Source organism: Pseudomonas fluvialis, assembly GCF_002234375.1.
Classification (GTDB): Bacteria; Pseudomonadota; Gammaproteobacteria; order Pseudomonadales; family Pseudomonadaceae; genus Aquipseudomonas; species Aquipseudomonas fluvialis.
Genome location: NZ_NMQV01000012.1, coordinates 1 through 55618, shown reverse-complemented (window position 1 = coordinate 55618; position 55618 = coordinate 1). Strand labels below are relative to the sequence as shown.

Here is a 55618-nt window from a genome sequence, read left to right as displayed (position 1 = left end):
TGCGCCGGATAGGCGCTGACCACTTCCTCGCGGCCCTGCTTGTCCAGGCCGATGACCTGGTAGGCGTCGACCCGGCCGGTTTCCATGCCGGGCGAGCCGTGCGGCATGCCGGGTACGGCCAGCCCGCGCAGCTCGGGACGCTGGCCAAGCTTGAGTACGTCGGCAGCCGGTACGTGGCCTTCGACGAACTGCCCGTTGATCACCCCGGTATGGCAGGAGGCCAGGCGTGGCGGTACGCCGAGCTGCTGCTTGATCTCACTCATGTTGTCGACCACATGGTCGGTCACACTCAGGCCATTGGCCTGCAGATGATCGATCCAGTCGCTGCAGCAGCCGCAGTTGGGGTCGCGATAGACATCGATATGCACAGGCTCGGCAGCCTGCAGCGAACCGGCCAGCAGTAGACCGGTGAAGAGCAATGCGCGCATGGGGATTCTCCCGATAAGGACCTGGTCAGTTTATGCTGCTGCGTACAACTTCCCAAGTGATGAACAGCCGCATGGCGGCGAGGAGTGCAACAGGGTGATGCAACGAGTCTTTCTGCTGCTGCAGGCCATGATTCTGCTGGCCTTTGGTCTGGCCTACCTGCTGCGGCCGCATGAAATGGCCAATCTGAGCGGCATGCTGCTTATGCAGGCGGCGGCGATCAGCGACGTACGTGCCTACTACGGCGCGCTGCAGATGGGCCTGGCCGCTTATCTGGTGCTGGCGCTGGCTCAGCGCCTGGAGCGTGCGGCCTTGTTGCTGCTGCTGGTGCTGTACAGCGCGCTGGTGCTGGGCCGACTGGCCGGGCTGTGGCTGGATGGCGGCCTGCAGCAGACCTTCAATCTCTACGCGCTGCTGTTCGAGCTGGTCTCCGCGGGGTTGGCCGGCTACCTGTTGCGTCGCGGCGCTTAGCTGGCGACGAACACGCAGCGGTTACGTCCGCCGTGCTTGGCCTGGTACAGCGCGCTGTCGGCAGCGCGCAGGCTGCGCTGATAGTCCGGGTGGCCGTCATGCAGGGTCACGCCGATGCTGACACTGACCTGTAGGGTGACCCCCGCGGGGAGCAGCAGTCGCTCATCGGCGACCCGCTGGCGGATGCGTTCGGCGAGCATCTGCGCGTTGGCCGCGTTGGTGTCCACCAGCAGCAGAAGGAACTCCTCGCCGCCGTAACGGAAGGCGTAGTCGCCACCCCGCGTGCTGTTGCCGAGGATACTGGCGACCTGCTGGAGTACCAGATCGCCTGCCTCGTGACCGTACTGGTCGTTGACCTGCTTGAAATGATCAACATCGATCATCAGCAAGGCGAAGCTGCTGGCGCTCTTGCGTGCATTGGCGACCTGTTTGCCCAGAACCACGGGCAGGAACTTGCGGTTGAGCATCTGGGTCAGGGTGTCGCGGCCGTTTTCGATATCGCTGGCACGCTCGAAAAGATGTTCCAGCAGGTAGTGCACGGCCTTGGCTGCTTCGCGGATTTCCCGTAATTGCTCCAGGGCGCGAGCGCTGCCCTGGGTGAAGGCGGGCAGGTACAACTCATCAATTTGTGCCAGGTGCTGGTCGATCTGCTGCATCTCCGGCGCGCCCTGGAAGCTGTCCTGGGCCTTATGGCGGAACCACAGGCCGAATTCGGACTTTTGCGCACGTGGTAGCTGATGGGCCGGGCTGCCGGCGGCGATTTCGAACATCAGCTGGTTTTCCCAGTCGAGCAGTGCAGCACGCTGGCGCTCGCGCTCGGTGCCGATGTTCTGTGACACGGAAAATAACCGATAGGCTTCTTCGGCGCGGGAGTTGCGGTCGTGCGCCAGGGTGTAGGCGTGGCTCATCAGCTCCATGGCGATATCTATGCTGTCAGAGGCAAAGCCAATGGCCGCAGCCAGCTCGCCATCACTGAAGGCCTGGCTGAAGTGGCTGAACAGGCGCTCCTTCAGGCAGCGCGCACCGCGCAACACCAGACTGATGGGGATGTCGACACGGGCATGGATTTCGCCGATCTGCTTCTGCAGGGCGACCTGCGCGGGGAGTTCGGCATCATCCTGCAGGGCCAGCAGGCTGCTGATCCAGCGCTGCATGGAAGGCTCCAGGCGCTCCTTGACCTTGTGGTGGGCAAGGAATTGCCCTGCGTGGGCATCACTGCCCATTTGTGCGTAGAAGTGTTCTGCGAGGTCGGCGCGGTGCTGGCTGGCCAGCTCGGCAACACGCTGGCGGAGTCCGGCAGGATGACGTTGCAGAAGCAGTTGCCAGTCTTGGCTGAGGCGTTGCTGGGTGTTGGACATGGCCGTTTCGGGGTGCTGGTGCCTTGGCCTCCTGCCTGACGGGGGCTGACTTGCCTGTCAGCTTTGCTAGGCCCGGCAGTGTAAGGCGATTGCCTGCTGGCGACTAGCCAGCAGTGCACGTTAGCGGCGTTGCAGGAGGACGCCGCTTTCCATGTGATGCGTCCAGGGGAATTGGTCGAACAGCGCGCACTGTGTCACCTGGTGGGTGTCGTTGAGGCGGGCGATGTCGCGGGCCAGGGTCTCCGGGTTGCAGGAAATGTACAGAATGTTGTCGAAGCGCCGGGTCAGCTCGCAGGTGTCCGGGTCCATGCCGGCGCGTGGCGGGTCAACGAACACCGTGCCGAAGTCGTAGGACTTCAGGTCGATGCCGGCCAGGCGACGGAACGGGCGCACTTCGTTGAGCGCCTGGGTCAGTTCTTCGGCGCTCAGGCGCACCAGTTCGATGTTGTCGATGGCGTTGTCAGCCAGGTTGGCCAGCGCGGCGTTGACCGACGTCTTGCTGATCTCGGTGGCCAGAACCTTCCTGACCCGGGTGGACAGCGGCAGGGTGAAGTTGCCGTTGCCGCAGTACAGTTCGAGCAGATCGTCGTCGCGCGGGCCGAGCGTGTCATAGGCCCATTGCAGCATGTGCTGGCAGACTGTGCCGTTGGGCTGGGTGAACGCGCCTTCCGGCTGGCGGTAGCGGAACGTGCGGCCGGCCACGGTCATTTCTTCTGCGACGTAATCGCGGCCAATCACCAGGCGCTGGCCGCGCGAACGGCCGATCAGGCTGACACCCAGCCTGGCGGCAAGCTGCTCGGCCTCGGCCTGCCACTCGGCATCCAGCGGGCGGTGGTAGCACAGGGTGATCAGTGCATCGCCGGCCAGCGTGGTGAGGAATTCGACCTGGAACAGCTTGAACGACAGCACCCGGCTGGCCTGCCAGGCCGCCTTGAGCGGCGGCATCAGCGTGTTGATACGCTGGCTGGCGATGGGGAAGTCATTGATGAGAATCGGCGTGTGCTTGTCGCCGGCCTCGAACATCGCATAGTGACGCTCTTCCTGCTCGCGCCACAGGCGGAACTCCGCGCGCAGGCGATAGTGCGACAGCGGCGAGGCAAACACCTGTGCGGGCGGTGCGGCAAAGGGAGCCAGCAGCTCGTGAAGGCGCTGCTGTTTGGCCGCGAGCTGGGCCGCATAGGCGTCGGGAGTAAAGGCTGGCTGGGACATGCGCGGCTCGCGTGACGATAGGCAAGGGCCGCGTAGGGTAAAGGTGAGGCGAGCGTCGGGCAAGCGTCGACGGGCGCGCCAGGCTCAGGGCTGGGTGGGTTCGGCAGGTGCGGCAAACTCGCTGGCCCGCAGTTCCAGCAGGTAGTTGCGGAAGATCTGCCCGAGGATCTGCGTGGCCGTGGAATGCTCGCTGCGAGTCATCTGCGAGGCGACCAGATCAGCGGCATCCATGGCGGCATCGGAGCCATTGATCGAGGCCATCTTCAGCACGATGTAGGCCTGCACGCGATTGGCTGGTACGCCTTCGCCGCGATAGAACATGCTGCCCAGGCGTAACTGCGCTTCGGCGTGCCCTTGCAGCGAGGCTTGCTCGAACCAGTGCAGGGCTTGTTGCAGGCGTTCGGGATCCTGTTCGGCGCGGGCCTGCTCCTGGAGCAGGTCGGCCAGTTCGAATTGCGCCTGGCTGTCGCCCTGTTCGGCCAGCACCTGGCAGTCGGCCAGCGCCTGTGGCAGGGCCTCGGCGGCCAGGTCGTCGAGGTTACAGCGGCTGCTGGCGGGGATCAGCAGGCTGTTGCTGGCCAGGACAAGGGGTGTGCTTCCAAGCAGCAGGCAGCCGATGAGCAGGCTGCGGCCAAGGTGTTTCATGGTGACTGTGGCGCCTCAGGATGCGCGGGGGCGGATACCGCCGCCCGTGCATTATGGGCCAGGGGTGGGGCCGGGATAAAGGCCCAGCTGGCTATTCCTGTGGCTTTTGCAAGGCCAGCAGGCTCAGCAGCAGCCAGAGCAGCAGGCCGTAGGCCAGCGACAGCAGCAGCGGTACGACAAAGGCCGGCAGCGCCCACAAGCCATGCAGCACCAGACCGGCGCCGACAAAGGCCGGCAGCGCAGCCAGGGCCAGGCGCAGCGGGCGACTGCTGGGGCCGTGGAGCAGGCCGCCGTACAGCAGCAGGGCCAGGCTGCCCAACTCCAGCAACAGGCGGTAGTCAGCCAGGTGCCCCATTTGTCGGAACAACTCGAAGAACGCACACAGGCCGAGAATCGCCCGTCCCCAGGCCGGACGGCTCCAGTGCCAATGGCGTGCCAGGGTCAGCACGGCGAGGGCCAGTAGCGGCTGGCCGAGCAGGCGATGGGCCTGCTCCAGCCAGGCGCTGGCTTCCTGCCAGGCACCGCCGGCCAGCCAGTGTGCCGGCAAGCTGCTGGCCGCGCTGGCAGCGGCCAGGGCAAAGCCAAGTTGGCTGGCAAACAGCACGCCCTGCCAGCTTTCCGGTTGCTGGCGGCGTGCCTGGCCGAGCAGCAGCAGGGCGCCCAGGCCGACCAGTGCCTGCATCAGCAGGCTGAGCAGCAACAACAGGCTCATAGCTGGGCGAAGGCGCGCTCGGCAGCATCCAGGGTCAGCTGCAGCTCGTGGTCGCCGTGGGCAATGGAGGTGAAGCCGGCCTCGAAGGCGCTGGGTGCCAGGTACACGCCGCCGTCCAGCATGAGGTGGAAGAAGCGCCGGAAGCGTTCCACGTCGCTGGCCATGACGTCGGCAAAGCTGCTGATACGCGGCCGCTCATTGAAGTACAGGCCGAACATGCCGCCCGCCTGGGTGGTGGTGAAAGGGATGCCCGCCGCGTTGGCGCGCTCCTGCAGGCCGGCGAGCATGCGCCGGGTGTAGTCGCTCAGCTCGGCGTGGAAACCGGGGCGGCTGATCAGGCGCAGGGTGGTCAGGCCGGCGGCCATGGCCAGCGGGTTGCCCGACAGGGTGCCGGCCTGGTAGACCGGGCCGAGCGGGGCGACGCACTGCATGATCGCGCGCTTGCCGCCAAAGCAGCCAACCGGCATGCCGCCGCCAATGATCTTGCCGAAGGTCGACAGGTCCGGGGTGACCCCGTAGTGCGCCTGGGCACCACCGAGGGCCACGCGGAAACCGGTCATCACTTCGTCAAAGATCAGTACCACGCCGTGCTTGTCGCAGGCCGCGCGCAGCCCTTCGAGGAAGCCGGCGACCGGCGGTACGCAGTTCATGTTGCCGGCGACTGGCTCGACGATGATACAGGCCACGCTGTCGCCGGCCTCGGCAAGGGTCTGCTCGACGGCGGCCAGGTCGTTGTAGGGCAGGGTCAGGGTGTGTTTGGCGAAGTCGGCCGGCACCCCGGCGGAGTCCGGTACACCCTGGGTCAGCAGACCTGAGCCGGCCTTGACCAGCAGGCTGTCGGAGTGGCCGTGGTAGCAGCCTTCGAACTTGATGATGTTGTCACGTCCGGTATAGCCGCGCGCCAGGCGGATGGCGCTCATGGTGGCTTCGGTGCCGGAGCTGACCATGCGTACCATCTCCATGGACGGCACGATGGCGCAGACCAGGTCGGCCATTTCCACTTCCAGGGCGGTCGGCGCGCCGTAGGACAAACCGTGCTCCAGCTGGCGGCGTACCGCGTCGAGCACCTCGGCATGCGCATGGCCGAGGATCATCGGCCCCCAGGAGCCGACATAGTCGACGTAGCGCTTGTCGTCTTCGTCGATCACGTAAGCGCCCTGGGCATGCTTGAAGAACAGCGGCGTGCCGCCCACGCCACGGAAGGCGCGCACCGGCGAATTGACGCCGCCGGGGATGTGTTGCTGGGCGTTGGCGAACAGGCTTTCGGAACGGGACATGGGCATGCTCTCTGATCAGGAACAGGTAAACAGGGATGTGAAGGCGTGCGCGCGGCGCTCGACTTCTGTGGCGTCGGGAGCGGCAAACAGTGCGTGGACCACCGCCAGCAGGTCGGCGCCGCTGGCCAGCAGGCTGCCGGCGTTATCCAGGCTGACCCCGCCAATGGCGGTGAGCGGCAGGCTGAAGCGGCGGCGCGCCTGCTCCAGCAGTGCCAGGCTGGCGCTGGGCGCGCCGGGTTTGGTCTGCGAGGTGAAGAAACGCCCGAATGCCAGGTAGCTGGCACCGGCATCGCGGGCCTGCTCGGCCAGCGCCAGGCTGGCATGGCAGGTGGCGCCGAGCAGGGCCTGCGGGCCAAGGCGGGTGCGCGCGGCGGCCAGCGAGCCATCGCCCTGACCGAGGTGCAGGCCCACACCGAGCTGTGCGGCCAGTTCCAGGTCATCGTTGATGATCAGCTGTGCGCCATACTCGGCGCACAGTTCGGCCAGCGCCGTGGCTTCGGCCAGGCGGCGTTGCGCATCGGCGGACTTGTCACGGTATTGCAGCAGGCGTGCACCGCCATGCAGCGCCGCCCGGACATAGGGCAGCAGGCGGCCATCGGCCAGCAACTGGCTGTCGGTGATGGCGTACAAGCCGCGCAGCGGCGCGTTCATCCACAGAAGTCCAGTGGCAGGCGACGCGGTACGAACTGGCCGCGTCCAGGCGCTTCGGCATCACGCAGGGTACGCCAGGTGTAGTCGAGCGCCGTGCGTACCGCGCTGACCAGGCCTTCACCGTGGGCCAGACGCCCGGCCAGGGTGCTGGCCAGGGTGCAGCCGGAGCCGTGGTAGCTGCCGGGCAGGCGCACGCAGGTGAAGTCGTGACGGCTGCCATCGCGCAGGTACAGGCGGTTGTGGATCTGCTCCTCGTCGCCATGCCCGCCGGTGATCAGCAGGCTTTGGCAGAACGGCAGGAGTTTCTCGGCGCACTCATCGGCACTGCCCTCGGGCAGCTCGGCGAGGATGCGCGCCTCGGGCAGGTTCGGTGTGACGACGGCGGCGATCGGCAGCAGGCGCTCGCGCATGGCATAGCCGACGTCGTCCTTGCCCAGCGCGCCGCCGCCGCCGGCACGTAGCACTGGGTCGCAGACCAGCGGTACGCCGGGCAGCGCCTGCATCAGTTCGAGTACGGTATCGACCATCTCGACGGAGCCGAGCATGCCCAGCTTGACCGCGGCGACCGGCAGGTCGGCGATCACCGCACGGGCCTGGGCGAGTACCCAGTCGCGGTCGAGCACGCGGAAGTCGCTGACGTTGACTGTGTCCTGCACGGTCAGCGCGGTGACGGTCGGCGCGGCATGGCAGCCCTGGGCGAGCAGGGCTTCGATATCCGCCTGCAGGCCTGCGCCCCCGGAGGGATCGTGGCCGGACAGACAGAGGACAACGGGACGGGAAGGCTGCATGTTCATGGCGGCGAAGCTTACCACCAATCTGCGCCGGCGGGCTTGGCGCAGGGCGCGCGCCGCTGTCGCAGGCTGGGCAGAAAATGGCCAAAGCGTCATATGTGCCGACCGGATCGTCGCTTTATCCAAGGAGTGAATGCTGATTCACTGGTTATCAAATGAACCAGGATTCAGATCATGGCTTATCGCACCACGCCGCAGCGCCTTGACCGTGACCAACAGCTGCGCCAGCACATCCTTGGCTGTGCCCTGCAGCGGGTGGTGCAGGGCGGTTTTGCCGCCCTGACCATGCAGGCGCTGGCCGAGGATGCGGGGATTGCCACGGGCAGCCTGTACCGGCATTTCGCCAACAAGGGCGAGTTGTCCGCCGAGGTGTTTGCCTTGGCCAGTCAGCGCGAGATCGATGCCCTGGGTGCGGTATTGCAAGGCCCGGGCAGCCCCGCAGAGCGCCTGCGCGATGGCCTGCGGCTGTTCGCCGCGCGTGCCTGGCACAGCCGGCGTCTGGCCTTTGCGCTGATTGCCGAGCCGGTGGAAGAGGCGGTCGATCACCAGCGCCTGCGTTATCGCCAAGCCTATGCCGGGCTGTTCGAGCAGTTGCTGGAGCAGGGGCGTGCCGCCGGCCAGTTTCATTACCCGGCACTGCGCATCACCGCTGCCTGCCTGGTCGGCGCGATTGCCGAGGCGCTGGTCGGGCCGCTGGCACCGCATCAGGAACACCCCCGCGCCGACGCGCAACTGGCGCTGTTGAGCCACAGCGTCAGCCATTTCTGTCTAAGCGCCTTGGGCGCCGATCTGTCGATCCTGGAGAGCCAATCATGAATCCGCAGTCCTATGCCGAGACCCACGAGGTGTTCAACCAGGTGCCGCCGCTGGATGGCGCCAACCTGTATGCCATCGACCTGCCTTTGCAGGAATGGCTGCGCCGTTACCAGGCTGGCTGGGCGGAGGCCCGCCTGCATGCCTACGGCGCCCTGGCCGGTGGTCCGCTACTACAGGCCGGCTTCCTGGCCAATGAGCACAAGCCGCAATTTCGTACCCATGACCGCTACGGCCAGCGCATCGATATGGTGGATTTTCATCCGGCCTACCACGAGCTGATGCGCACCGCCATCGAGCATGGCCTGACCTCGTTGCCGTGGACTCAGCCGCAGCCCGGCGCGCATGTCGCGCGGGCCGGCCTGACCTACCTGCATAGCCAGGTCGAAGCGGCCAGTGGCTGCCCGCTGACCATGACCTTCGCTGCCGTGCCGGTGATCCGCCAGCAGCCCGAGCTGGCCGAATTCTGGCTGCCCAAGGTACTGGCGACCCAGTACGACCCGCGTAATGTACCGGCCAGCGAGAAAGCCGGGGTCACCATTGGTATGGCCATGACCGAGAAACAGGGCGGTACCGACGTGCGTGCCAACACCACGCGTGCCTATCCGGTGGGGGCTGCCGGCCCGGGCCAGGCCTACGAGCTGATTGGCCACAAGTGGTTCTGCTCGGCACCGATGTGCGACGCCTTCCTCACCCTGGCGCAGACCGACCAGGGGTTGTCCTGCTTCCTGCTGCCGCGTCACCGCCCGGATGGAACGCGCAACCAGTTCTATGTGCAGCGCCTGAAGAACAAGCTGGGCAACTGGGCGAATGCCTCCAGCGAAGTGGAGTATCGCGGTGCGCTGGCCTGGATGGTCGGCGAGGAAGGCCGTGGGGTAGCGACCATTATCGAAATGGTCGCGATGACCCGCTTCGACTGCATGGTCGGCTCAAGCAGCCTGATGCGCCAGGCGCTGACCCAGGCCATCCACCATTGCCAGCATCGCCAGGTGGGCGGCAAGCGCCTGGCCGAGCAACCGCTGATGCAGAACGTGCTGGCCGACCTGGCCCTGGAAAGCGAGGCCGCGCTGGCGCTCAGCCTGCGCATGGGACATGCGCTGGATAACCAGCAGGACCCGCAGCAGGCACATTTCAGCCGGCTGGTTACCGCCATCGGCAAGTACTGGATCTGCAAGCGCGCCCCGGAAATGATCGCCGAAGCCAGCGAGTGCCTGGGGGGCGCCGGCTATGTCGAGGAAACCATCCTGCCGCGGCTGTACCGCGAAGCGCCGGTCAACTCGATCTGGGAAGGCTCGGGCAACGTGCAGTGCCTGGATGTGCTGCGCGCGCTGCACAAGGAGCCGGGTGTGCTCGATGCGCTGTTTGCCGAGCTGGGCGATGGCCATGGCGATGCCCGCCTGAAGCGGCAGATCGAGGGCATCAAGCGCGACTTCCATGACCGCGAGGATATCCAGTACCGCGCCCGGCAGATCACCGAGGACGTGGCCGTGGCGCTGCAGGCCAAGCTGCTCCTGGAAGCCGGCAACAACACGGTCAGCGACGCCTTCATCCTCAGCCGCCTGGAGCGTCATGGGCATGCCTACGGCACCCTGCCGCGCGGCGTGGACGTACCCGCCCTGCTGGCGCGCAGCGCGCCGCAGTGGGGGTAATGAGCCGCTGAACGCTGCCCTGTTTGCGGGGCAGCGACACCTTCAGGGTTGTTTCTGCAGCTCTTCGAGCAGGCGCAGGTCGGGGTAGCCGTCGGCGGGCCAGCCGAGGCTTTGTTGATAGGCGCGGATTGCCCGGCGGGTATTGGCGCCGATGATGCCGTCTGCCGGGCCGGGGTTGTAGCCGCGCGCCTGCAGGGCTTCCTGTAGGCCGATGCGCTGGCTGCGGCTGAGTGGCTGGTCGCTGCGCGGCCAGCTGGCGCGTACGCCAGGGCGGCCGAGCAGGGCGTCGCTGAGCAGGCCGATGGCCAGGCCGTAGCTGGTCGAGTTGTTGTAGCGCAGGATGGCGCGGAAGTTGTCCATCACCAGGAAGGCTGGGCCGCGATGACCGGCGGGCAGGATCAGGCTGGCGCGCAGCTGAAGGTCGCCAGCGGGCGGCAGCTGCACGCCACGTTGCGCCCATTCGGCAAGACTCAAGCGCAGACTGTCGTCGGCCAGGGCGTAGTCGAAGTGGTTCGGCAGGCTGACTTCAAAGCCCCAGCGCTGCCCCCGCTGCCAGCCGGAAGCCTGCAGGTAGTGCGCCGCAGAAGCCAGCGCGTCGCTGCTGGAGTGCCACAGGTCGCGCTTGCCGTCGCCATCGAAATCCACCGCATGGCTCAGGTAGGTGGTCGGCATGAACTGTGTCTGGCCCATGGCGCCGGCCCACGAGCCGCGCATCTCGGCCAGGCTGATATCGCCGCTGTGGAGGATTTGCAGGGCGGCCAGCAGCTGCTCCTCGGCAAATTGCGGGCGGCGGCCATGGTGGGCGAGGGTTGCTAGCGAGCGGATCACCGACTGGTTGCCCATGAAGCGGGCAAAGTCACTCTCCATGCCCCATACCGCAACCAGGATCTGACGCTCGACCCCATAACGTTGTTCGATGGCCTGCAGGGCATTGACGTGCAGCGCCATCAGGCGTTGCCCTTGGCGTACCCGGCTGTTGGCCAGCGCGCTGTCCAGGTAAGCCCACACGGGGCGGCTGAATTCCGGCTGGCTGCTGTCGGCCTTGAGGACCGCAGGGTCGGGTTGCAGATCGTCCAGCGCGCTGTGCAGCAGGCTGGCCGGCAGGCCGCTGGCCAAGGCGCGACTACGGAAGGCTTCGCGCCATTGCGCGAAGCTCAGTGTGCTCTGGCTGGCATCGTCTGGGCTGGCGGTGCTGGGGGAGACGAGCGCGGTACCCGCTGCGTTGGACTGCAGGACGGTTTTGCCGGCTTCGGCGCAGGCGCACAGGCTGAGCAGGGAGCCGAGCAGCAGGCAAGCCAGGCGTGCGGGAGCGGCGGGGTAGGGCATTGGTGCGGGTAACTCATGGCATGGGCTGGAGGCGCCAACCTTAGCATGCCGGCGCGCCAGACGGCAGCGCAGAGGCTGTTCAGGCAGCCCTAAAACAAGAAACCTCCCAGGTTCGCTGGGAGGTTTCGCGGCGGTAGCTGCCTTTGCCCTTGGCCGGGCGTTCCTGTCGACAGCGGAACAGTGGCTGGGCGACCAGGGATTTGGCCTGGTTGGTCTTGCGGGTTTTTTTCGCCATGGCGGGATCCTCTTGCCAATGCCCGGAGTGGGCGGGGCAAGCATACGCCTGTTGCGCGATGTGGGGAGGCCTTATAGGCGCAGTTTTTGTCCGGCCATCTGCAGACACAGGCTGGCCAGGCTTTGCCAGGCGTCACCGGGGGCCTGGCCCTTGGCCTGGGCATCGATCTGCTGGGCCAGGCTTAGCAGGGGGCGCCAGTAATTGCTGGGGCTGCGTTGCAGCGCCTTGCTGTACAGCGGCTTGCGTTTGTCCCAGATCGGCGGGCGGGCGCTGGCAAAGGCTTTTTCCAAGCTGACGCCCTGCGCGTGCTGCTCGGCCAGGCTGGCCAGTTGGCGCAGTTCACGGACCAGCATGGCAAGGATGAACAGGGCTTCCACGCCTTCGCCGCGCAACCCCTGCAGCATGCGCAGGGCGTGCCCGGCCTGGCCGTTGAGCACGGCATCGGTGAGGCCGAAGACGTCAAAGCGTGCGCTGTCGGCAACGCTGGCCTGCACGGTGTCGACGTCCACCTGCTGGCCGTCGGCGAGCAGTTTGAGCTTTTCGATTTCCTGGGCGGCGGCCAGCAGGTTGCCTTCCACGCGGGCGCTGATCAGCTCCAGGGCTTCGGGGCTGGCGGCCAGGCCGGCCTGGGCCAGGCGCTGGCGAATCCAGCCGGGCAGCTGGCTGCTGTCCACCGGCCAGATTTGCAGGAACTGGCTGTGCGCGCCGTCGATCAGTGCCTTGGCCCATTTGCTTTTCTGTGTGCTGCCGTCGAGCTTGGGCAAGCTGATCAGCAGCAGGGTGTCTTCGGCGGGGCGTTGCAGGTAGTCGAGCAGGGCGCTGGCACCCTTGTCGCCGGGTTTGCCGTTGGCGATGCGCAGTTCGATCAGGCGCTTTTCGGCAAACAACGACAGGCTGGCGCCCGCTTCGTAGAGCTGGCCCCAGTCGAAGCCGGCTTCGGCATGCAGCACCTGGCGCTCGCTGAAGCCCTGCTGGCGGGCCGCCTGGCGAATGGCGTCGCAGGCCTCCTGGCAGAGCAGGGGTTCATCGCCACTGACCACGTAGACGGGGGCGAGCGCGCCTTGCAGGTGTTTGCCGAGTTGCGCGGGGTTGAGTTTCATCGCGTAGCGGGCCGCTTGACGCGGCCCGTCCCGTCAGCGCAGTTGCAGCGGCAGTTGCAGCGGCGACTGTTGCGGCGCGGTGGCCTCGGCTTCGGCCTTGCGGGCCGCTTCCAGGGCTTCCTGCTCGGCGCGCAGGCGCGCTTCGGCATCGGCTTGCAGCTGGTCAAGCTGCGCCGGGGTCAGGCGCTGCAGACGCATGACCAGTTGCTGGACCAGTTCGGCGCGCATTTCGTCGCGCAGCTGGCTGGCTTCCTGGTCGGAGCCGATCAGGTTGCTGCCATCGTGCAGGTAGATTTTTTGTACGCTGGCCTGGTCTTCCAGCAACAGCAGGTTCTTGCTGCCGCGGATCTGGTAGTCGAGGGTACGGTTGAGTTCGTATTCGGCGCTACGCACCGAACCGGTGTAGCTGGCGGTACGCTGTTTCTCTTCTTCGCGAACCAGCACCAGCTTGTAGGGGGCGCCGGCGTGCAGGCGCACGCCGTAGCCTTGCAGTTGCGCTTCGGTCAGGCGGGTGGTCTCGCCGTAGCTGTTGCGGGCATCCAGGGCCAGTTCCTTGAGTGCAAACTCGCCCGAGCCCACGCCGCGCAGCTGGAAGCCGCACGCGCCGAGCAGGGTGGCCAGGCCGATGACCAACAGATTCCGTTTCATCATGGTGTTTTCCCCTTGGGTACCTCGGCGCCGAAGCGCCGAGTGTGATCAGTTGGCGACGATGTTGACCAGTTTGCCCGGCACCACGATGACCTTGCGGATGGTGGCGCCTTCGGTGAAGCGTTGTACGTTTTCGTTGGCGCGGGCGGCGGCTTCGACGTCCTCGCGGGAGGCCGAGGCGGGCACTTCGATCTGCCCACGCAGCTTGCCGTTGACCTGGATGACCAGGGTCAGGCTGTCCTGCACCAGAGCCGACTCGTCCACCTGCGGCCATTGTGCGTCGATGATTGCGCCGCTTTGGCCGAGTTGCTGCCACAGCTCGTGGCTGATGTGCGGGGTGATCGGTGCGAGCAACAGGGCTACGGTCTGCAGGCCTTCCTGGAGCAGCGCGCGGTCCTGCTCGGTGGCGGTGGCGGCTTTCTCCAGCACGTTCATCAGGGTCATCACCTGGGCGATGGCGGTGTTGAACTTGTGGTGCTGGCCTACATCGTTGCTGGCCTGTTTGATCGCCAGGTGGATGGCGCGGCGCACGGCCTTCTGCTCGTCGCTCAGGCTGGCGATGTCCAGCGCCCCCGGCAGGCCGGCGCTGACGTGGCTGTGCGCCAGGCGCCAGACGCGGCGCAGGAAGCGATTGGCACCTTCGACGCCGGCATCCGACCATTCGCAGCTCATGTCGGGCGGCGAGGCGAACATCATGAACAGGCGGCAGGTGTCGGCGCCGTAGGCATCGATCATGTCCTGCGGGTCGACGCCGTTGTTCTTCGACTTGGACATCTTCTCGGTGCCGCCGATTTCCACCGGCAGGCCGTCGCTTTTCAGGCGGGCGGACGTCACCTTGCCCTTGGTGTCACGCTCGATTTCCACGTCGGCCGGGTTGAACCAGTCCTTGCCGCCGTTTTCCAGGGTGCGGTAGTAGGTGTCGGCGACCACCATGCCCTGGGTCAGCAGGTTCTTGAACGGCTCGTTGGAGGTGACCAGGCCTTCGTCGCGCATCAGCTTGTGGAAGAAGCGCGCATACAGCAGGTGCAGGATGGCGTGCTCGATGCCACCGATGTACTGGTCCACCGGCAGCCAGTGGTTGGCGGCCTGCGGGTTGACCATGCCGCCGGTGTATTGCGGCGAGGCATAGCGGGCGTAGTACCAGGAACTTTCCACGAAGGTGTCCATGGTGTCGGTTTCGCGCTTGGCGTCGGCACCGCACTTCGGGCAGCTGCACTGGTAGAACTCGGGCATCTTGGCCAGCGGGCTGCCGGCGCCGTCCGGCACCACGTCTTCGGGCAGCACCACCGGCAGCTGGTCTTCCGGCACCGGCACGTCGCCGCAGCTGTCGCAATGGATGATCGGAATCGGACAGCCCCAGTAGCGCTGGCGGCTGATACCCCAGTCGCGCAGGCGGAACTGGGTCTTGCGCGCGCCGTGGGCGCTGGCCTCGAGGTCGGCAACGATGGCGTCGAAGGCGGCGCTGAAGTCCAGGCCGTCGTACTTGCCGGAATTGATGGTGGTCAGACCGGCCTTGTCGCCGTACCAGTCCTGCCAGGTGCTGGCGTCGTAGTCTTGATCCGCAGCGGCATAGACCTGCTTGATCGGCAGGGCGTACTTGTTGGCGAACTCGAAGTCGCGTTCGTCATGTGCCGGTACGGCCATCACCGCGCCTTCGCCGTAGCCCCACAGCACGTAGTTGGCGACGAATACCGGCAGCTTGTCGCCGGTCAGCGGATGGATGACGAACTGGCCGGTGGCCAGGCCCTTCTTCTCCATGGTGGCCATGTCGGCCTCGGCCACGGAGCCGGACTTGCACTCGGCGATAAAGGCCTGCAAGGCGGCGTTGTTCTCGGCGGCGCGCTGCGCCAGTGGGTGCTCGGCGGCCACGGCGACGTAGGTGGCGCCCATCAGGGTGTCGGGGCGGGTCGAGTAGACCTTCAGCTGGCCTTCGATACCGATGCTGGCAACATCGTAGTCGAACACGATGTCGGCACCGAAGCTCTTGCCGATCCAGTTGCGCTGCATGGTCTTGACCTGCTCGGGCCAGCCATCCAGTTCATCCAGGCTGCTCAGCAGCTCTTCGGCGTAAGCGGTGATCTTGAAGTAGTACATGGGGATTTCGCGCTTCTCGATCAGCGCGCCCGAACGCCAGCCACGGCCGTCGATGACCTGCTCGTTGGCCAGTACGGTCTGGTCCACCGGGTCCCAGTTCACCGTGCCGTTCTTGCGGTAGATGATCCCCTTCTCGAACAGGCGGGTGAACAGCCACTGCTCCCAGCGGTAGTAGTCCGGCTTGCAGGTGGTGACCTCGCGGGTCCAGTCGATGGCCAGGCCCAGCGATTTGAGCTGGGACTTCATGTAGGCGATGTTCTCGTAGGTCCACTTGGCCGGTGCCACCTGATTCTTCATTGCGGCGTTTTCCGCCGGCATGCCGAAGGCGTCCCAGCCCATCGGCTGCAGTACGTTCTTGCCCTGCATGCGCTGGTAGCGGGCGATCACGTCACCGATGGTGTAGTTGCGCACGTGGCCCATGTGTAGCTTGCCGCTCGGGTAGGGGAACATCGATAGGCAATAGAAGGTGTCCTTGCCGGGCTGTTCGCTCACAACAAAGGAGTTTTGCGCATCCCAATGGGCTTGCGCGGCGGCTTCGATTTCACGGGGCGAGTACTGTTCGTGCATGGCTCTGGCGCTGAAGAATGAGGGCATTCGGGAAACGCCGTAGCATACATGAGCGCCGCAACGGGAGGGAAACCCAGATTGCCCAGGCGTGCCGGGGCAGCGCGCCGCTGGTCGCCGCAGGCCTGGCGAGGCACTGCTGCGGACTAAGCTGCACAGTAGGCCGGGCGTGCCGGCTGGCGGCGTAGCTGAGGGCAGTAGCATGGCTGAGTGGCGGCTGACGCAGGCGAGAGACGGGGTGTACGAGCGCTTGTTGCAGCGTCTGGCGCTGGCGCTGGAGCGTGCCGAGCAGAACCTGCAGCTTTCCCCTGGGGACGAGGCTGAACTGGAGTTGACCGGCCTGAGCCCCTCGGAAACCGAACTGATCCGTGCCTACCTGCGCCGCGACCTGCATTGGTTGCGCGGCTGGCATGCTGCCGCCGAGGAGCTGGCGCAACTGGAGCGTCAGCAGTTGCCGCCTTTGCCGGGGCGTCGGCCTGCCGCGCCTCTGGACGGGCGAGGGCAGCTGTGCTGTGCGCTGTGTGGCGCTGTGCTGCCTGAGGCCCGCACGGCGATGCAGGCCTGCGCGCAATGTGGCTCGACGTTGTTTCGTTTGCAGCGAGTGCCGGCCGGATACTAGGCTGCCTGCTTGTCTCGTTGCCGTGCCGGATAACCGATGGAACTGCGTTACCTGCTGAAGCAGGGCCTGCTGCCACCAGGCCTGCTGTTGTGGATGATCCTCCTGGGCTGGTGCCTGCGCCGGCGTTATCCGCGTTTGGCGCGAGCTGCGCTGCTGGGCGGGCTGCTCGGTCTGTGGCTGATGAGCCTGCCGTTGGTGGTGCAACAGAGCGCACGCTGGCTGGAAAATCAGCCGCCACTCAGTACGGCGCAACAGGCCGACCTGGCCAGCCAGGGCGAGGTGATCGTGGTGCTCGGTGCCGGGCGCGAGCGGGCGGATCCGGGCTGGGGAACCGATCAGCCGAGCCTGTTGGCCGTCGAGCGGCTGCGTTATGCGGCGCGTCTGGCCGCGCAGAGTGGCTTGCCGCTGCTCACCTCGGGCGGCCTGCACTATGGCCAGCCGCCCAGCGAGGCAGCGCTGATGGCTGAAGTGCTGGCGCGGGACTTTGCCCAGCCGGCGCGCTGGCAGGAGGGGCAGAGCCTCACCACTTGGGAGAACGCCGTCGCGACGGCGCAGTTGTTGCGTGCCGAGGGGATCCAGCGTGTGGTGCTGGTCACTCAGGCCTGGCATATGCCACGTGCGCGCTGGTGTTTTGAACAGCAGGGCTTGCAGGTGGTCGCGGCGCCCATGGGCTTTCTCGGTCAGGCGCATGGCCGGCCTTTCGCCGGTCTGTTGCCGGAGAGCCGGGCCTTGTGGCACAGCGGGCTGCTGCTCAATGAAGTGCTGGGCCGGCTCAGCTATCCCTGGCTGTATGCCGGCCCGGCGACCCCTCAGGCGCTGGCGTCGAGTACCACGCGGTAGCGAGCCTTGCCGCTGCGCAGGTGCTCGATGGCCTCGTTGACCCGGCTCATCGGGAAATGCTCGACCTGCGGGAGGATCTGGTGCCTGGCGCAGAACTCCAGCATGCGTGCCATGTTCGCTGGGGAGCCGACCGGCGATCCGGACAGGGTCTTCTGCTGGGGAATCAGACTGAACACGTGAACCGGGATGGCACTGGGCGCGATACCGACGAAATGCAGGCGCCCTTTGGCGGCCAGGGTGGCCAGCAGGGCGTTCCAGTCCAGGTCGGCGCTGGCGGTGACCAGCAGGAAGTCCAGGCTGCCGGCAATTGCCTGTAGGGCTGCGCTGTCGGTGGAGGCCACCACCCGGTGCGCGCCCAGACGCTGGGCTTCTTCGCGCTTGCTGAGTGACGAGGTGAAGGCGGTGACCTCGCAGCCCCAGGCGTTGAGGAAGCGCAGGGCCAGGTGGCCCAGCCCGCCAATGCCCACCACGCCTACCCGGTCGGTCGGTTTCACCGCGCATTCCAGCAGCGGGCTGAATACCGTGGAGCCAGCGCAGAACAGCGGGCCGACCAGTGCCGGGTCGAGCGTGTCCGGCAGCGGAATGGCCCAGGCCCAGTGACTGCGCAGCCGATCGGCAAAGCCGCCGTGGCTGCCGACGATGGTCGGTTTGGCCGTGTTGCACAGCTGGTGTGCGCCCTCCATGCACGATCCGCAGTGCATGCAGCTGCCCTTGTACCAGCCGATGCCCACGCGCTGCCCGGCGTGCAGGCCGTGCACCTGCTCGCCCACGCGGATGATGCGCCCGACTACTTCATGCCCGGGGATGAAGGGATAGCGACTGAGTCCCCATTCGTTGTCGATCATCGACTGATCGGAGTGGCAGATACCGCAGTACTCGACGGCGACTTCCACCTCTTCCTGGTCCAGCGGGCCGGGCTCGTAGCTGAAGGGTTGCAGGGGGGCGCCGGGTGCGGTGGCGGCCCAGCCGGTAATGGTGTCGGCGGAACTCATGAGCAGGCTCTCCTGTTGACGGTAGGCACTCAGCATAGCGGCCAGCCCGCAGGGCGCAGCAAGCGAATAAGTGTTGCTGATGGTTGGCCTGCGGGCGGCGGCATGGGGCGGTGAGTCGGGTAAACTGGCGGTTTTTACCGACTTGTGGATCGCCCATGCCCCGTCCTCCTCGTCCTGCACCGCCGCGTCGCGCCGCTGCCCTGCCGGCCCGCCGGGTGGCCAAACCGCCACCGGCCGAACCGCGGCTGATCCTGCTGAACAAGCCCTTCGACGTGCTGACCCAGTTCCAGGATGCGCAGGGGCGCGCCACGCTCAAGGACTTCGTCGATATTCCCGGAGTCTATCCGGCCGGGCGTCTGGATCGTGACAGCGAAGGTTTGCTGCTGCTGACCAACGATGGGCGCCTGCAGGCGCGCATTGCCGACCCGCGCCATAAGCTGGCCAAGGCCTACTGGGTGCAGGTGGAGGGCACGCCGAGCGAGGCGCAGCTGCAGCAGCTGCGTAGCGGGGTGACGCTCAACGACGGGCCGACCCTGCCGGCCGAAGCACGCTGTCTGGATGAGCCGGCGCTGTGGGCGCGCCACCCGCCGGTGCGCTTTCGCAAGAGCGTGCCGACGGCCTGGCTAGAGCTGGTGATTCGCGAGGGACGCAATCGTCAGGTACGGCGCATGACCGCGGCGGTAGGGCTGCCCACCCTGCGTCTGGTGCGCGTGGCCATCGGTCCCTGGCAGGTCGATGGCCTGCAGCCGGGCGAGTGGCGCGAGGTGCCGGTCAGTAGCCTGCGCTGATCACCGCGATGCCTTTGTTGAGCACCTCGCGCCAGGCCTCACGGGTGTTTACGCAGCATTGTGGGTCATGTTCGCCGATGGTGCGCAGCAGGGCTTCGCGCCACAGTTCATAGAGCTCCGGGCGGATGTCGAAGCCGTGCCGTGAGTGGCTGGCGCCCAGTGCGCGCAGCTTGGTATCGGGCATGCCGCGGGCGTGCATGACCAGGTTGAGAATGCCCTGGCGGAGCAACTGCTTCTGCGCCGGCATGTCGGTGTTGGCGAACTTGGCGCGAATTTCCGGCGAGCTGTCGAGGAAGTGGCGATAGAAGCTGTCGAAGAAGGCTGGGTTGGCGCAGCAGCGGCCATAGCTCTGCATGACGCGATCGGTGGGTTTCATGGGTACTCCACAATGGAACGACCAGGCAGCGCTCGGTGGAGCGCTACCTGAGGGGATAATTCAGAATCAGTGGCGTTGCGCGTGGTACAGGCTGACCTGACGGAATTCCTGAGGCTCGGCGAGGTCCGGCCAGGTGCAGGCCTCCAGCATGTGCAGGCGCTCATAGCGCGGATGCTGGAAATCCTTGACCCGGGAGTCGGCGACCAGCGCCTGCTTGCCGCGACTGAGGAAGTGGTCGAGCAGCGGCAGGTTGGCGCGGTCGTAGAGCACGTCGGCGACCAGGATCAGGTCGAAACGATCGGCTTCGGCGAAAAAGTCCGCCGAGTAGCCCAGGCTCACCCCGTTCAGTGCGGCATTTTCCCGGCAGGCCTGCAGCGCCAGGGGATCCAGGTCGCAGGCCACCACTTCGGCCGCCCCGGCCCTGGCGGCGGCAATCGCCGCGACGCCGGAGCCGGCGCCAAAATCCAGTACGCGCTTGCCCTGTACCCAGTGCGGTTGTTCGACCAGCCAGCGCGCCATGGCCAGGCCGCTGGCCCAGCAGAAGCACCAGTAGGGCGGTTCGTCGAGAATGCGCCGGGTTTCCTCGGGGCTGAAGGCACGGTCCATGTTCTGCGCATCGATCAACCACAGCGTCAGGTCGGTGCCGGGCAGGCGCTCGGCCACCAGGCTGGCATCGCCGAGTAACTGGCGCAGCGGTTGGAGCAGGGCGGGCGGGGCGGACATGGCAACGTCTTCACGGTGAAACGGGGGCGTCTATATAGCGCAAAGGCGCCGGCTTGTCAGGTGCCGGCAATCTGCCGGCTGTCGTCACGGGTAGGCTTTCGCTACCATGCAGGCTGACTTTTTCTGACGGGCCTCTCCATCATGCATTGCCCCTTTTGCAACGCCAACGACACCAAAGTGATCGATTCGCGACTGGTCGCCGAGGGTGGCCAGGTACGCCGGCGCCGCGAGTGCCTGGCCTGCGGCGAGCGTTTTACCACTTTCGAAACCGCCGAACTGGTTATGCCGCGCCTGATCAAGCAGGACGGCAGTCGCCAGCCGTTCGACGAGGACAAGCTGCGTGCCGGCATGCAGCGGGCCCTGGAGAAACGCCCGGTGAGTGTTGAGCGTCTGGAAGAAGCGATTGCCCGCATCAAGCAGAAGCTGCGTGCCACCGGCGAGCGCGAGGTGAAGTCGCTGGTAGTCGGTGAGCTGGTCATGAGCGAGCTGCATCAGCTCGACGAGATTGCCTACATTCGTTTCGCCTCGGTGTACCGGCGTTTCCAGGATCTCAACGAGTTTCGCGAGGAAATCGAGCGCCTGTCCCGCGAGCCGGGGCGCGCATGAGCGAGCTGCCCGGTGACACGCAGTACATGGCGCGGGCCCTGCAGCTGGCACGTCAGGGGCTGTACTCGACCCATCCCAATCCGCGCGTCGGCTGCCTGATCGTTGCGGCGGACGGTCGGGTGGTCGGCGAAGGCTGGCACGTGCGCGCCGGCGAGCCGCATGCCGAGGTGCATGCCCTGCGCCAGGCGGCGGAGGCGGCGCGTGGGGCTACCGCCTATGTGACGCTGGAACCGTGCAGCCACTTCGGACGTACCCCGCCCTGTGCCGATGCGCTGGTGCAGGCGGGCCTGCGCAGAGTGGTGGTGGCCATGCAGGACCCTAACCCGCAGGTGGCCGGGCGTGGCCTGCAGCGCCTGCGTGACGCCGCTATCGAGGTGCATTGCGGCGTGCTGGCAGAGGAGGCGCGTGAGCTTAATCGGGGGTTCTGCAAGCGCATGGAAACGGGGCTGCCATGGGTCTGCGCCAAGCTGGCGATGAGCCTGGATGGGCGCACCGCGATGGCCAGCGGGGAAAGCCAGTGGATCACCGGGCCGGCGGCGCGCAGCGCGGTGCAGCGCCTGCGCGCACGCAGCAGCGCGGTGCTGACCGGTGCCGACAGCGTGTTGCAGGACGGCACCCGGCTCACCGTGCGGGCTGCCGAGCTGGGGCTGGAGCCGGCACAGGCGGCGCTGGCCCTGGCGCGCCCGCCGCGGCGGATTCTCCTCGACGGCCGCTGCCGGGTGCCGTTGCAGGCGCCATTCTTCCAGGCAGGCAGCGCGCTGGTGGTGGCGGCGCAGGGGGATGTGGCGCGCTATGCCGAGGCCGGCCATGAGTTGTGGCTATTACCCGGCGAAGCGGGGCAGGTCGATCTGCTGCAGTTGTTGCGACGGCTGGCCGAACAGGGCGTCAATGAGCTGCTGGTGGAGAGCGGGGCGCGTCTGGTCGGTGCCCTGGCACGTCAGGGGCTGATCGATGAATACCAGATCTTCATGGCCGCCAAGCTGCTCGGCAGCTCGGCCCGGCCGCTGCTCGACTGGCCGCTGGACAGCATGCAGCAGGCCGCGGAGCTGGATATCCGGCAGATACGCGCCTGTGGCAATGACTGGCGAATCGTCGCCCGGCCGCGGCCGGCGCATGCAGGCGCCTCGACAATGTGATAAAACGCACGCCTGCCGGGCGCATGGGTGCCTGGCAGGCAAGTTCTCAGGGCGGGGTGCAAGTCCCCACCGGCGGTAATGGCGCGATGCCTAGCCCGCGAGCGCCTGGCAGCGAAGGCTGTCAGGGTCAGCAGAACCGGTGAGATTCCGGTGCCGACGGTGATAGTCCGGATAAAGAGAGAACGGGATCGCTGCATGTCCTGCGGGGCCTGTTGTGCATTCCCTTCAATCGGCAGTGCCCTGTTTTAACCAAAACAGGAGAGCGACCATGCATGACAAACTGCGCCGGGAGGTTTCATGTTTACCGGCATAATCGAAGCGATAGGCACCATTCGCAGCCTGACCCCCAAGGGCGGTGATGTGCGCGTCCAGGTGGCCACCGGCAAACTCGATCTGGGCGACGTCAAGCTCGGCGACAGCATTGCCGTCAACGGCATCTGCCTGACTGCCGTGGAGTTGCCCGGTGACGGCTTCTGTGCCGATGTCAGCCGGGAAACCCTGCAGCGCACGGCCTTTGTCGACCTCAAGGCAGGCACCCGGGTCAATCTGGAAAAGGCCCTGACGCCGACCAGCCGCCTCGGTGGCCATCTGGTCAGCGGCCATGTGGATGGCGTGGGTGAAGTCATCGCGCGTTTCGACAATGCCCGCGCCGTGCAGTTTCGCCTGCGCGCACCGCGCGAACTGGCCAAGTACATTGCCCTCAAGGGCTCGATCACCGTGGATGGCACCAGCCTGACCGTCAACGCGGTGCACGGTGCCGAGTTCGAGCTGACCATCGTCCCGCATACCCTTGAGCAGACCATCATGGTCGACTACCAGGCCGGGCGGCGGGTCAACCTGGAGGTCGATCTGCTGGCGCGCTACCTCGAACGCCTGTTGCAGGGCGATCAGGCGGCTGAGCCGGCAGGCGCCGGGATCAGCGAAAGTTTTCTGGCCGAACACGGCTATCTGAATCGATAAAGGATTGCCTCATGGCTCTGAATAGCGCTGCCGAACTGATCGAAGACATCCGCGCCGGCAAGATGGTCATCCTCATGGATGACGAGGACCGCGAGAACGAAGGCGACATCATCATCGCCTCGGAATGCGTAACCGCCGAGCACATCAATTTCATGGCCAAGCACGCGCGTGGCCTGATCTGCATGCCGATGACCCGCGAGCGCTGCGAGCTGCTCAAGCTGCCGCTGATGGCGCCGCGCAATGGCTCCGGATTCGGCACCAAGTTCACCGTATCCATCGAAGCCGCCGAGGGCGTGACCACTGGGATTTCCGCGGCTGACCGCGCGCGCACCGTACAGGCGGCCGTGGCGCGCACCGCCAAGGCCGATGACATCGTCAGCCCCGGGCATATCTTCCCGCTGATGGCCCAGGCCGGCGGCGTGCTGGCACGGGCCGGGCATACCGAGGCGGCCTGCGACCTGGCGCGCCTGGCCGGTTTCGAGCCGTCCGGGGTGATCTGCGAGATCATGAACGATGACGGCAGCATGGCGCGCCGCCCCGAACTGGAGGTGTTCGCCGCCGAGCATGGCCTGAAGATCGGCACCATTGCCGACCTGATCCACCATCGGCTGATCCACGAACGCACCATGCAGCGGGTCAGCGAGCAATGGCTGGACAGCGAACTGGGCCGTTTCAACCTGGTCACCTATCGCGATGCGGTGGAAGGTGACGTGCACCTGGCGCTGACCCTGGGGCAAATCAGCCCCGAGCAGCCGACGCTGGTGCGTGTGCACAACATGGACCCGCTGCGCGACCTGCTGCTGGTCAAGCAGGAGGGTCGCTGGAGCCTGCGCGCGGCCATGGCCGAAGTGGCCCGGGCAGGGAGCGGCGTGGTGCTGCTGCTGGGCAACCCGCTGGGTGGCCAGGAACTGCTGGCGCACCTGGATCGCCAGCTGGGTCAGGAAGGCAAACCGGCCACCAGCCCGGCCACCTACAGCACGGTGGGCGCGGGTTCGCAGATTCTCCGTGACCTCGGGGTGCGCAAGATGCGCCTGATGAGTTCGCCGATGAAGTTCAATGCGATATCCGGTTTCGACCTGGAAGTAGTAGAATACTTGCCCGCTGAATGAACGGTTGGGCCGTGCGAGCGCTGCGCACGGCCTGCCACTTCGTTCTACATTGATATCCACGGGATGCCGCAGGGCATCCCGGCTCTTTATACAGATCGAGACTCGTCCATGACCCTGAAGACCATCGAAGGTACCTTCATCGCCCCGCAAGGCAAATACGCCCTGGTGGTTGGCCGCTTCAACAGCTTCGTCGTCGAGAGCCTGGTCAGTGGTGCCGTCGACGCCCTGGTCCGCCACGGCGTGCAGGAAAGCGACATCACTATCATCCGTGCGCCGGGTGCCTTCGAGATCCCGCTGGTCACCCAGAAAGTCGCCCAGCGCGGCGAGTATGCGGCGATCATTGCCCTTGGCGCGGTGATTCGTGGCGGTACGCCGCACTTTGAATACGTCGCCGGCGAGTGCACCAAGGGCCTGGCCCAGGTGTCCATGGAATACGGCGTGCCGGTAGCCTTCGGTGTGCTGACCGTCGACTCCATCGAGCAGGCCATCGAGCGCTCCGGCACCAAGGCCGGTAACAAAGGCGCCGAAGCCGCCCTGTCCGCTCTGGAAATGGTCAGCCTGCTGGCGGCCCTGGAGGCCAAGTGAGCCTGAATCACGACGACAGCCAGGACGCGCCGCAACCCAAGGCCAAGGGCAAGATCGCCCAGCGCCGCGTGGCGCGTGGCCTGGCCATGCAGGCGCTGTACCAGTGGCACATGGCCGGGCAGTCGCTGAACGAGATCGAAGCGCAGTTTCGCGTCGACAACGATTTTTCGGCGGTCGACGGTGCGTACTTCCACGAACTGCTGCACGGCGTGCCCAGCCACAAGAGCGAACTGGACGGCCACATCGAGCCGTTGCTGGATCGCCCGCTGGCTGATCTCGATCCGGTGGAGCTGGCTATCCTGCGCCTGTCGGCCTACGAGCTGCTGCGCCGCGTGGATGTGCCGTATCGCGTGGTGATCAACGAAGGCATCGAGCTGGCCAAGGTGTACGGCGCCACCGACGGACACAAGTTCGTTAATGGTGTGCTGGACAAGCTGGCGCCGCGCCTGCGTGCCGCCGAAGTGCGTGGCGCGCAGCGCTGAGGCGCACGTGCCAGGTCGGCTGGCGAGGTAGTCAGGGTGGGTGAGTTCGAGCTGATCCGCCGCTATTTCGCCAGCGCCGCCTGCGCAGCGGGCCAGCCCGGCGTGGTGCTGGGCATTGGTGATGACTGCGCACTGCTGCAGCTGGCGGCAGACGAGCAGCTGGCGATTTCCACCGACACCCTGGTCGCCGGGGTGCATTTCCCACAACCCTGTTCTGCCGAGCTGCTCGGCCAGCGCGCGCTAGCCGTAGCGGCCAGCGATCTGGCCGGCATGGGCGCCTCGCCGTTGGGCTTCACCCTGGCGCTGACCTTGCCGCAGGCCGATGCGCCGTGGCTGCAGGGTTTTGCGGACGGCTTGCAGCAGATGGCTGCGGCGTGTGGCCTCAGCCTGATTGGCGGGGACACCACGCGTGGCCCGCTGAGCCTGACGGTGACGGTATTCGGCCGCCTGCCCGCCGGACAGGCGCTGACCCGTGGTGCCGCCCAAGAGGGTGACCTGCTGTGCGTGGGCGGTGAGCTGGGCGCGGCCTGTGCGGCGCTGGAACTGTTGTTGCACGGTCGCGAGGCCCCTGCGGCGCAGCGTGACGCCCTGCTGCAGGCCTTCTGGTCACCCATGCCGCAGTTGTCGCTGGGTGAGTACCTGCGTGGCCGGGCGAGCGCTGCCCTGGATATTTCCGATGGTTTGCTGGCCGATTGCGGGCACATTGCCCAGGCCTCGGGCGTGGCTTTGCAGATCGAGCAGGCGGCCGTGCCGCTGAGCGCGGCGGCCGAAGCCTTGCTCGGTCACACCGCGGCCCAGCTCTGTGCGCTGAGCGGTGGCGACGATTACCGTCTGGCCTTTACCTTGCCTGCCGAGCACTGGCCCGCCTTGTCCGTGGCGTTCCCGACGGTACGCCGGATCGGTCGGGTGGTGGCGGGTACGGGTGTGCAATTGCTTGACGAGCAGGGTTGCCCGCTGCCGCTGCCGGTCAGCGGTTATCAACATTTTGGAGCAGTACATGGCTGATCAGCCGCATCCACGCGTGCCGCCCTCGGTATGGCGTAATCCCTGGCATTTCCTGGCGTTTGGTCTGGGCTCCGGCACCTTGCCGAAGGCGCCAGGCACCTGGGGCAGCCTGCTCGGTCTGGCCGCCGTGCCGCTGTTGCAGTGGCTGCCGCTGTGGGGCTACGCCGGCGTGCTACTGGCCGCCAGTCTGCTGGGTATCTGGCTGTGTGGCCGGGTGGCTGATGATCTGGGCGTGCATGATCACGAAGGGATTGTCTGGGATGAGTTCGTCGGCATCTGGCTGACCCTGTTCCTTGCCCCCCCCGGTTGGCTATGGTTGTGTGTGGGCTTTGTGCTGTTTCGCTTCTTCGACATCCTCAAGCCTTGGCCGATCGGCTGGGCGGACCGGCATGTCGAGGGCGGCCTGGGCATCATGCTGGATGATTTGCTGGCGGGGCTGCTGGCCTTCGCCTGTCTGCAGTTGCTGGTGTATCTCGTCGTCTAGATCGGGCATCTCAGGGGTGCGCGAGAAGACGGCGCAGTCATGGGGGTAGCGTGCATGCGCGGCTTGCTGGGTTGGATACTGCTGGTGTGCAGTGCGCTGGTCTCGGCGCAGCCTGCCCTGCCGGGCGAAGTGCGCCTGGTCAGCGAGGTATGGCCTGGACATACCGAGGCCGACGGCAGTGGCCTGGCCTGGGACATCATGCGCGCGGTCTTCGAGCCGGCAGGCCTGCGCGTGGTCGTGCACTCGGAGCCTTACATGCGTTCCATCGGCCTGGTGTTGCGCGGTCGTGCCGATGCCTGGATCGGCTCCTATGCCGGCGAGATCGCCGAGGCTCACTATCCCCAGCAAGCCTACGATGCCGACCCGATCGTTGCCTTGGGCTTGGCCAGCCTGTCGGCACCGAGCCGGGATACTATTGGCCAGCGCCGACTGATTTGGGTGCGAGGCTATGACTACCAGCATCGCCTGCCCAATGTGCAGCACTTCCAGGAGATCCGCATGCGTACCGGCATTTTGCAGATGCTTGAGCGCGGCTATGCGGACTTTTATGTGGACGCGCTCAGCGAGGTGGAGGCGGTACTGGCCGAAAGCTCCCAGGCCCAGCGCTACCAGGTGGTCCCTTTGCTTATGTTGCCGCTCTATCCCGGTTTCCAGGACAGTCCGCGTGGGCGCGAGTTGGCAGAACTGTATGACCGGCGGCTGCTGGAACTGCGTGCCGATGGTAGTCTGCGCGCATTGTTTGCCAAGTGGGGACAACCCTACCGGTTGGCGATGCCATAGGGAGACGCATCCATGTTCTGTCGTTCACTGATCACCGTGCTGGCCTGCATGCTGGCCTGGCCGGCGCTGGCGGCCAGCCAGGTGCAGGTGGTCGGTTTGTTTCCCGGCGCTGCGGTGCTCAATGTCGATGGCCAGCGCAAGCTGGTGCGGGTTGGGCAGAGTGGACCGGGTGGCGTACAGGTGGTCAGTGCGGACAGCAAAGGCGCGGTGCTACGCGTCGCGGGGGTCGAGCGTCACTACAGCCTGAGTCGTGAATATGCGCCGGGCGGCTTTTCTGCGGCCCCGGAGAAACAGCGGCTGAGCATCGCGCGCGGGCTGGGCGGGCATTACTGGATTGCCGGTTCGATCAATGGCCAGACCGTGCAGTTCATGGTCGATACCGGGGCTACGGCGGTAGCCATGAACGAGGGACAGGCGCAGCGCCTGGGCATCGACTACCGGGTGGTTGGCCAGCCCATGGTGGTCAGCACGGCCAGTGGCACGGCAAATGCCTGGCGGGTGAAATTCGACCGGGTGAAGATCGGTAGCCTGGAAGTGCTCGGTGTGGACGGTGTGGTGGTGCAGGGCAGTGCGCCGACTGAAGTATTGCTGGGTATGAGCTTCCTTAGCCGGGTCAGTTGGCGCGAGGAGCAGGGCATGCTGGTGCTTGAGTCGAAGTTCTGACGGCTACCGCCGGTTTACCTGAGTGTCGCGCTGGGCGTTTCTTGCTCAACCGTGGCAAGGGTGGTGTTACAATTCGCGCCCTGTTGCCTTGCCTGGAGCTCTCTGGTGTCTGTCGTCTTTGTTGCCGCCGCGCAGCTGCCTACACCCTTTGCCATCTTTACCATGCACGGTTTCCGCGATGAGACCAGCGGCAAGGAGCACGTTGCCCTGACCCTCGGCGATGTGGCCGACGGCCAGCCCGTGCTGGGCCGCCTGCATTCGGAATGCCTGACTGGCGACGCTCTGTTCAGCCTGCGCTGCGATTGCGGTGCGCAGCTGGAGGCCGCCTTGCGCGCGATCGCTGCCGAGGGGCGTGGCGTGCTGCTGTATCTGCGCCAGGAAGGCCGTGGTATCGGCCTGCTGAACAAGATCCGCGCCTACGAGTTGCAAGATGGCGGCGCGGATACCGTCGAGGCCAACGAGCGCCTGGGGTTCGCCGCCGATCAGCGCGACTATGCGATTTGCCAGCCGATGCTCGACCACCTGGGGATCAGCGCCATTCGCCTGATGACCAATAACCCGCGCAAGGTCAACGCCCTGCAGGGTTTCGGTGTGCGGGTCGCCGAGCGGGTACCGCTGCAGGTGGGCGAGAACCTGCACAACAAGCTGTACCTGGCCACCAAGGCCGGCAAGCTTGGCCATATGCTGGGCCTGCAGCATCAGGGGGAAATCGAGTGACACGCGGCGAGGTCAGGCGTCGTCTGGCCCTGCAGTGGTGGCGCCTGCTGGGCCTGGCCCTGGCGCCGCTGTTTCTCGCCAACCTGCTGTTCGGTGCGGCGCCGGCCTGGTTGTCGGTACTGCAAATGCCCCTGTTCATTGCCGCGCTGGCCAGCCTGTTCGTCAGCCTGCCGCTGTTTCGTGCCTACAAGCATGCATTGATCGCCACCGGGCAGGTGCTGGACAGTGAGGCCGAGCCCGCCGCCTGGCAACAGTTGATCCACTGCCGGCGCCGTGCCCTGCAGGCAGCCGGCTTGCCGGCCTGGGTCGGCGCGCTGGCAGTATTCAGTGGCCTGCATGCGGTGCCGCTGACCCTGCTGGCGCTGGCCAGCCTGGTGCTGTTCTACCTGTACCGCATTCCCGCGCAGCTGGCCTGATGCGCACCTGCCTGCTGCTCGCTGCGCTGTTGCTGGTCTGGCCGCTGCAGGCTGCCGAGCGGGTGGTGAGCCTGGCCCCCTCGTTGACTGACATCATGCTCGAACTGGGCGCTGCGGAGCGTCTGGTCGGTGTACTGGACGGTGGCGAGCGCCCGGCGCAACTGGCACACCTGCCTTCCCTGGGACGTCTTGGCCAGCTTGAACTGGAAACCCTGGTCAGCCTGCGCCCCGACCTGGTGTTGTTGTGGCCGGACAGTATTGGCCCGGCGCAACGCCAGCAGCTGCAGCGGCTGGGGATTCCCGTGCATGTCGGTGAACCGCGCCGCTTGCATGAGCTGGCCGAGGAGTTCGTGCTGATCGGCCAGGCGGTGGGCTATGCGCAGCAGGGCGCAGCGCTGTCGCAGCGCTTTCGCGAGGGCGTTGCACGGCTGCGCCAGCACTATGCCGGACGTCCGCCGGTGCGGGTGTTCTACCAGATCTGGCACCAGCCGCTGTATACCATCGGAGGCCGGCAAATCATCAGCGATGCCATCGCCCTGTGTGGCGGGCAGAACGTATTTGCCGACCTTGAGTTGCCCGCGCCGCAGGTGGGGCTGGAGGCGATCATCGCGCGTGATCCGCAACTGATCATCGCCGGCAGCAATGCCGAGCTGGGCATCTGGCAGGCCTGGCCGCAACTCAGCGCGGTGCGCCACCAGCAGCTTTGGCCGGTGCCCAGCAAGCGCCTGGAGCGGCCCAGCTTCCAGATGCTGGCAGCTACCGAACAGTTGTGTGAGCTGATTGACCGGGCGCGTTGAGGTCGCGAATACAAACGCCCCAGCGGGTGGGGCGTTTGCAGATTGGCAGAGGATTACAGGCTGGGGGTCCAGGTGACCGACATCAGCGCGGTGCGCCCTGTTTCGCGATAGGTGTAGTAGGTGGCTGGCCAGCCCTCGTATTGCGCGCGGCTGTACTGTTTGTTCAGCACGTTGTCGAGCTTGAAGCCCAGTTGTACCTCGTCGCTGGCCTGCCAGGCACTACGCAGGTTCAGCAGGCCATAGCCTGATAGTTCGCGGTTATTGGCAAGATCGTCATAGCTGCTGCTTACGGCCTGCCAGCCGGCGCCAATACTTAGCGCGCCAAAGGAGCGATCCAGATCAAGACTCAGCGTGCGTCGGGCACGACGGTCCAGGGTCTTGCCAGTTTCCCGGTCGCGCGGGTCGATCAGGCTGAGCCCCAGTGCGGCCTGCCAGCCCAGTAGCTCCTGTTGCAGGGATGCTTCGAAGCCATTGATGCGTGCTTTATCGATGTTCTGCGCGGGCCAGCCAGCAATGGCATTGCGCAAGTCTGTGCGGTAGAGCGAGGTTTCCAGGCGGGTTGTCGCGGCCAGCTGGCTGCGCCATTGCAGCTCATAGGACTTGGAGCTTTCCGGTTGCAGGGTGGGGTTACCACCGCCGGGCCAGTACAGGTCGTTGAAGGTTGGTGCGCGGAAACCTTCCGCGTAGGACAGGATCAGGTCGTTATCGGCATTCAGCGCGTAAGTGACTGCACCGCTGAAGGTGTTGCTGCTGCCGAATTGCGCGTTCTTGTCATGGCGCAGGCCCAGCTCGCTGGAGAAACGCTCGCCGCGGTAGTTGTGCTGCAGAATCAGTCCATGATTCCAGCGGCTGTCTTCCGTGTAGTTGATGTTGCTGTGCAGTGTCTCCTCGTAGCCGTCGGCACCCACGATCAAGCTATGACCATTGCCCAACTCCAGGGTGTTCAACCATGCGGCGCTGTCTCGGTAGGTATTGAAGGGGCTGCTGTCTTTGGCATCATCGTAGCGTACGGTCGGACGATTTTCGCTGTGGCCCAGTTCAAGACGGCTTTTCCAGAGGGCGTTGATCTGTGCGGAGAGAAAGCCAGAGTAGCTACTGACCTGATAGTCAAAATAAGGGTACTGCCCGCCCCAGTCCATGTCGTACTCGCTTTCGCCGCGCTGGTCGAGCACGCTGAAGCCGGCTTCCAGTTGCTCGCTGAAACGGTGGTTCAGGTTGGCGCTGAAGGCATTGTTGCGATAGGCATCCCGATCGTTATCCGGTGCGCTGTTGGCGTAGGAACGGTTGATGCCGCGGGTGTCATCGGCGCTGGCCTGTAGGCTGAAGCGTGTGTGCTGGTCGCCGCCGGACAGGCCCAGGCTGCGCTCCCAGGTGTTGTGGGTTCCGTAGCCGATGCGCAGGCGCGGTGTGAGCGGCTGGTCTGTGCCGCGACGAGTGATGATATGTACCACGCCGCCAATCGCGTCGGAGCCGTAAACTGCCGAGCGCGAGCCGCGTAGCACCTCAACGCGTTCGATTTGTTCAATGCTCAGGTATTCAAGTGGCGAACCACCGGCTGATGCTGAACTGATCCGCTGGCCATCAACCAATACCAGGCTTTGTGCTGATTTTGTACCGCGCATGAAGAGGCTTACGGTGCTGCCTGGGCCGCCGCTGCGGGCGATCTGTACGCCGGGAACGCGCTGCAGTAAGTCAGCAACGCTGGAGGGCTGCAGGCGCTCTATATCCTGGCGGTTGAACACGGTGTTCGCTGCGCTGCTTGCACTGCGTGGTTGCGCCTCGCGGTTGGCGCTGATCAGTGTTTCAGTAAGCTTCAGGGTCTCTGTTGTGGATGCGGCATGGGCGCAGGAGAGACTGGGCGCCAGGGCTACAGCCAGGGCAATACGGGACAATTTCATGGAAAAGCCTCAAAAGCGTGAATGAACTTCTGAGGAGGGCAGACAAGGGCCGCCAGGGAAACTGCGGACGGCACTTGACGGTGCCGCCCTCCGCAACACCTGTCGAATCCGTCCAGGCCGGTCTCCGGGCTTGCGAGAACACCTGGCTCGCCTTCCCATGCTGAAGCACAGTGGCGGTTGAGCCGGGTTGTCGCCTGGCGGCGACCATCGCTTACCGTTGCGGGGGCAGCGCCGGAATTGCTCGAAGAGCGCACCGGCTTCCCGTTTCATGCGGCCGCAAAGCCGCACACCTGGGTGGAATAAAACCGCGGCACCTTAGCGAGAGGCGCCGTTGAAAGCAAGGATTAAGCTGTGCGGCTATCGGCCAGGCGGCGTTCGATGGCCTGCTGGATGCCTGCCGCGTCGAGCCCGCATTCGGCGAGCATTTCTTCCGGGCGGGCGTGTTCCACGTAGTAGTCCGGCAGGCCGAGCTGCAGCAGGGGGACGGCCAGGCCGTGGGCCGCCAGGCACTCGCCGACCGCACTGCCGGCGCCGCCCATGATGGTGTTTTCCTCGATGCTCACCAGCAGGCTGTGGCTGGCGGCCATCTCCAGCAGCAGTGCTTCGTCGAGCGGTTTGACGAAGCGCATGTCGACCACGCTGGCGTCCAGCGCCTCGGCCGCCTGCAGGGCGGCAGCCAGTTGCACGCCAAACACCAGCAGGGCAACCCGTTGCCCCTGGCGGCGCAGCACGCCCTTGCCGATGGGCAGGGGCTGCAGCGAGCTGTCGATGGGCGCATTGGGGCCACTGCCGCGCGGATAGCGCACCGCCGCCGGGCCTTTGTGCAGGTAGCCGGTGGTGAGCATCTGGCGCAGTTCATTCTCGTCGCTGGGGGTCATCACCAGCATGCCGGGAATGCAGCGCAGGTAGGAAATGTCGAAGCTGCCGGCATGCGTCGGGCCGTCCTCGCCGACCAGGCCGGCGCGGTCGATGGCGAACAGTACGTCGAGGTCCTGTACCGCGACATCATGGATCAGCTGGTCGTAGGCGCGCTGCAGGAAGGTCGAGTAGATCGCTACCACCGGCTTCATGCCTTCACAGGCCAGGCCGGCGGCCAGGGTCACGGCGTGTTGCTCGGCGATCGCCACGTCGAAATAGCGGGTCGGATAGCGCTCGGCAAAGGACACCAGGTCGGAGCCTTCCTTCATCGCCGGGGTGATGCCGACCAGGCGTGCATCCTGCTCGGCCATGTCGCACAGCCAGCGACCGAAGACGTTGGAGTACTTGGGCCCGCTGGGTTTCTTCGGCGCCGGGTTGTCGCTGGGCGGTTCCAGCTTGGTAATCGCGTGGTAGCCGATCGGGTCCAGTTCGGCCGGGGCGAAACCCTTGCCTTTCTTGGTGACCACATGCAGGAACTGCGGGCCTTCCAGGTCGCGCATGTTGCGCAGGGTGGCCAGCAGCGTGGGCAGGTCGTGACCGTCGATCGGGCCGATGTAGTTCCAGCCCAGCTCCTCGAACAGCGTGCCGGGCACCAGCATGCCCTTGGCGTGTTCTTCGGTCTTGCGGGCGATTTCCCAGGCGCCGGGCAGGCGCGAAAGGACCTTCTTGCTGCCCTCGCGCATGCTTGCGTAGGTGCGGCTGGAGAGAATCTTCGCCAGGTAGTTGGACAGGCCACCGACGTTGTTGGAAATCGACATATCGTTGTCGTTGAGCACCACCAGCATGTCGGCCTTGGTGTCGGAGGCGTGATTGAGGGCCTCGAAGGCCATGCCGGCGGTCATGGCACCGTCACCGATCACCGCCACGCTCTTGCGTTTTTCGCCCTTCAGGCGGGCCGCCAGGGCCATGCCGAGTGCCGCACTGATGCTGGTGCTGGAGTGGCCGACGCCGAAGGTGTCGTACTCGCTCTCGCTGCGCCGTGGGAAGGCAGCCAGGCCGTCCTTCTGGCGCAGGCTGGTCATGCGTTCGCGGCGGCCGGTGAGAATCTTGTGCGGGTAGGCCTGGTGGCCGACGTCCCAGACCAGGCGGTCCCAGGGCGTGTCGAAGACGTAGTGCAGGGCGATGGTCAGCTCGATCACCCCCAGGCCGGCGCCAAAGTGCCCGCCACTCTGCCCCACGCTGTAGAGCAGGAACTGACGCAGTTCGTTGGCCAGCGTGACCAGCTCGGCTTCGCCCAGGCGGCGCAGCTCTCCCGGCGTGGCCGCGCGGTCGAGCAACGGCGTGACGGGGCGCTCGCGGGGGATCTCGTGGAACGTCTTCGGCATTGAAGTGGTCGCGTGGCGGAAAAAGAGCGGCAGTTTACCTGATGCGCCCCGCGCAGCCCAAGATGCAGAGGAGATACCCCTGCACGGTTCATGGTCGCCAGCGGTACAGCAGCAAGGCGTTGCTCACCACGCTGAGGCTGGAAAGCGCCATGGCGGCGCCGGCCAGCATCGGGTTGAGCAGGCCGGCGGCGGCCAGGGGCAGGGCCAGCAGGTTGTAGGCAAAGGCCCAGAACAGGTTCTGGCGGATCTTGCCGTAGGTGCGCCGGCTGATCGCCAGCGCCGCGCTGACCAGGCGCGGATCGCCGCGCATCAGGGTGATCCCGGCGGCCTGCATGGCCACATCGGTGCCGCTGCCCATGGCAATACCGACATCCGCGGCGGCCAGCGCCGGGGCATCGTTGATACCGTCACCGACCATGCCGACCACCCGGCCTTGGTCCTGCAACTGGCGAATGCGCGCCGCCTTGTCGGCCGGCAACACTTGCGCCTGCAGCTGATCAATGCCCAGCGCCTGGGCCACCCTGCCGGCGCTGCCGGGGTTGTCGCCACTCAGCAGATGGCAGCGCAGGCCGGCCTGGTGCAGTGCGGTAATGGCCGCGCCGGCACCGTCCTTGATTGGGTCGGCAAAGGCCAGCAGGGCGACGGCGCGCGGTGTCGGCCGGTACTCGGCCAACCAGGCCAGGCTGTGCCCGGCGGCCTCCCATTGGGCGGCCTGGGCCGCCAGGGGCTGGCTGTCGATGGCCATCTCCTGCAGCAGGCGGGCATTGCCGAGCAGCCACTCGCGGCCCTCCAGGCTGCCGCGCACACCGCGTCCTGGCAGTACCTGGCTGTCGCTGGCCGCCGGGGTGGGCAGGCGTTGGCTGCGACAGGCGCGCAGTACCGCACGGGCCAGCGGGTGCTCGCTGCCGCGCTGCAGGCTGCCGGCCAGGCTCAGCCAGTGTGTGTCGTGCGCGGCGGCGTCCGGCGAGGGGGCACTGCACAGGGCCACCAGTTGCGGCTGGCCCTCAGTCAGGGTGCCGGTTTTGTCGAAGACCAGATCAGTCACCTTGTGGGCCACTTCCAGGGCGCTGGCGTCCTTGATCAGGATGCCGTGCCGGGCTGCGACCCCGGTGCCGGCCATGATCGCCGTGGGCGTGGCCAGGCCCAGTGCGCAGGGGCAGGCGATGACCAGTACGCTGACGGCGTTGAGCAGGGCCTGTTCCAGGCCGGCGCCGGCCAGCAACCAGCCGCCGAGGGTGAGCAGGGCAATCAGCAGGACGACGGGGACAAACCAGGCGCTGATGCGGTCGACCAGTTTCTGGATTGGCGCCTTGGCCGCCTGGGCGTCCTCGACCAGGCGGATGATGCGCGCCAGCACGCTTTCCGCGCCAAGGGCGGTGACGCTGACCAGCAGGCTGCCTTCGCCATTCAGGCTGCCGCCGGTGACCGTGCTGCCGGGCGCCTTGGCCTGCGGCAGGCTCTCCCCGCTGATCAGTGATTCGTCGGCCTGACTGTGGCCCTCCAGGACCAGGCCGTCGCAGGGAAAACGCTCGCCGGGCAGCACGCGCAGGCGGTCGGCGCGGCGCAGTTCGCTGAGTGCCACCCAGCTTTCCTGGTCACCCGTGACCCGCCGTGCTTGCTGCGGACGCAGCGCCTGCAGCGCGGCGATGGCGGCACCGGTCTGGCGTTTGGCACGGCTTTCCAGGTGCTTGCCGAGCAGCACCAGGGCGATGACCACGGCGGCCGACTCGAAATACAGGTGGGGCATGGCTCCGGGCTCGGCCTGCCACCACAGGTACAGGCTCAGGCCGAAGGCGGCACTGGTGCCGATTGCCACCAGCAGGTCCATGTTGCCGCTACCGGCACGCAGCGCCCGCCAGCCGGCGCGGTAGAAGCGTGCGCCGAGGATGAACTGCACCGGCGCGGCCAGGGCGAACTGTATCCAGGCCGGCAGCATCCAGTGCACACCGAACCATTCGGCGAACATCGGCAGCATCAGTGGGATGGCCAGCAGCAGGGCCAGCAGGGGTTGCCAGTCACGGCGGACCAGCGTGGGCGGGCTGTCCGGTGTAGCCAGGCGGGCGCCGAACCCGGCCTGTTCGACGGCGTGCAGCAGCGTCTGCACATCGCTGCCGGCAAGCAGCTGGAGTTGCGCGGTTTCGCTGGCCAGGTTGACGCTGGCCTGGCAGACCCCGTCGACGGCGAGCAGCGCCCGCTCGATGCGCGCGGCGCAGCTGGCGCAGGTCATGCCTTGCAGGTGCAGGCTTAGGTTGTGCACGGGCACCTGGTAGCCGGCCTCCTCGATGCACTGGCGCAGGCTGGCCAACTGGCCGGGCGGGGCTTGCAGGCGCACGCGTTCGCTGGCCAGGTTGACCTGCACGGCGCTGACGCCAGGCAGGGCGCCGAGGGCTTTCTCGATGCGCGCCGCGCAACTGGCGCAGCTCATGCCGCGTAGCGGCAGGTCGTAGGCAATGGCTCGGTGCATGGCTGGTTCTCCGTGAGGCTGCTGGCAAGCCTGCGCCTTGCCACTGTGGCAAGGTCAAGGGACAATCCCCGGCAGTATGTTGTCTGCCCGGTCAGCTAGCGGCCAGTAGGTCGGCGGTTGCTGATCCCGGCAGTGTCCTTCCTCAGTCGTTCAGTGTGCCAGGCAGGCCATGTGCTGTTGCCTGTGTCACGAGTGCCCGCATGACCTTGCGTATCCTGCTGATCCTTGGCGCGCTGAGCGCCTTCGGGCCATTGGCCATCGATTTCTACCTGCCCAGTTTCCCGACGCTGGCCCGGCAGTTCGCCACGGATGTCGAACATGTGCAACTGAGCCTGGCGGCTTATTTTGCCGGGCTGGCCATTGGCCAACTGCTTTATGGGCCGCTGGCCGATCGCTTTGGCCGACGCCGCCCGTTGCTGGTGGGGGTCAGCCTGTTTGCCCTGGCCTCGCTGGCCTGCGCCTGGGCGGAGAGCCTGGAGGTGCTGGTCCTGGCGCGGTTCGTTCAGGCGCTGGGCGGCTGTGCCGGCATGGTCATCTCACGGGCCGTGGTGCGTGACCTGTGCGATCCGCTGGCGTCGGCCAAGGTGTTTTCCCAGCTGATCCTGGTCATGGGGGTAGCACCCATCCTGGCGCCGCTGGCGGGTGGTTGGCTGCTGGCCTGGTCCGGCTGGCCGGCGATCTTCTATTGCCTGCTGCTGTTTGCCGTACTCTGCGCGCTGGCGATTGCCCTGTGGCTGCCGGAAAGCCGTCCGGCGCATGCGCCGCCGGCGCCGCTCAGCGGTGCCCTGGGGCAATATCGGCGGCTGTTTGGCGAACGCCAGTTCCTTGCCTATGCGCTGTGCGGGGGGCTGGCCATGGCCGGGATGTTTGCCTACATCGCCGGCTCGCCCTTCCTGTTCATCGAGCTGTATGGCGTATCGCCGCAGCACTATGGCTGGCTGTTCGGCTGTAACGCGGCGGGCTTCATTGGCATGGCACAGGTCAACGCGCGGCTGATCAATCGCCGCGGGCCGGCCTTCTGGATGCGTCGCGTAGTGGTGTTCTACCTACTGTGCAGCCTGTCGCTGGTGCTGCTGGCGCTGGCCCGGCCGGCGCACCTGTGGCCGTTCCTGCCGCTGCTGTTTGCGGCCATTGCCAGTCTCGGTTGCGTAATTCCCAATGCGACCGCCTGCGCCATGGCCGGGCAGGGCGCGCATGCCGGGAGTGCCTCGGCGCTGCTCGGTTCGCTGCAGTTCAGCGTGGCGGCGCTGGCCGCCGGCCTGGTTGCCGCCTGGAACGATGGCAGCGCCCTGCCACTGGCCGTGGTGATCAGCCTGTGTGCCCTGCTGGCCTGCCTGTGTGCCTGGCTGACTACGCGCACGGCATAGCCGGCCGTGGCGCCCTTCCAGGGCGTCGTTGCACAGCGCGATGGCCGATCGAACGGGTTGCTCTCAGGGCATGCTGGCCGGCAGACCGTGCTCGTGCCACCAGGTGGGCAGGCAGTCGGCCGGCAGCGGGCGACTGAACAGGTAGCCCTGGCTGTACTGGCAGTCGAGCTGGCGCAGCACTTCCAGTTGCTGGGGCTGCTCGACGCCTTCGGCAAGTACGTTGAGGTCCAGGCTGTGCGCCAGGGTGATGATGGCGCGAACGATCTGCAGATTGCCGTGATCCTCGGGGATGCCTTGCATGAAACTCTGGTCGATCTTCAGTTTGTTGATCGGGAAGCGCCGCAGGTAGGCCAGTGACGAGTAGCCGGTACCGAAGTCATCCACGGCCAGCTGCAGGCCGAGATCGCGCAGCGCCTGCAGGGTGCGCTGCGCCTGCTCGACATTATCCATCAGCGCTCCCTCGGTGATCTCCAGCTCCAGGCAGCGTGCCGGCAGGCCGCTCTGGCGCAGGGCGCGCTGCACCTGCTCAAGCAGGTTGCGCTGGCGGAACTGGCGGGGTGACAGATTGACCGCCAGGGTCTGCAGATTCAGCCCCTGTTGGCGCCATTGCTGGGCCTGCCGGCAAGCCTCCTGCAGCGCCCAGGCGCCGAGAGGCTCGATCAGGCCGCAGTCCTCGGCCAGGGGGATGAATTGCCCCGGAGGCACCAGGCCTTCGCTGCTTTGCCAGCGCAGCAGTGCCTCGACACCCATGCCCCGGCCGCTTTGCGTATCCAGCAGCGGCTGGTAGTGCAGGATGAATTCGCCCTGTTTGAGCGCACGGCGCAGGCGTGATTCGAGGATCAGGCGCTGCTGGGCCGCATCGGTCAGCGCCTGGGTGTAGAAGCAGAACGCATTGCGTCCGGACTGCTTGGCCTGGTACATGGCCGCATCGGCATTGCGGATCAGTTCGTCGGCGTCGAAGCTGTCCTCCGGGCACAGGCTGATACCAATGCTGCTGGTCAGGTAGACCTCGCGTGCACCACTGAGCTGGAAGGGCGCTTCAATCAGGCGCAACAACAGGCGTGCCACCTGGGCAGCCTCATCGGGTTTCTGCAGGTTTTCCAGGATGACCAGGAATTCGTCGCCGCCCAGTCGGGCCAGGGTGTCCTCCTGGCGCAGGCGTTGACGCAGACGTTGGGCCAGCGCGCCGAGCAGTTCGTCACCGGCCGGGTGGCCAAGGCTGTCGTTGATGTTCTTGAAGTGATCGAGGTCGAAGAACAGCACGGCAACCCGTGCGTCGTTGCGTTGAGCATGCAGCAGCGCATGCTTGAGACGTTCATGGGCCAGCAGGCGGTTGGGCAGCTCGGTCAGCGGATCGAAGTGTGCCATGTGGGTCAGCCGTTCCTGGCTGTCCTTGAGGGCGCTGATGTCGCTGAAGATCAGTACATACTGGCGTTCCTGGCCTGTGCCGCCGCGAATCAGACTGGCGTTGAGCAGCACCGGCAGCAGGCGACCGTCGGGGTGACGGCTGAACAGTTCGCCCTGCCACTGGCCGTGGTCGCGCAGGGTGCGCCACAACTGGCGGTAGCGTTGGCGCTGTTCGGCATTGTGCAGGGCCAGCGGCAGGTGACGGCCGAGCGCGGTTTCCGGCGCCAGGCCGGTCAGCTCACTGAACGCCGGGTTGCTGGTGATGATGCGGCGCTGCTGGTCGACGATGAGGATGGCTTCGCGGCTGCTGTCGAAGACCGTGGCCGCCTGGCGCAGCGCGGCTTCGTGCTGCTTGCGCATGCTGATGTCTTCAAGCACCGAGATGAAGTAATGCGGTTGGCCGTTGGCATGGCGTACCAGTGCTACGCTGAGATGCGCCCAGACCAATCGTCCACTGGCATGCCAGTAACGCTTTTCCAGGCTGTAGCTGTTCCGTTCGCCCTGCAGTAGCCGCTGCACTTCATGCAGGTCACGTGGCAGGTCATCGGTGTGGCTGAGCTCCTGGAAGGTGCGCTGCAGTAATTGCTCCTCGGCATAGCCGAACATCTCGCAGAGGTGGCGGTTGACGCGCAACCACTGGCCATCCGGGGCAACATGGGCAATGCCGATGGCGGCGTGCTCGAAGGTTGCCCGGAAACGCTGTTCGCTTTCCTGGCGCTGTTGCTGGAGCATCTGCTGCTGCACTGCCAGGGCTGCCAGGCGGCTGAATTCGGTAACCAGGTCGAGGTCTTCCTGGCTGGGCTGGCGACGTTGCTGGTAGTAGATGCCGAAAACCCCGAGCACCTGCTGGAATTCGTCCTTGAACGGCAGTGACCAGGCGGCCGCGATACCGGCCTGAGTGCAGAGCTGGCGGAGTGCGGCATCGTTGTGCGCGCCCTGCAGATCGTCGAGAACCACCAGCTCGCCGCTGCGTACGGCCTGGGCACAACTGATCAGGCTGTCCGGTACGGCGAGCTGGCGCAGGAAGCGCTGCCATTCGTCAGGCAGGCTGGGGGCGGCCAGCAGGTGCAGCTGCTGGCCCTCGCCATCCAACAGCAGAATGCTGACGCGCATTTGCGGGTTGACCCATTCCAGGCTGTAGGCAATTCCGGTAAGGATATCGGCCAGTGGCTGGTTGCCATTGAGCGCATCCAGCACGGCATTGCGCGCCTGTTGCAGGGCCTGGATCTGTCGGCGGCTATGGATGTCGGTCAGGCTGCCGCGCATGCCCTGAGCGCTGCGCTTGAGCTGTACTTCAACCCAGCGCAGGCTGCCATCGCTGCAGCGCAGGCGGTATTCGCCCGTCCAGCTGGCTCGTTTGCCGGCGCTGAGCTGGCGGCGTATTTCGCACAGGGTGCGACTGTCTTCGTCGTGCAGGAAGTCTTCGAGCGGCTGGTGCAGGCTCTGTTCCGCGCTGTGGCCGCTGAGCGCCCACCAGGCCTGGCTGAGAAAGCTCAGGCGGCCCTGGTCGTCGAGCAGGAAAATGGCTTCGCTGAGCTGTTCGACCAGCTCCCGATAGCGCGCCTCGCTGTCCTTGAGCGCGGCCTGTGCGCTGCGTTGATCGCTGAGGTCGATATCGATGCAGTACAGCTCCGGCTGGTTGTGCAGATTGACCAGCATCTGGTGGCTGGAATACACGTTTACCGGGCTGCCATCGCGTCGCTGCAGGGTAATCTCGCCTGCCGCAATCGGTTCGCCGCCGCTCATCCAGCGCTGAATATCAGCGACGACTTTGCTGCGCATTGGCGTGGGCACGATCAACTGCTCCAGATGGCGGCCCATCGCTTCGCTGGCGCTATAGCCGTATAGCTCGCTGCTGGCCTGGTTCCAGTAGATCACCCGGCGTTCGCGGTCATAGCCCTGCACGGCGATGCGGGGGGGCTGCTCGAACAGTTGGCGAAAGCGTCGTTCGCTTTCCCGCAGTGCCTGCTCGTCGCGCTTTTGTGCCGTGATATTGCGTACGCTGCCTTCTGCGCAGAACGGCCCCAGTGCCTGGCCGCGCAGTTGCAGCCAGGTCAGCTCGCCGTTGTCCCTGGGTTGCAGGCGAACGCTGCAGTTGAGGGCCTTGCCCTCACCCAATAGCGCCTGCAGGGCGTTCTGCAACAGCACCCGGTCCGCCGGATGCAGGCACTGCAGGAGCTGTTCCTGGGTCAGGCGCTGGCGTTGGCTGGGCAGTTGCAGCAGTTCGATGGCTTGCTCACCCAGCCAGAACTGGCTATCACGGAACTGCCAGTCGCCGAGGTCGGCTTCGCGCTGGGTGTTGCGCCGGCTGGCCCGTTCGCGCAGCAGGTTGTCGAGCAGTTGTTCGCGGTGGCGCTGCTGGTAGCGGGCCAGGCCGAATACCAGCAGGCTACTGAGGGTGATGAACAGCAGGCCCTTCCAGGTTTGCAGGCGCTGCCACTGGGCTGCATCCAGGCCCAGCGAGGCCAGCAGTTGGTCGCTGAAAAGAATCCACAGAGTGCTGAAGGCCAGGTAGCTTCCGGCCAGCAGCAGGGGGCTGGTCGCTGCAGGTTTCATCCTGATCCCTATGCGCGAGGCCATGGGCGTTGGCCTGAATGCCGAGTTTAGATGCTCCCTGCAGGCTTTGCCTGTCAGTTGCGTACGAAGCGTGCGTCCAGGCTGTTTTGCGCCAATTGCCGGGCCTGTGCCTGGCTCATGCCCAGGCTGTCGTGCAGGGCCTGGAAGTTTTCGTTGAGATAGCCGCCGAAGTAGGCCGGATCATCCGAGTTGACTGTGACCTTCAGGCCGCATTCGAGCATGCTCAGGATAGTGTGCTGGCGCATGTCATCGAAGACGCGCAGCTTGACGTTGGAGAGCGGGCAGACGGTCAGCGGGATCTGCTCGTCGACCAGGCGCTGGACCAGGCGTGGGTCTTCCATGGCGCGCACGCCATGGTCGATGCGTTCTACCTTGAGCAGATCGAGAGCTTCCCAGATATAGGCGGGTGGTCCTTCCTCGCCGGCATGTGCCACGGCATGCAGACCTTCGCTACGCGCCTTGGCAAATACTCGCTGGAACTTGCTGGGCGGATGGCCAAGCTCGGAGCTGTCCAGGCCCACGCCGATGAAGCTGTCACGCCAGGGCATGGCTTCGGCAAGGGTGGCAAAGGCCTGCTCTTCGCTGAGATGGCGCAGGAAGCTGAGGATCAGCCCCGAGCTGATGCCCAGCTGACGGCGGCCGTCGGCCAATGCCTGGCTAATCCCGGCGATCACTCGTTGCAAGGGAATGCCACGCTCGGTGTGCGTCTGCGGATCGAAGAAGGGCTCGCAGTGCACCACGCCCTGGGCCTGGCACTTGCACAGGTAGGCCCAGGTCAGGTCGTAGAAGTCCTGTTCCTCGCGCAGGACGTTGGCGCCCTGGTAGTAGAGGTCGAGGAACTCCTGCAGATTGTGGCAGGCATAGGCCTGGCGCAGGCTGTCAATGTCCGCCCAGGGCAGGCTGATGCGGTTGCGTTCGGCAAGCTGGAAAAGCAGTTCGGGTTCCAGTGCGCCTTCCAGGTGCAGATGCAGTTCGGCCTTGGCCAGGGCATTGAGCCAGTTGTCCATGAGGGTCTCGTCAGGCAGGTGGATCGTGGCATTGTAGGCGTTCAGTCGCCACAGGACAGCCTGCCCATGTTACGTATCTATCTAGCCGGACCGCAGGTATTTCGCCCGGATGCCGTGCGCTACGGCCAGCAGCTCAAGGAAGCCTGCCTGGCCAGCGGTTTTGTCGGCCTGTTTCCGCTGGATAACGCCCTGCCGGATGGGCTGTCTCCGCCACAGCAGGCGCAGTGGATTTACCAGGCCAACCTCGCTCTGTTGCGCCAGGCTGATCTGGTGCTGGCTTGCCTAGAGCCGTTTCGTGGCAGCGAGCCGGACAGTGGCAGCTGTTTCGAGCTGGGTTACGCCGCGGCGCTGGGCAAACCGCTGTTTGGCTATCTGGCTGACCAGGCCAGTTACCGTCAGCGCCTGCTGCGTTTACAGCCACAGTTGGCGGTGCCGGGTGGCTTGCCGCAGGTGGATGCCGAAGGCTGGCAGCTGGAAGATTTCCACTTGCCGCTGAACCTGATGCTGAGCGTTCCGGTGCGCCTGGTGGGGACGGATGTGGAGCAGGCGCTGGCCTGGTTGGCGCGGCAACGCGAGGCGGGCGCGTGGGCTGTGCCGAAAAACTGAGCAGTTGCCTGCAGGCCGCGCCGGACGCTGTGTGCGGGGAGTCTTCCAAGGCTTCTGCACAGAGTTATGCACAGGTGGCGTGGATAACTGGGTTGCTTGGCAAGTTAGCCGTGAATGTTCAGGCAAACGTTCGTTTTGTTTTTGTAATGCAATGAAATTAAAGGGAATTTCACATATTTTAAGCATGCTTTGGTGGCGTTGGTGAAAAGTTGAGCAATGTTCCAGAGGGCCCGCGCAGCCAGTGATGGAGCAGGCTTTCCCGAGGTTATCCACAGGGCTTTGCACAGAAACCCTTCATAACTCACGCAGCGTGCTTTGTCCGCGGCTCAGGCTGTCTAGCAGCTGCTGTAATGCGTTGCGCTGTTCGGCGGGGAGTTGCAGGAGGAGTCTGACGCCCTCGGCCTGGTAATCCTGCTGCAGCACCTGTACCTGCAGGGACGGCAAACGTCCCAGCAGGTGCGCATGCACGGCATGTTCCAACTGGCAGGTCAATTGCAACAGGTGCTGCAGCGGCTGGCGCTGGCCTGCTTGCAGGCATTGGCTGGCGCAGCCCCCGTAGGCACGAATAAGCCCGCCCATGCCCAGGGGGATGCCGCCATACCAGCGGCTGACCAGAACGACCAGTTGGTCGCCGGCAAAGTGCTCAATGGCGGCGAGTATCGGCCGGCCCGCACTGCCGGCCGGTTCGCCATCGTCGCTGCTGCGATATTGCGCAGCGATTTTCCAGGCCCAGCTGTTGTGCGAGGCATCCGCTGCGCGGTGGCTGGCGATGAAGGCCCGCGCCGCTGCCTCGTCGGCTACCGGAGCGGCCTGGGCGAGAAAGCGGCTCTTGCGGATCTCCAGCTGGAAGCGGCTGGGCGCCGCCAGGCTGTAGCGCATCAGACGGGCAGGGCGATGCCGCAGCCTTTGAGGATGATATGGATCAGGTTGTCGGTGGCGAGGGCAAAGTCTTCGCGGGTTTGGCGCTTGCGACCGGTCAGCCGGCAGATCTGGCTGGAGAAGTCGGCATAGTGCTGGGTGCTGCCCCATAGCAGGAAGATCAGATGCACCGGGTCGATGGGGTCCATCTTGCCCTGGTCGATCCAGGCCTGGAACACCGCAGCACGCCCGCGAAACCAGGCCTGGTAATCCTGATTGAAGTGCTCGGACAGGCATTCGCCGCCACTGATGACTTCCATGGCGAAGATCTTCGAGGCTTGCGGCTCGCGGCGGGAGAACTCCATCTTGGCGCGAATGTAGGCGGCCAGGGCCGGTCCGGGTTCGTCGTCGGCGCTGAGATGGCTGAAGGCGCTGTCCCAGAGATCGAGGATGTTGCGCATGACGGCGACATAAAGCCCCAGCTTGTTACCGAAGTAATAGTGCAGATTGGCCTTGGGTAGCCCCACGCGTTGCGCGATGGTGCTCATGCTGGTGCCCTTGAAACCGTGGCGGGCGAACTCTTCGGCGGCGGCGGCAAGGATGGCGTGCTGGTTTTTCTGACGAATACGTCCGGCGGGTTTACTGTCGGTTGGCGCGGATACGGCGACTGTCATGATGCATTCCGGGGTGAGCAGGGTTGTGGCGAGTGCGTTGATACCCTACGCAGGGCCGATGCACAAGCACGAAACAACTGTTCACTGATGTTTTTCTGACGTTTTTTGCCTGGCGGGCCATTTTTATGCCCTTTGTGGCGTTTCGGTCAGCATCTCCTCCGCTAGTCGGCGCAGTTGCTGCAGATCCAGTGGCTTGCCGAGACAGGCCAGGGCGCCCAATCGATGCGCCTGGTCAAACAGTGCCTGGTTGATGCTGGCAGTGACGACCAGAATGGCCATTCGCGCATGGCGTGGGTCCTGCTGCAGGGCTTCCAACAGCTGCATGCCGTTGCCATCCGGCAGGTCCAGGTCGAGCAACAACAGGCGTGGCTGGCGACTGTCGAGGAGCAGGCGAGCGCTGGCCAGGGTGGTGGCGCTTTCTACCTCGGCCATGTCGCGCAACGCCTCCTGGAGTAGGCGCAGGCTGGCGGGGTGATCCTCGATGCACAGGGCGAGCGGTTTGTTGGTCTGTCCTACAGGTTCTTGTAGCGAGTCAGCGGCACAACCGGGCAGATCGATCCAGAAGCGACTACCGCAGCCCGGTTCGCTATGCAGGCCAATTTCGCCGTGCATCAGGCTGGCCAGCTCGCGGCATAGCACCAGGCCGATTCCGGTGCCCGGGATATTCGAGTTCTCCCGCCCCAGGCGCTGGAAGGGAATGAACAGTTGTGCCTGCTGCTCGGCACTGAGTCCCGGGCCGTGGTCTTCGACCCACAGGCGCACGGCATTTTGCCGTACTTCGTAACCGAGGCTGACCAGCCCTTGCGGGCTGTTGTACTTGATGGCATTGGACAGCAGATTGATCAGCACCTGGCGCAGGCGTCGCGGGTCGGCCAGCACGTAGAGTGGTGGTTGCGGCGCAGGCAGCAGCTTGAGTTGCTGGCCATACTGTTGCAGATCGAGTTGTATCAGTTCGGCGCAACTGCTCAGTAGCTCGCCCACGTCTACCGCGCGCAGCTGGAGTTGCTGGCGGCGGCTCTCCAGGCTGGTCAGGTCGAGAATGTCATCGACCACCGCGGTCAGGTGACGACTGGCTGAAACGATTTCCCTTGCGTACGCCGCTTCCGTCTGGCGGGCGCTGTGCTCCTCGGCTTCCAGGGCGATTAGCTGGGCGAAACCCTGGATGGCATTCAGCGGTGTGCGCAGTTCATGGCTCATGCTGGAGAGAAAGCGACGCTGCGCCTGGCTGGCCTGCAGGGCGCGCTCGCTGGCCTGGCGCAAGTCATCTTCGATCTGCTTGAGACGACTGATGTTCACATGCGTACCGGATACCCGCAGCGGCTGGCCCTGGGTATCGCGTTGCAGAACCTGGCCGCGACTGAGCAGCCAGACATACTGTCCCTGGGCGTTGCGGAAGCGGTATTCGGCATCGAACTGGCTGCTGCCGTCCTTGAGGAACTGGCGGCGCAAGTGATCGATTCGTGGCAGGTCATCCGGGTGGATATGGCGATCATAGTCGCGCAGAGCCAAACACGTGCTGGCCAGGCCGTAGCGCAGCCGGAAGTTGTCACTCAGGCACATGCGCTGTTGTGCGAGGTCCAGGTCCCAGACGCTCTCCGTGGTGCTATCCAGCACCAGCTGCAAGTGTCGCTGAGCTTCCTGGCGCTGCGACTCGCTGGCTTGCAACTGCTGCGCCGCCTCGCTCAGGCTGCTGAGCATGTGGTTGATCTCGCGGATACTGCCGGGTGCAGGCGGTTGTTGGAGAGCCCCGCCACCCAGCGCCTGCAACTGGCTGGCCACTTGCTCGAGGGGCGCGGCCAGTTTTCGGCTGAGCTGGCGCGCGCGTAGCCACATGTAGAGAAAGAACAACAGGTAGAACAGCACGAGGCCGGCGATCATCACGAAGCCCAGTTGCTGGTAATGGCTGGCTAGTTGTTGGGTGGTGCTGAAAATGCTCGTCTCGTCGACCACCATCAACAGGTGCCAGCCGGTCTTGCTCACCTTGGCCCAGGCCACCAGCTTGCTCTCGCCGTTCAGCGTGACCTGTTGTACACCCCGAGTATTGCCCGGCTGTTGCGCAGTACCCATCTGCTGCAACAGAGGCTGTAGTTCGCGGTAGCGGGTCAGGCGGAACTGCTCGGGCTTGAGGATCTCCCGGCGCACGGCTTCGGCATAGGAATACTCGGTCAGTTCGCGCAGGGCAAAGTCGCGTTCACCGGCGTCCGGCAGGGCGAGGATTTCATGGCTGTTGCCGATCAGCAGCGCGTAGCCCTGCCAGGGGACCTGCAAGCGGGCGATTTCGCCGAGCATCTGACCAACCGTGATATCCAGACCGGCGACGCCTTCCAGAAAATCGCCGCGATACACCGGGGCAATTACCGACATCATCCAGCCCTGGCCTGCCGGGTCGAGATAGGCGTCGGTCCATACCGCCTGGCGTTGCGGGTTGTGGTGCGCGTCGGCCAGATAATAAAAGTTGTATTCGGGAATCCGCATGTCGTGCGGATACTGTGCCAGCACGTCGAAATACGGATAAATGCGGTTGTAGCTGTCCCAGCTGTTGAAATAAGCCGCCGCTACCTGAGCATTGGCGGCCTTGATCGACGCCAGCAACGGGTCGATCTGCGCCAGGCGCAGTGCTTTGGCGTGATCCTGGCGGGGCAGAGGGGTGCTGTTGGCATAGAACGAGGCGGCTCCGCCGTTGTCGTGCTGGGTATGGAAGACCCCGGCATCACTCACCGCGTGGCGCGCGCGTTCCTCGCGCGTGGGTTGGTAGTGCGGATTATCCAGCGCGTGGCGTACCCCGTCGCGCAAGAGCAGCGCCTGGGCTTCCACTGCACTTAGGCGCGCGTCGATCACCGCGGCTTCACGGCCAATTGCCGTAGCCAGGTCAGACAAGGCGCTGTGCTGCAAATGCTCGATTTGTGCGTCACGCACGGCGGCATTGCTGAACAGGTAGGCGGCAATCAGTACCGATTCGACCAGAATCAGCGGAATCAGCGCGCTCTGAACGAACGCACGCCAGATCCACTGGCGAATGGGGCGCTGTTGCATGCGGGGTAAAGCCTCTTGTTCGGCGCGGGAAAGACCTGAAGTCCTGCAGAAGATAGCCTGCCCTGGCGGCGCCGGATAGCTCCGGGTGCTAACCGCCGGCACTGCCGGTCGACGCCAGGGAACCTTTGCCGTACACTGCGCTCCTAGTAACAAGCACCACAGTTTTGGGGCCGATTAGGATTCGACGCCGGTAACGAAACTTGAGGGGCATGCCGAGTAGGTGACAGTTCTCGTAAATCCGCTGCCACACCTTAATAGTTGCCAACGACGACAACTACGCTCTGGCCGCCTAAGGGCGCCAGCTGACCCTAGGGGATGCCTGTAAACCCGAAGATCTGGTCAGTCATATAGAACAGGATCGCCGCCAAGTACGCTGCAGACGTAACGGCTAAAACTCATGCAGCTCGCTCCAAGCACCCTGCCACTCGGGCGGCGCGGAGTTAACTCAGTAGAGATGGCTAAGCATGTAGAACCGATAGCGGAGAGCTGGCGGACGGGGGTTCAAATCCCCCCGGCTCCACCAAATAACCATCTAAAGACGTCCTCGGACGTCTTTTTTTGTGCCTGAAACCCAGTAAGTACGGGGCTTTCAGCGTTGTCACGATCCGATAGCGTCCAACTGGATCCGCGAAACCCGGTATTCCAAATGGTATTCCAAGCATACAGGTGGTAATTTTTGGAATACCAAAACCTCTCATGGAATACCAATGTGCGCTCAAGCCTCTCGCCTTTCTGAGCTCAAGCTCAAAGCTGCCAAGCCCAAGGAAAAGGATTACATCCTGGTCGACGGTGATGGATTGCAAATGCGAGTGAGAAGCAATGGCTCTAAGCTATGGAATTTCAACTATTACCACCCAGTAACCAAGAAGCGCATCAACATGGGGCTTGGTGCATACCCTGAACTGTCACTTGCCCAAGCAAGGAAAATGACCGTTGAAGCAAGAGAGCTTCTTGCCACCGGCATCGACCCCAAAGAAGAGCGGGACAATCTGAAGCAAGCCAAGAGGGCTGCAACCGAACACACGTTTCAGAACGTAGCTACCGCCTGGTATGAGCTGAAAAAAGACTCCGTGACACAGGCCTACGCCGAGGACATCTGGCGCTCACTGACGCTGCACGTTTTCCCGGACTTAGGTACGACCCCGATCTCAGCCATCAATGCACCACAGGTTATCAACCTGCTTCGGCCGCTCGAAGCCAAGGGCAGCCTTGAGACCGTTAAACGGCTGACACAACGGCTCAACGAAATCATGACCTACGGGGTCAACTCAGGACTGATTCACGCTAACCCGCTCAGCGGTATTCGCTCTGTCTTCAAGAAACCAAAAAAGAAAAACATGGCAGCACTGCCCCCTGATGAGCTGAGCGAGCTCATGGTGGCGATCGCCAATGCCAGCATCAAACGAACGACTCGTTGCCTGATCGAATGGCAGCTTCACACCATGACCCGGCCAGCGGAGGCAGCAACCACTCGCTGGGCAGACATCGACTTCGAAAAGAAAATCTGGACGATCCCAGCTGAGCGAATGAAGAAACGCCGCACGCACATCATTCCGCTAACAGAGCAGGCTCTCGCGTTACTGGAGGCAATCAAACCCTACAGCGGTCACCGTGAATACGTTTTCCCTGCAGACCGGAACCCTCGCACCCACTGCAACAGCCAGACCGCCAACATGGCGCTGAAACGCATGGGTTTCGAAGGACGCCTGGTCAGCCATGGCATGCGCTCAATGGCCAGCACCATCCTCAACGAACACGGCTGGGATCCGGAAATGATTGAGGTAGCGCTTGCCCACGTCGACAAGGACGAAGTTCGCAGCGCATACAACCGGGCGGACTACATCGAGCGGAGACGCCCGATGATGGCTTGGTGGAGCGAACACATTCAGGAGGCGGCGAGGGGCAACCTTTCGATGTCAGCTATCAAAGAAAATCGGGACAGAAAGGTAGTTTCGATACGCTGATTTGTGCCAAATACCGTAAAGCAGACGGTAGTAACAGGCAGAAACCGGCCAGAGGCAGCCGTCCGATAAGGCCCTTCGCGCCTACGTCTGCTGAGTGTTAGAGGACATTCACGATCAAGGGGCCACTGCGGGCGGGGCAGTCCCCATCCTTGACGATAAAACACTCCATACTGTGAATGCCCGCGTACAAGGTGCTTTACGCCTCTCCAGCTGACCGCTTTGAACGATGCCCTCCAAATCCACCTTGGAGTCCTCTCTGTCGGCTGGCGTCAAGCCCCGTATTCAACGCCACTTTTTAACGGTGGGCGAGAAGTACACGTCAGGGAATGTCGAACTGTAGGCCCCTTGAAAAATTTTGTTGTGCCCTTACTTCAGTTAAATGGGGTCTCCTTCTATCCGAAGCTGTCCCCTTGGTCAGCGCAACCTAGGGGGATGACATGCCGGCAGTGCAGAAGCAGTTCGAAGACTTTCATACAGCCATCAAGCTCGACAACGACGACGAGAAGGCCAAGCTGCGCGAGAAGCGTAAGGTCCTGGTTGATGCGCTCGACGCAAATCTCGACGAGGACGTTCCTGCATTTGAGACGTTTAACCAAGGCAGCTATGCCATGCACACCGGCGTGGTCCCGCTGGACGGGAACTACGACATCGATGTGGGGATCATCTTCGACTGCAATCAGAGCAAGTATTCGGACCCCGTTGTTCTCAAAAAGAAGGTCCGCGATGCCCTCGACACGAACGGTCGCACGGTCCTGATTCGTCGGCCCTGCGTGACGGTTAACTACATGCGCGACGGTCTACCGGAGTACCACGTTGATTTGGTCCTATATACCAAGCGTGACGACGGGCTTCTGGCCATCGGCAAAGGCAGGGAAAACTCTGCTCAGGAGTTCCGTTTCTGGGAAGCGGCTGACCCCAAGAAGCTCACCGAACTCATCTGCAGCACGTTCACTGACGACAAGGAGCTTGCGCAGTACCGCCGCTGTATCCGTTACGTCAAGCGCTGGCGTGACGTCCAATTCCGTAATGGCGGTGCGCCACTCAGCATCGCGCTGACCGTTGCCGCTAAACAGTGGTTCAAACCACGATTTGAAGCCTCGGGAAAACCCGCAGATTTGTTGGCCTTGCTTGATTGGGTGACCGTTATCCTCAATCAATTTCAAGGTGCTGTGACTGACGAGGGGTATCATGAGCGGCTGGCGGTCTATCTGCCGGTTACGCCTGGCGGCGACCTGATGGAACGTATGACCAAGCAGCAGATGGAGACCTTCCAATCCAAGCTCGAAGCGCTGCAAGACGCTCTCGACGAGGCCTACAACGAGGACTTGCCTGAAGACGCTTGCAAGGTGCTGACAAAGCAATTTGGCGGTGACTTCAAGGTGCCTGAAAAGGCAGAGACTGCAAAGGCGGCAGTTGCACCCGTCATCAGCACTGGGAACTCGGCTTGACTGCAGCCACGCCGTCTGCACCTTCCCTCACCGATGAAGGCTTCGCTGCAGTTCAGCAGGCCTGTCTGGAGCGCGGGTTGTCTGTCATCAGGCTGGCAGACCCCGCTGATGGTTGGCTGGGCGTGCAAATACAGGGGGGGCAGCAGCCCTGGGAACTCGATGTCAATTGCAAGAGCGATGCTCTTACTCGGCTGCCGAGCATCTCCTTGCGCACCCCCGCTAGGCTGCTCGCCCATGTGGGCTATCACGGCACGGTTTGCGTCAGTGACAACCAAGGGCTATCACTTGATCCCGACCGTCGGTCCGAGATCGTCGCGTTCACAGTTCTTGCAGCGTTCGACCTGCTAGAGAAATGGAATGCAGACGCGGCGGCGAACTCTGATGAATTCTACAACGAACTGGAAGGGTACTGGTTGGGCTTGCCAGGGGCTGTCCGAGCCCGTGCCACGGTTGAAGTTGATGGCAAAGACCGGCTGCTTAAGGCTTATCTGAATACAAAAAAAGGCCCCTCAAAGTGGTACTTCGCAGAGCGTGAGGGTAAGTCGCTTCTGGCATTCGACACCAAGGGCCTTGCGTCGCATCGTGCGCTTTATGTCCATTTGCCTGGGCCTATAGCCCCACCCTTGTACCCAAACAAGCTCGGGCCTGAATTCATTGAGTCAGTTTGTGAGCAAATGACGGCTGAGCAACAGGCTCTCTGGGACCAGCTTGTGGGCCCCTCGAAGAACGGTCCAAAGCATCTGGCGTTGCTGGTTTCAGTGCCTAGAGCTGCTGGCGGTTTTTCTCTCGTTGGCGCCACTTTCGGAGCCAAGGCAGGCAAACTCGACGTTACTGTCCCCGTTACACCGCTAACTGTAAGACGGCACACGCCGTCGTACATGCGTGAGCGGGGAGGCGCTTCGCTCGAACTGCTCAGTAAGCATATAGTGGTGCTTGGTTGTGGCGCCGTTGGCTCTGTAGTTGCTGATTCGCTCGCGTCGACGGGCGTAGGCCGACTTACTCTGGTCGATGGCGACGACTATTCCGAAGACAATGTATTTCGACACATCATCGACCCAAGTTTCATCGACCTACCTAAGGTCATAGGGTTGGGATTCGAGCTCAAGCGCCGCTACCCAGGAATTCAGGTTACTGAAGTGGCTAACTGGGCCCAGGAGTGGCTAAAGACAGCGGATTTTTCGAAAGTTGACGGAGTTGTGTTTGCCTTTGGCCTACCAACTTTAGAACGTTCGTTCTGCCGTGCAATCCGGGCTCGGGCAAAACGGCCATTGCCGATGCTTTTCACATGGCTGGAGCCTCTCGACCTCGGGGGGCACTCAGTTGCATGTTGGACCGAGGAGCCTGGATGTCTCGACTGTCTTTACCGCGACGACGAAGGACAAAATTCATTGCAAGCACGGACGGCCTTCCTAGAACCGAACCAAGCGGTGTCTAAAAATCTTACGGGCTGCTCCAGCGTATTTGTACCGTATAGTGCTTTGCAGTCGCGACGTACGGGCCTAATGGCCGCAGAGCACTTACTTGCAGCACTGAACTCATCAGGCCCGTCGTATCGCTACTGGGTAGGCGAGGGGCGTGTAGCCGCTAAGCAAGGGTTGCGTATAACGCCATGGCGCGACACTGCCAAGTCATTGAACTTTGAAGAAGCCACTTCGCGAGTGTTTGGTCGGCCCTGTAAGCATTGTCGAGGCACCAAATGAAGCTTGTGTTCAAAGTGACCTCGAAACAGCGCCTCATCATCACCAGTCAGGCGGTCGAACAGTTGCTGGCTTATGTCCAAAAAAGGTGTTGGCAGCGTGAAGCGGGGGGGGTGCTTCTGGGGCGGCACTTGCTCGATTCGGAGGACATCGTTGTTGACGAAGTAACTGGCCCTCAGTCCTCTGACCGACGGACTCGCTTCAGTTTCTTCCGCTCCAAAAAGCACGAACACATCGCAAGGGAGCGGTGGCTAGAGGAGACAAATACTCTGGCCTACCTGGGCCTCTGGCATACGCACCCTGAAGACAGCCCGACTCCGAGCCTCATCGACCGGGAGGACTGGCAGCAGGCAGTTGCAAATGACACGTTCGACGGGGCGAGACTGTTTTTCCCCATCGTAGGTCGCAAGGAAATTCGGGTTTGGACAAAGAGCCGGTCCGGTGGCATCAGAGAGCTGAAAAGGGAGAGCAAATGACTCTGGTAAGGCGAAGTGCTTTGTGCGGGAGCGCTCATGCTTAAGCAACTGGCGTACACCATTATCACGCGATTGCTTGATTGGTTCACGAGACCTCGCTCGGCTGGCGTTACGCTCCTCAAGTACGGCACTGGACTGGTAATAGTAACCGCCGGCGCAGACTTCGCGGTCCAGATCAGCCGTCAGGTCAAGGAGGGCGGTTGGTCCTTCTCCTTTGGGGCTGGGGAAGGACTCCCGTTCTGGCTGACCTTGGTCTTTGCCGGGGCCGGGCTCCTCCTTGTTGTCATTGGTGCCATCGTGCTTGTAGCTGAACATCGGCGCGAGCGTCGGCGCCGACTGGTTGTGATTGAAATGCGCGGGTTGCACGCCAGCCCGGACACCCCGGCCGTGGATAAGGTGGTTCCTACGTTCCGAGGCGACCGCCGTCACTTGCTTCTCGATTTCCGCCCTCAAGGCCAGGATGCGCGTGTCGATTCCGGATACTTGTTGGAGCGGGTGTCATCGATGAAAGGCACATTGCAATCACTGGTCGACGGTGCTGACAAGCGTGACGTGCAGGTCGCTATCGGCGGTCTGGCAGCAGTTCCTGCACTGTTCTTAGCGGGGATGCTTATTGATGATGAGTCCCTCGTTCACTTGTACGACTGGGACCGCAGTACAAAGTGTTGGCGTGCAATTGACGGCGCTGATGACTCGGTTAGGTTCCTGCCGATAGAGGGGCTACCTTCCGCTGGAGCCACCTCGGAGGCGATCCTGGTTGTCGAGGCGTCGTACACTGTAAATCAAGCCGACGTTACAGCTTCGTTTACAAGCTCATTGCCGGTAGTGCGCTTGAGAATCGAAACGCCGCTTGCCGACCGTTTTTGGTCCGAACAGAAGCAAGCAGCCTTGGCTGCGCAGTTTAGAGACGCGGTGCAGCAATTGAGCGCTATCGGCGTTCGCAAGCTTCATTTGGTAGTTGCTGCTCCGGCGAGCCTTAGCGTACGCCTGGGAATGAGCTACGACCGGCGCTTGTTTCCTGACGCCGTCGTGTACCAATTCGAGAAGGGCTTGTCTAAGCCGTACCCCTGGGGTTTACAGATGCCAACGGTGGGCAGTTCGGCCGCAATCATTCAGACATAACCAACGTCTACCTGTTCAACTCATCCCCTGAAAATGCCGATTACGAGCCATTACGGAGCGCCCCGGTCACTGTGGATGGCCATAGAGTCATAACCCTTAAGATTGGTTGCATGCCGCAAACCTTGAGCGAATGGGGCAAGAGAGCGCCGAAGCCGATGCCGGCGTTCGTGAGGGCTTCTCGACCAGCTTCGCCCGGCGGAGTAGGTGGCTGGAGCGCGAGCTTAAAGAATTGCACCGGGCCAGTGAGAGACTGAAGTTGGCCAGCGCGCTTTTCGACTTTGCGGAGCTCAACCGATGGATCCTCGACAGGTACCGCGACACCTTCGGGTTGGAAAATCCGCTCACCAATGACTGCTACTGGCCGACAGCAGACGCTGGTGACAGACAGCTACCGGCCAGAAGTGGACGCTGGTAACAAGCATCTATCGCCTAGGTATTGGTTGATGCACTCGAATTACCGATACTGCCAAACGGCCGGCATGGCTTTTGAGGGAGTCGAGACGATGGCAAGGAAGCGTAGGCGCAGCAGCAAGTCCGGCGTATCTGGAGTGATGGTTCTGGGCGCCATAGTGATCGGGCTGCTTGCTTCCATTCCCAAGGGTGTGAATCGCCCCGGCTTTTGTGGAGGCCTCAACTCTTGAGAAGATGAGGCCATGAGAAAGACTACGACCTACTCCCCCGAAGTCCGTGAACGTGCTGTGCGCATGGTTCTGGAACACCTGAACGACTA

General features: G+C 64.3%; 52 protein-coding genes, 1 other RNA gene and 2 riboswitches (2 of these 55 running past the window's edge). Of the genes, 28 read left to right on the top strand and 25 right to left on the bottom strand.

The window, feature by feature from the left end; genetic code table 11:
- Window positions 1-19, top strand: partial view of an HAD family hydrolase gene (locus tag CFY91_RS06900; RefSeq protein ID WP_093985673.1) — the 3' portion only. The gene continues 608 nt to the left of window position 1, outside the view; the window shows 19 of its 627 coding nt (coding positions 609-627); its start codon lies off the left edge, out of view; it ends in the stop codon at window positions 17-19.
- Here the strand turns inward: CFY91_RS06900 and CFY91_RS06895 are convergent.
- Window positions 1-428 carry the 5' portion of a DUF411 domain-containing protein gene (locus tag CFY91_RS06895; RefSeq protein ID WP_093985614.1) on the bottom strand. Its footprint begins 4 nt before the window's first position, so only the first 428 of its 432 coding nucleotides appear in the window; the start codon lies at window positions 426-428; its stop codon lies off the left edge, out of view. The two genes, CFY91_RS06900 and CFY91_RS06895, sit on opposite strands and share 23 nt — an antisense overlap.
- A gap of 97 nt (window positions 429-525) precedes the next feature.
- On the opposite strand from CFY91_RS06895, the gene CFY91_RS06890 reads away from it, so the two are divergent.
- Window positions 526-897 carry a DUF4345 family protein gene (locus CFY91_RS06890; protein ID WP_093985613.1) on the top strand — a complete coding sequence of 124 codons (372 nt, stop codon included), beginning with the start codon at window positions 526-528 and terminating at the stop codon, window positions 895-897.
- Here the strand turns inward: CFY91_RS06890 and CFY91_RS06885 are convergent.
- The 7 genes from CFY91_RS06885 to CFY91_RS06855 form a co-directional block, all read right to left on the bottom strand.
- On the bottom strand, window positions 894-2255 hold the full coding sequence (locus tag CFY91_RS06885) for a diguanylate cyclase (protein WP_093985612.1): 1362 nt from the start codon (window positions 2253-2255) through the stop codon (window positions 894-896). The two genes, CFY91_RS06890 and CFY91_RS06885, sit on opposite strands and share 4 nt — an antisense overlap.
- 120 nt (window positions 2256-2375) lie before the next feature.
- Complete coding sequence (trmA, locus tag CFY91_RS06880; RefSeq protein ID WP_093985611.1) at window positions 2376-3464, bottom strand: tRNA (uridine(54)-C5)-methyltransferase TrmA; 1089 nt, start codon at window positions 3462-3464, stop codon at window positions 2376-2378.
- A gap of 84 nt (window positions 3465-3548) precedes the next feature.
- Entirely contained in the window at window positions 3549-4109 is a 561-nt protein-coding gene (locus CFY91_RS06875) for a tetratricopeptide repeat protein (RefSeq protein ID WP_093985610.1), read from the bottom strand.
- 91 nt (window positions 4110-4200) lie between these two features.
- On the bottom strand, window positions 4201-4821 hold the full coding sequence (locus tag CFY91_RS06870) for a hypothetical protein (protein WP_229727224.1): 621 nt from the start codon (window positions 4819-4821) through the stop codon (window positions 4201-4203).
- Window positions 4818-6098 carry a glutamate-1-semialdehyde 2,1-aminomutase gene (hemL, locus tag CFY91_RS06865; protein ID WP_093985609.1) on the bottom strand — a complete coding sequence of 427 codons (1281 nt, stop codon included), beginning with the start codon at window positions 6096-6098 and terminating at the stop codon, window positions 4818-4820. Before hemL ends, CFY91_RS06870 begins: the two co-directional genes overlap by 4 nt.
- Window positions 6099-6113: 15 nt before the next feature.
- Window positions 6114-6749, bottom strand: coding sequence for a thiamine phosphate synthase (gene thiE, locus CFY91_RS06860; protein WP_093985608.1), 636 nt, complete (start codon window positions 6747-6749; stop codon window positions 6114-6116).
- Window positions 6746-7543: a hydroxymethylpyrimidine/phosphomethylpyrimidine kinase gene (locus CFY91_RS06855; RefSeq protein ID WP_093985607.1), complete on the bottom strand. Its 798-nt coding sequence runs from the start codon at window positions 7541-7543 to the stop codon at window positions 6746-6748. Before CFY91_RS06855 ends, thiE begins: the two co-directional genes overlap by 4 nt.
- 171 nt (window positions 7544-7714) lie before the next feature.
- Between CFY91_RS06855 and CFY91_RS06850 the strand changes: the two genes are divergently transcribed.
- Window positions 7715-8356, top strand: a complete 642-nt coding sequence (locus tag CFY91_RS06850; protein ID WP_093985606.1) for a TetR/AcrR family transcriptional regulator — start codon at window positions 7715-7717, stop codon at window positions 8354-8356.
- The gene (locus CFY91_RS06845; protein ID WP_093985605.1) at window positions 8353-10002 is read left to right on the top strand and encodes an acyl-CoA dehydrogenase family protein; all 1650 of its coding nucleotides are present in this window, start codon (window positions 8353-8355) and stop codon (window positions 10000-10002) included. Before CFY91_RS06850 ends, CFY91_RS06845 begins: the two co-directional genes overlap by 4 nt.
- 42 nt (window positions 10003-10044) lie before the next feature.
- Here CFY91_RS06845 and CFY91_RS06840 read toward each other — a convergent pair whose 3' ends face one another.
- From CFY91_RS06840 to leuS, 5 genes are all read right to left on the bottom strand, one after another.
- Complete coding sequence (locus CFY91_RS06840; protein ID WP_093985604.1) at window positions 10045-11328, bottom strand: lytic murein transglycosylase; 1284 nt, start codon at window positions 11326-11328, stop codon at window positions 10045-10047.
- A gap of 79 nt (window positions 11329-11407) precedes the next feature.
- Window positions 11408-11563 carry an alternative ribosome rescue factor ArfA gene (arfA, locus tag CFY91_RS06835; protein WP_093985603.1) on the bottom strand — a complete coding sequence of 52 codons (156 nt, stop codon included), beginning with the start codon at window positions 11561-11563 and terminating at the stop codon, window positions 11408-11410.
- A gap of 71 nt (window positions 11564-11634) precedes the next feature.
- Window positions 11635-12663, bottom strand: coding sequence for a DNA polymerase III subunit delta (holA, locus tag CFY91_RS06830; RefSeq protein ID WP_093985602.1), 1029 nt, complete (start codon window positions 12661-12663; stop codon window positions 11635-11637).
- A 33-nt stretch (window positions 12664-12696) separates the two neighbouring features.
- Entirely contained in the window at window positions 12697-13314 is a 618-nt protein-coding gene (locus tag CFY91_RS06825; RefSeq protein ID WP_093985601.1) for an LPS-assembly lipoprotein LptE, read from the bottom strand.
- A 45-nt stretch (window positions 13315-13359) separates the two neighbouring features.
- Entirely contained in the window at window positions 13360-15972 is a 2613-nt protein-coding gene (leuS, locus tag CFY91_RS06820) for a leucine--tRNA ligase (protein WP_093985600.1), read from the bottom strand.
- A gap of 199 nt (window positions 15973-16171) precedes the next feature.
- Between leuS and CFY91_RS06815 the strand changes: the two genes are divergently transcribed.
- Window positions 16172-16588, top strand: coding sequence for a hypothetical protein (locus CFY91_RS06815; RefSeq protein ID WP_093985599.1), 417 nt, complete (start codon window positions 16172-16174; stop codon window positions 16586-16588).
- Between the two features lie 36 nt (window positions 16589-16624).
- Window positions 16625-17428, top strand: a complete 804-nt coding sequence (locus CFY91_RS06810; protein WP_093985598.1) for a YdcF family protein — start codon at window positions 16625-16627, stop codon at window positions 17426-17428.
- Here the strand turns inward: CFY91_RS06810 and ahr are convergent.
- Complete coding sequence (ahr, locus tag CFY91_RS06805) at window positions 17398-18420, bottom strand: NADPH-dependent aldehyde reductase Ahr (protein WP_093985671.1); 1023 nt, start codon at window positions 18418-18420, stop codon at window positions 17398-17400. The genes CFY91_RS06810 and ahr overlap by 31 nt on opposite strands.
- Before the next feature lie 215 nt (window positions 18421-18635).
- On the opposite strand from ahr, the gene CFY91_RS06800 reads away from it, so the two are divergent.
- Window positions 18636-19208 (top strand): pseudouridine synthase, encoded by a 573-nt coding sequence (locus CFY91_RS06800; RefSeq protein ID WP_165765311.1) that lies wholly within the window; start codon window positions 18636-18638, stop codon window positions 19206-19208.
- Here the strand turns inward: CFY91_RS06800 and CFY91_RS06795 are convergent.
- Both CFY91_RS06795 and CFY91_RS06790 read right to left on the bottom strand, forming a co-directional pair.
- On the bottom strand, window positions 19192-19584 hold the full coding sequence (locus tag CFY91_RS06795; RefSeq protein ID WP_093985596.1) for a globin: 393 nt from the start codon (window positions 19582-19584) through the stop codon (window positions 19192-19194). The two genes, CFY91_RS06800 and CFY91_RS06795, sit on opposite strands and share 17 nt — an antisense overlap.
- Window positions 19585-19650: 66 nt before the next feature.
- A complete protein-coding gene (locus tag CFY91_RS06790; protein ID WP_093985595.1) occupies window positions 19651-20307 on the bottom strand; it encodes a class I SAM-dependent methyltransferase in 657 nt (218 codons plus the stop codon).
- Window positions 20308-20448: 141 nt separating this feature from the next.
- On the opposite strand from CFY91_RS06790, the gene nrdR reads away from it, so the two are divergent.
- From nrdR to CFY91_RS06725, 13 genes are all read left to right on the top strand, one after another.
- Window positions 20449-20913, top strand: a complete 465-nt coding sequence (gene nrdR / locus CFY91_RS06785) for a transcriptional regulator NrdR (RefSeq protein ID WP_093985594.1) — start codon at window positions 20449-20451, stop codon at window positions 20911-20913.
- Window positions 20910-22049, top strand: coding sequence for a bifunctional diaminohydroxyphosphoribosylaminopyrimidine deaminase/5-amino-6-(5-phosphoribosylamino)uracil reductase RibD (ribD, locus tag CFY91_RS06780; protein ID WP_093985593.1), 1140 nt, complete (start codon window positions 20910-20912; stop codon window positions 22047-22049). Before nrdR ends, ribD begins: the two co-directional genes overlap by 4 nt.
- A gap of 38 nt (window positions 22050-22087) precedes the next feature.
- Window positions 22088-22237, top strand: a riboswitch (FMN riboswitch).
- Window positions 22238-22346: 109 nt separating this feature from the next.
- The gene (locus CFY91_RS06775) at window positions 22347-23009 is read left to right on the top strand and encodes a riboflavin synthase (protein ID WP_093985592.1); all 663 of its coding nucleotides are present in this window, start codon (window positions 22347-22349) and stop codon (window positions 23007-23009) included.
- A gap of 11 nt (window positions 23010-23020) precedes the next feature.
- Window positions 23021-24118 (top strand): bifunctional 3,4-dihydroxy-2-butanone-4-phosphate synthase/GTP cyclohydrolase II, encoded by a 1098-nt coding sequence (gene ribBA, locus CFY91_RS06770; protein WP_093985591.1) that lies wholly within the window; start codon window positions 23021-23023, stop codon window positions 24116-24118.
- A 108-nt stretch (window positions 24119-24226) separates the two neighbouring features.
- Window positions 24227-24703, top strand: a complete 477-nt coding sequence (ribH, locus tag CFY91_RS06765; protein WP_093985590.1) for a 6,7-dimethyl-8-ribityllumazine synthase — start codon at window positions 24227-24229, stop codon at window positions 24701-24703.
- A 2-nt stretch (window positions 24704-24705) separates the two neighbouring features.
- Window positions 24706-25185, top strand: a complete 480-nt coding sequence (nusB, locus tag CFY91_RS06760; protein ID WP_229727225.1) for a transcription antitermination factor NusB — start codon at window positions 24706-24708, stop codon at window positions 25183-25185.
- Between the two features lie 36 nt (window positions 25186-25221).
- On the top strand, window positions 25222-26190 hold the full coding sequence (gene thiL / locus CFY91_RS06755; protein ID WP_093985588.1) for a thiamine-phosphate kinase: 969 nt from the start codon (window positions 25222-25224) through the stop codon (window positions 26188-26190).
- Window positions 26183-26674 (top strand): phosphatidylglycerophosphatase A family protein, encoded by a 492-nt coding sequence (locus tag CFY91_RS06750; RefSeq protein WP_093985587.1) that lies wholly within the window; start codon window positions 26183-26185, stop codon window positions 26672-26674. The genes thiL and CFY91_RS06750 overlap by 8 nt, the downstream gene beginning before the upstream one ends.
- A 54-nt stretch (window positions 26675-26728) precedes the next feature.
- Window positions 26729-27454: a substrate-binding periplasmic protein gene (locus CFY91_RS06745; RefSeq protein WP_093985586.1), complete on the top strand. Its 726-nt coding sequence runs from the start codon at window positions 26729-26731 to the stop codon at window positions 27452-27454.
- 12 nt (window positions 27455-27466) lie between these two features.
- The gene (locus CFY91_RS06740) at window positions 27467-28117 is read left to right on the top strand and encodes a TIGR02281 family clan AA aspartic protease (protein ID WP_093985585.1); all 651 of its coding nucleotides are present in this window, start codon (window positions 27467-27469) and stop codon (window positions 28115-28117) included.
- A 105-nt stretch (window positions 28118-28222) separates the two neighbouring features.
- A complete protein-coding gene (ribA, locus tag CFY91_RS06735) occupies window positions 28223-28834 on the top strand; it encodes a GTP cyclohydrolase II (protein WP_093985584.1) in 612 nt (203 codons plus the stop codon).
- On the top strand, window positions 28831-29250 hold the full coding sequence (locus CFY91_RS06730) for an MFS transporter (protein ID WP_093985583.1): 420 nt from the start codon (window positions 28831-28833) through the stop codon (window positions 29248-29250). Before ribA ends, CFY91_RS06730 begins: the two co-directional genes overlap by 4 nt.
- The gene (locus tag CFY91_RS06725) at window positions 29250-30047 is read left to right on the top strand and encodes a cobalamin-binding protein (protein ID WP_093985582.1); all 798 of its coding nucleotides are present in this window, start codon (window positions 29250-29252) and stop codon (window positions 30045-30047) included. The genes CFY91_RS06730 and CFY91_RS06725 overlap by 1 nt, the downstream gene beginning before the upstream one ends.
- Before the next feature lie 53 nt (window positions 30048-30100).
- Here CFY91_RS06725 and CFY91_RS06720 read toward each other — a convergent pair whose 3' ends face one another.
- The 3 genes from CFY91_RS06720 to CFY91_RS06710 all read right to left on the bottom strand — a co-directional run bounded on the left by CFY91_RS06720 (window position 30101) and on the right by CFY91_RS06710 (window position 36652).
- The gene (locus CFY91_RS06720; RefSeq protein WP_093985581.1) at window positions 30101-31945 is read right to left on the bottom strand and encodes a TonB-dependent receptor domain-containing protein; all 1845 of its coding nucleotides are present in this window, start codon (window positions 31943-31945) and stop codon (window positions 30101-30103) included.
- Between the two features lie 98 nt (window positions 31946-32043).
- A riboswitch (cobalamin riboswitch) is annotated at window positions 32044-32254 on the bottom strand.
- Between the two features lie 35 nt (window positions 32255-32289).
- Window positions 32290-34188 (bottom strand): 1-deoxy-D-xylulose-5-phosphate synthase, encoded by a 1899-nt coding sequence (gene dxs / locus CFY91_RS06715; RefSeq protein ID WP_093985580.1) that lies wholly within the window; start codon window positions 34186-34188, stop codon window positions 32290-32292.
- Window positions 34189-34276: 88 nt separating this feature from the next.
- Window positions 34277-36652 (bottom strand): heavy metal translocating P-type ATPase, encoded by a 2376-nt coding sequence (locus CFY91_RS06710; RefSeq protein ID WP_093985579.1) that lies wholly within the window; start codon window positions 36650-36652, stop codon window positions 34277-34279.
- Between the two features lie 200 nt (window positions 36653-36852).
- On the opposite strand from CFY91_RS06710, the gene CFY91_RS06705 reads away from it, so the two are divergent.
- Window positions 36853-38019: a Bcr/CflA family multidrug efflux MFS transporter gene (locus CFY91_RS06705; RefSeq protein ID WP_093985578.1), complete on the top strand. Its 1167-nt coding sequence runs from the start codon at window positions 36853-36855 to the stop codon at window positions 38017-38019.
- Window positions 38020-38082: 63 nt separating this feature from the next.
- On the opposite strand, the gene CFY91_RS06700 is transcribed toward CFY91_RS06705, so the two are convergent.
- Both CFY91_RS06700 and CFY91_RS06695 read right to left on the bottom strand, forming a co-directional pair.
- Window positions 38083-41982: a bifunctional diguanylate cyclase/phosphodiesterase gene (locus tag CFY91_RS06700; RefSeq protein ID WP_165765309.1), complete on the bottom strand. Its 3900-nt coding sequence runs from the start codon at window positions 41980-41982 to the stop codon at window positions 38083-38085.
- Window positions 41983-42056: 74 nt separating this feature from the next.
- Window positions 42057-43010: an adenosine deaminase gene (locus tag CFY91_RS06695; RefSeq protein ID WP_093985576.1), complete on the bottom strand. Its 954-nt coding sequence runs from the start codon at window positions 43008-43010 to the stop codon at window positions 42057-42059.
- Window positions 43011-43076: 66 nt separating this feature from the next.
- Here CFY91_RS06695 and CFY91_RS06690 point away from each other — a divergent pair, with 66 nt between their 5' ends.
- Window positions 43077-43616: a nucleoside 2-deoxyribosyltransferase gene (locus CFY91_RS06690; RefSeq protein WP_093985670.1), complete on the top strand. Its 540-nt coding sequence runs from the start codon at window positions 43077-43079 to the stop codon at window positions 43614-43616.
- 294 nt (window positions 43617-43910) lie between these two features.
- Here CFY91_RS06690 and CFY91_RS06685 read toward each other — a convergent pair whose 3' ends face one another.
- The 3 genes from CFY91_RS06685 to CFY91_RS06675 form a co-directional block, all read right to left on the bottom strand.
- Window positions 43911-44495: an IMPACT family protein gene (locus CFY91_RS06685; protein ID WP_093985575.1), complete on the bottom strand. Its 585-nt coding sequence runs from the start codon at window positions 44493-44495 to the stop codon at window positions 43911-43913.
- Window positions 44495-45148 (bottom strand): TetR/AcrR family transcriptional regulator, encoded by a 654-nt coding sequence (locus CFY91_RS06680; RefSeq protein WP_093985574.1) that lies wholly within the window; start codon window positions 45146-45148, stop codon window positions 44495-44497. Before CFY91_RS06680 ends, CFY91_RS06685 begins: the two co-directional genes overlap by 1 nt.
- Window positions 45149-45271: 123 nt before the next feature.
- Window positions 45272-48181, bottom strand: coding sequence for an ATP-binding protein (locus CFY91_RS06675; RefSeq protein ID WP_093985573.1), 2910 nt, complete (start codon window positions 48179-48181; stop codon window positions 45272-45274).
- A 166-nt stretch (window positions 48182-48347) separates the two neighbouring features.
- Here CFY91_RS06675 and ssrA point away from each other — a divergent pair.
- Window positions 48348-48704, top strand: a transfer-messenger RNA (tmRNA) gene (gene ssrA / locus CFY91_RS06670).
- A 184-nt stretch (window positions 48705-48888) separates the two neighbouring features.
- A complete protein-coding gene (locus tag CFY91_RS06665) occupies window positions 48889-50145 on the top strand; it encodes an integrase domain-containing protein (RefSeq protein ID WP_093985572.1) in 1257 nt (418 codons plus the stop codon).
- A gap of 97 nt (window positions 50146-50242) precedes the next feature.
- On the opposite strand, the gene CFY91_RS16405 is transcribed toward CFY91_RS06665, so the two are convergent.
- Window positions 50243-50335, bottom strand: a complete 93-nt coding sequence (locus tag CFY91_RS16405) for a hypothetical protein (RefSeq protein ID WP_371870544.1) — start codon at window positions 50333-50335, stop codon at window positions 50243-50245.
- Between the two features lie 247 nt (window positions 50336-50582).
- On the opposite strand from CFY91_RS16405, the gene CFY91_RS06660 reads away from it, so the two are divergent.
- From CFY91_RS06660 to CFY91_RS06645, 4 genes are read left to right on the top strand one after another with little or no spacing between them, the layout of a single operon-like run.
- On the top strand, window positions 50583-51593 hold the full coding sequence (locus CFY91_RS06660) for a nucleotidyltransferase domain-containing protein (protein WP_093985571.1): 1011 nt from the start codon (window positions 50583-50585) through the stop codon (window positions 51591-51593).
- Entirely contained in the window at window positions 51590-53293 is a 1704-nt protein-coding gene (locus CFY91_RS06655) for a ThiF family adenylyltransferase (RefSeq protein WP_133063674.1), read from the top strand. Before CFY91_RS06660 ends, CFY91_RS06655 begins: the two co-directional genes overlap by 4 nt.
- On the top strand, window positions 53290-53766 hold the full coding sequence (locus CFY91_RS06650) for a Mov34/MPN/PAD-1 family protein (RefSeq protein WP_093985569.1): 477 nt from the start codon (window positions 53290-53292) through the stop codon (window positions 53764-53766). Before CFY91_RS06655 ends, CFY91_RS06650 begins: the two co-directional genes overlap by 4 nt.
- Window positions 53767-53802: 36 nt before the next feature.
- On the top strand, window positions 53803-54888 hold the full coding sequence (locus CFY91_RS06645; protein WP_093985568.1) for an SAVED domain-containing protein: 1086 nt from the start codon (window positions 53803-53805) through the stop codon (window positions 54886-54888).
- Window positions 54889-55618 lie beyond the last annotated feature (730 nt).

Excerpts from the sequence above, each read along its gene's own strand:
- CFY91_RS06890 (WP_093985613.1), top strand. The coding sequence starts at position 526 with ATGCAACGAGTCTTTCTGCTGCTGCAGGCCATGATTCTGCTGGCCTTT.
- CFY91_RS06885 (WP_093985612.1), bottom strand. The coding sequence starts at position 2,255 with ATGTCCAACACCCAGCAACGCCTCAGCCAAGACTGGCAACTGCTTCTG.
- trmA (WP_093985611.1), bottom strand. The coding sequence starts at position 3,464 with ATGTCCCAGCCAGCCTTTACTCCCGACGCCTATGCGGCCCAGCTCGCG.
- CFY91_RS06875 (WP_093985610.1), bottom strand. The coding sequence starts at position 4,109 with ATGAAACACCTTGGCCGCAGCCTGCTCATCGGCTGCCTGCTGCTTGGA.
- CFY91_RS06870 (WP_229727224.1), bottom strand. The coding sequence starts at position 4,821 with ATGAGCCTGTTGTTGCTGCTCAGCCTGCTGATGCAGGCACTGGTCGGC.
- hemL (WP_093985609.1), bottom strand. The coding sequence starts at position 6,098 with ATGTCCCGTTCCGAAAGCCTGTTCGCCAACGCCCAGCAACACATCCCC.
- thiE (WP_093985608.1), bottom strand. The coding sequence starts at position 6,749 with ATGAACGCGCCGCTGCGCGGCTTGTACGCCATCACCGACAGCCAGTTG.
- CFY91_RS06855 (WP_093985607.1), bottom strand. The coding sequence starts at position 7,543 with ATGAACATGCAGCCTTCCCGTCCCGTTGTCCTCTGTCTGTCCGGCCAC.
- CFY91_RS06850 (WP_093985606.1), top strand. The coding sequence starts at position 7,715 with ATGGCTTATCGCACCACGCCGCAGCGCCTTGACCGTGACCAACAGCTG.
- CFY91_RS06845 (WP_093985605.1), top strand. The coding sequence starts at position 8,353 with ATGAATCCGCAGTCCTATGCCGAGACCCACGAGGTGTTCAACCAGGTG.
- CFY91_RS06840 (WP_093985604.1), bottom strand. The coding sequence starts at position 11,328 with ATGCCCTACCCCGCCGCTCCCGCACGCCTGGCTTGCCTGCTGCTCGGC.
- arfA (WP_093985603.1), bottom strand. The coding sequence starts at position 11,563 with ATGGCGAAAAAAACCCGCAAGACCAACCAGGCCAAATCCCTGGTCGCC.
- holA (WP_093985602.1), bottom strand. The coding sequence starts at position 12,663 with ATGAAACTCAACCCCGCGCAACTCGGCAAACACCTGCAAGGCGCGCTC.
- CFY91_RS06825 (WP_093985601.1), bottom strand. The coding sequence starts at position 13,314 with ATGATGAAACGGAATCTGTTGGTCATCGGCCTGGCCACCCTGCTCGGC.
- leuS (WP_093985600.1), bottom strand. The coding sequence starts at position 15,972 with ATGCACGAACAGTACTCGCCCCGTGAAATCGAAGCCGCCGCGCAAGCC.
- CFY91_RS06815 (WP_093985599.1), top strand. The coding sequence starts at position 16,172 with ATGGCTGAGTGGCGGCTGACGCAGGCGAGAGACGGGGTGTACGAGCGC.
- CFY91_RS06810 (WP_093985598.1), top strand. The coding sequence starts at position 16,625 with ATGGAACTGCGTTACCTGCTGAAGCAGGGCCTGCTGCCACCAGGCCTG.
- ahr (WP_093985671.1), bottom strand. The coding sequence starts at position 18,420 with ATGAGTTCCGCCGACACCATTACCGGCTGGGCCGCCACCGCACCCGGC.
- CFY91_RS06795 (WP_093985596.1), bottom strand. The coding sequence starts at position 19,584 with ATGAAACCCACCGATCGCGTCATGCAGAGCTATGGCCGCTGCTGCGCC.
- CFY91_RS06790 (WP_093985595.1), bottom strand. The coding sequence starts at position 20,307 with ATGTCCGCCCCGCCCGCCCTGCTCCAACCGCTGCGCCAGTTACTCGGC.
- nrdR (WP_093985594.1), top strand. The coding sequence starts at position 20,449 with ATGCATTGCCCCTTTTGCAACGCCAACGACACCAAAGTGATCGATTCG.
- ribD (WP_093985593.1), top strand. The coding sequence starts at position 20,910 with ATGAGCGAGCTGCCCGGTGACACGCAGTACATGGCGCGGGCCCTGCAG.
- CFY91_RS06775 (WP_093985592.1), top strand. The coding sequence starts at position 22,347 with ATGTTTACCGGCATAATCGAAGCGATAGGCACCATTCGCAGCCTGACC.
- ribBA (WP_093985591.1), top strand. The coding sequence starts at position 23,021 with ATGGCTCTGAATAGCGCTGCCGAACTGATCGAAGACATCCGCGCCGGC.
- ribH (WP_093985590.1), top strand. The coding sequence starts at position 24,227 with ATGACCCTGAAGACCATCGAAGGTACCTTCATCGCCCCGCAAGGCAAA.
- CFY91_RS06750 (WP_093985587.1), top strand. The coding sequence starts at position 26,183 with ATGGCTGATCAGCCGCATCCACGCGTGCCGCCCTCGGTATGGCGTAAT.
- CFY91_RS06745 (WP_093985586.1), top strand. The coding sequence starts at position 26,729 with ATGCGCGGCTTGCTGGGTTGGATACTGCTGGTGTGCAGTGCGCTGGTC.
- CFY91_RS06740 (WP_093985585.1), top strand. The coding sequence starts at position 27,467 with ATGTTCTGTCGTTCACTGATCACCGTGCTGGCCTGCATGCTGGCCTGG.
- CFY91_RS06725 (WP_093985582.1), top strand. The coding sequence starts at position 29,250 with ATGCGCACCTGCCTGCTGCTCGCTGCGCTGTTGCTGGTCTGGCCGCTG.
- CFY91_RS06720 (WP_093985581.1), bottom strand. The coding sequence starts at position 31,945 with ATGAAATTGTCCCGTATTGCCCTGGCTGTAGCCCTGGCGCCCAGTCTC.
- dxs (WP_093985580.1), bottom strand. The coding sequence starts at position 34,188 with ATGCCGAAGACGTTCCACGAGATCCCCCGCGAGCGCCCCGTCACGCCG.
- CFY91_RS06710 (WP_093985579.1), bottom strand. The coding sequence starts at position 36,652 with ATGCACCGAGCCATTGCCTACGACCTGCCGCTACGCGGCATGAGCTGC.
- CFY91_RS06705 (WP_093985578.1), top strand. The coding sequence starts at position 36,853 with ATGACCTTGCGTATCCTGCTGATCCTTGGCGCGCTGAGCGCCTTCGGG.
- CFY91_RS06700 (WP_165765309.1), bottom strand. The coding sequence starts at position 41,982 with ATGAAACCTGCAGCGACCAGCCCCCTGCTGCTGGCCGGAAGCTACCTG.
- CFY91_RS06695 (WP_093985576.1), bottom strand. The coding sequence starts at position 43,010 with ATGGACAACTGGCTCAATGCCCTGGCCAAGGCCGAACTGCATCTGCAC.
- CFY91_RS06690 (WP_093985670.1), top strand. The coding sequence starts at position 43,077 with ATGTTACGTATCTATCTAGCCGGACCGCAGGTATTTCGCCCGGATGCC.
- CFY91_RS06685 (WP_093985575.1), bottom strand. The coding sequence starts at position 44,495 with ATGCGCTACAGCCTGGCGGCGCCCAGCCGCTTCCAGCTGGAGATCCGC.
- CFY91_RS06680 (WP_093985574.1), bottom strand. The coding sequence starts at position 45,148 with ATGACAGTCGCCGTATCCGCGCCAACCGACAGTAAACCCGCCGGACGT.
- CFY91_RS06675 (WP_093985573.1), bottom strand. The coding sequence starts at position 48,181 with ATGCAACAGCGCCCCATTCGCCAGTGGATCTGGCGTGCGTTCGTTCAG.
- CFY91_RS06665 (WP_093985572.1), top strand. The coding sequence starts at position 48,889 with ATGTGCGCTCAAGCCTCTCGCCTTTCTGAGCTCAAGCTCAAAGCTGCC.
- CFY91_RS06660 (WP_093985571.1), top strand. The coding sequence starts at position 50,583 with ATGCCGGCAGTGCAGAAGCAGTTCGAAGACTTTCATACAGCCATCAAG.
- CFY91_RS06650 (WP_093985569.1), top strand. The coding sequence starts at position 53,290 with ATGAAGCTTGTGTTCAAAGTGACCTCGAAACAGCGCCTCATCATCACC.
- CFY91_RS06645 (WP_093985568.1), top strand. The coding sequence starts at position 53,803 with ATGCTTAAGCAACTGGCGTACACCATTATCACGCGATTGCTTGATTGG.